The sequence below is a fragment of the Pseudomonas sp. IT-P253 genome, assembly GCF_949768125.1.
Classification (GTDB): Bacteria; Pseudomonadota; Gammaproteobacteria; order Pseudomonadales; family Pseudomonadaceae; genus Aquipseudomonas.
The window spans coordinates 1-57,671 of sequence record NZ_CATKPT010000033.1 but is presented as its reverse complement, the minus strand read 5'-3'; the positions used below and the strand labels follow the sequence as shown (position 1 = coordinate 57,671).

At 59.7% G+C, this 57,671-nt stretch carries 48 protein-coding genes and 4 pseudogenes (1 of these 52 running past the window's edge); 24 read left to right on the top strand and 28 right to left on the bottom strand.

Features of this window, described 5'->3' with window-relative positions; genetic code table 11:
* The 4 genes from ACM6IR_RS17570 to ACM6IR_RS17555 form a co-directional block, all read left to right on the top strand.
* Positions 1-179, top strand: partial view of a precorrin-2 C(20)-methyltransferase gene (locus tag ACM6IR_RS17570; RefSeq protein ID WP_414909119.1) — the final stretch only. It extends 553 nt beyond the left edge of the window; only the last 179 of its 732 coding nucleotides appear in the window; its start codon lies beyond the left edge, outside the window; it ends in the stop codon at positions 177-179.
* The gene (gene cobJ, locus ACM6IR_RS17565) at positions 179-1,876 is read left to right on the top strand and encodes a precorrin-3B C(17)-methyltransferase (protein ID WP_414908872.1); all 1,698 of its coding nucleotides are present in this window, start codon (positions 179-181) and stop codon (positions 1,874-1,876) included. The genes ACM6IR_RS17570 and cobJ overlap by 1 nt, the downstream gene beginning before the upstream one ends.
* A gap of 204 nt (positions 1,877-2,080) precedes the next feature.
* Complete coding sequence (locus ACM6IR_RS17560; protein WP_414908871.1) at positions 2,081-2,866, top strand: hypothetical protein; 786 nt, start codon at positions 2,081-2,083, stop codon at positions 2,864-2,866.
* A 56-nt stretch (positions 2,867-2,922) separates the two neighbouring features.
* Positions 2,923-3,669 (top strand): hypothetical protein, encoded by a 747-nt coding sequence (locus ACM6IR_RS17555; RefSeq protein WP_414908870.1) that lies wholly within the window; start codon positions 2,923-2,925, stop codon positions 3,667-3,669.
* On the opposite strand, the gene ACM6IR_RS17550 is transcribed toward ACM6IR_RS17555, so the two are convergent.
* From ACM6IR_RS17550 to ACM6IR_RS17485, 14 genes are all read right to left on the bottom strand, one after another.
* Complete coding sequence (locus ACM6IR_RS17550; protein ID WP_054044032.1) at positions 3,638-4,234, bottom strand: MarC family protein; 597 nt, start codon at positions 4,232-4,234, stop codon at positions 3,638-3,640. The genes ACM6IR_RS17555 and ACM6IR_RS17550 overlap by 32 nt on opposite strands.
* A 64-nt stretch (positions 4,235-4,298) precedes the next feature.
* Positions 4,299-7,076: a response regulator gene (locus ACM6IR_RS17545; protein WP_414908869.1), complete on the bottom strand. Its 2,778-nt coding sequence runs from the start codon at positions 7,074-7,076 to the stop codon at positions 4,299-4,301.
* 99 nt (positions 7,077-7,175) lie between these two features.
* Positions 7,176-8,471: a phosphoribosylamine--glycine ligase gene (purD, locus tag ACM6IR_RS17540; RefSeq protein ID WP_414908868.1), complete on the bottom strand. Its 1,296-nt coding sequence runs from the start codon at positions 8,469-8,471 to the stop codon at positions 7,176-7,178.
* A 186-nt stretch (positions 8,472-8,657) separates the two neighbouring features.
* On the bottom strand, positions 8,658-10,265 hold the full coding sequence (purH, locus tag ACM6IR_RS17535; protein ID WP_414908867.1) for a bifunctional phosphoribosylaminoimidazolecarboxamide formyltransferase/IMP cyclohydrolase: 1,608 nt from the start codon (positions 10,263-10,265) through the stop codon (positions 8,658-8,660).
* Positions 10,266-10,346: 81 nt separating this feature from the next.
* On the bottom strand, positions 10,347-10,667 hold the full coding sequence (gene fis, locus ACM6IR_RS17530; protein WP_030128251.1) for a DNA-binding transcriptional regulator Fis: 321 nt from the start codon (positions 10,665-10,667) through the stop codon (positions 10,347-10,349).
* Positions 10,664-11,674: a tRNA dihydrouridine synthase DusB gene (gene dusB, locus ACM6IR_RS17525; RefSeq protein ID WP_414908866.1), complete on the bottom strand. Its 1,011-nt coding sequence runs from the start codon at positions 11,672-11,674 to the stop codon at positions 10,664-10,666. The genes fis and dusB overlap by 4 nt, the downstream gene beginning before the upstream one ends.
* Positions 11,675-11,858: 184 nt before the next feature.
* Positions 11,859-13,070 (bottom strand): DUF3426 domain-containing protein, encoded by a 1,212-nt coding sequence (locus tag ACM6IR_RS17520; RefSeq protein ID WP_414908865.1) that lies wholly within the window; start codon positions 13,068-13,070, stop codon positions 11,859-11,861.
* A gap of 30 nt (positions 13,071-13,100) precedes the next feature.
* Positions 13,101-13,979 carry a 50S ribosomal protein L11 methyltransferase gene (gene prmA / locus ACM6IR_RS17515; RefSeq protein ID WP_414908864.1) on the bottom strand — a complete coding sequence of 293 codons (879 nt, stop codon included), beginning with the start codon at positions 13,977-13,979 and terminating at the stop codon, positions 13,101-13,103.
* A gap of 520 nt (positions 13,980-14,499) precedes the next feature.
* Positions 14,500-15,858 carry an acetyl-CoA carboxylase biotin carboxylase subunit gene (gene accC / locus ACM6IR_RS17510; RefSeq protein ID WP_414908863.1) on the bottom strand — a complete coding sequence of 453 codons (1,359 nt, stop codon included), beginning with the start codon at positions 15,856-15,858 and terminating at the stop codon, positions 14,500-14,502.
* Between the two features lie 17 nt (positions 15,859-15,875).
* A complete protein-coding gene (accB, locus tag ACM6IR_RS17505) occupies positions 15,876-16,337 on the bottom strand; it encodes an acetyl-CoA carboxylase biotin carboxyl carrier protein (RefSeq protein WP_008153753.1) in 462 nt (153 codons plus the stop codon).
* 46 nt (positions 16,338-16,383) lie between these two features.
* Positions 16,384-16,836 (bottom strand): type II 3-dehydroquinate dehydratase, encoded by a 453-nt coding sequence (gene aroQ, locus ACM6IR_RS17500; protein WP_259498938.1) that lies wholly within the window; start codon positions 16,834-16,836, stop codon positions 16,384-16,386.
* Positions 16,837-16,967: 131 nt separating this feature from the next.
* A complete protein-coding gene (locus tag ACM6IR_RS17495; RefSeq protein ID WP_414908862.1) occupies positions 16,968-18,713 on the bottom strand; it encodes a protein-disulfide reductase DsbD in 1,746 nt (581 codons plus the stop codon).
* A gap of 169 nt (positions 18,714-18,882) precedes the next feature.
* On the bottom strand, positions 18,883-19,926 hold the full coding sequence (locus ACM6IR_RS17490; RefSeq protein ID WP_414909118.1) for a methyl-accepting chemotaxis protein: 1,044 nt from the start codon (positions 19,924-19,926) through the stop codon (positions 18,883-18,885).
* 955 nt (positions 19,927-20,881) lie between these two features.
* Positions 20,882-22,552 (bottom strand): diguanylate cyclase, encoded by a 1,671-nt coding sequence (locus ACM6IR_RS17485; RefSeq protein ID WP_414908861.1) that lies wholly within the window; start codon positions 22,550-22,552, stop codon positions 20,882-20,884.
* 560 nt (positions 22,553-23,112) lie between these two features.
* Here ACM6IR_RS17485 and ACM6IR_RS17480 point away from each other — a divergent pair.
* The 6 genes from ACM6IR_RS17480 (at position 23,113) to ACM6IR_RS17455 (ending at position 29,858) form a co-directional block, all read left to right on the top strand.
* Complete coding sequence (locus ACM6IR_RS17480) at positions 23,113-24,180, top strand: DUF2333 family protein (RefSeq protein ID WP_414908860.1); 1,068 nt, start codon at positions 23,113-23,115, stop codon at positions 24,178-24,180.
* A gap of 3 nt (positions 24,181-24,183) precedes the next feature.
* Positions 24,184-24,741, top strand: a complete 558-nt coding sequence (locus tag ACM6IR_RS17475) for an NUDIX hydrolase (protein WP_414908859.1) — start codon at positions 24,184-24,186, stop codon at positions 24,739-24,741.
* Between the two features lie 291 nt (positions 24,742-25,032).
* Positions 25,033-25,404, top strand: coding sequence for a translation initiation factor Sui1 (locus ACM6IR_RS17470; protein WP_414908858.1), 372 nt, complete (start codon positions 25,033-25,035; stop codon positions 25,402-25,404).
* Between the two features lie 220 nt (positions 25,405-25,624).
* Positions 25,625-27,538, top strand: a complete 1,914-nt coding sequence (gene speA / locus ACM6IR_RS17465; RefSeq protein ID WP_414908857.1) for an arginine decarboxylase — start codon at positions 25,625-25,627, stop codon at positions 27,536-27,538.
* Between the two features lie 233 nt (positions 27,539-27,771).
* A complete protein-coding gene (locus ACM6IR_RS17460) occupies positions 27,772-29,079 on the top strand; it encodes a contractile injection system protein, VgrG/Pvc8 family (protein ID WP_414908856.1) in 1,308 nt (435 codons plus the stop codon).
* Positions 29,076-29,858 carry a DUF4123 domain-containing protein gene (locus ACM6IR_RS17455; RefSeq protein ID WP_414908855.1) on the top strand — a complete coding sequence of 261 codons (783 nt, stop codon included), beginning with the start codon at positions 29,076-29,078 and terminating at the stop codon, positions 29,856-29,858. The genes ACM6IR_RS17460 and ACM6IR_RS17455 overlap by 4 nt, the downstream gene beginning before the upstream one ends.
* 13 nt (positions 29,859-29,871) lie before the next feature.
* On the opposite strand, the gene ACM6IR_RS17450 is transcribed toward ACM6IR_RS17455, so the two are convergent.
* Both ACM6IR_RS17450 and ACM6IR_RS17445 read right to left on the bottom strand, forming a co-directional pair.
* Positions 29,872-31,221, bottom strand: coding sequence for an MATE family efflux transporter (locus tag ACM6IR_RS17450; RefSeq protein WP_414908854.1), 1,350 nt, complete (start codon positions 31,219-31,221; stop codon positions 29,872-29,874).
* 130 nt (positions 31,222-31,351) lie between these two features.
* A complete protein-coding gene (locus ACM6IR_RS17445; RefSeq protein WP_414908853.1) occupies positions 31,352-31,645 on the bottom strand; it encodes a hypothetical protein in 294 nt (97 codons plus the stop codon).
* A 144-nt stretch (positions 31,646-31,789) separates the two neighbouring features.
* On the opposite strand from ACM6IR_RS17445, the gene ACM6IR_RS17440 reads away from it, so the two are divergent.
* The 5 genes from ACM6IR_RS17440 to ACM6IR_RS17420 all read left to right on the top strand — a co-directional run bounded on the left by ACM6IR_RS17440 (position 31,790) and on the right by ACM6IR_RS17420 (position 36,289).
* A complete protein-coding gene (locus tag ACM6IR_RS17440; protein WP_414908852.1) occupies positions 31,790-32,092 on the top strand; it encodes a MazG-like family protein in 303 nt (100 codons plus the stop codon).
* Positions 32,092-32,841: a methyltransferase domain-containing protein gene (locus tag ACM6IR_RS17435; RefSeq protein ID WP_414908851.1), complete on the top strand. Its 750-nt coding sequence runs from the start codon at positions 32,092-32,094 to the stop codon at positions 32,839-32,841. Before ACM6IR_RS17440 ends, ACM6IR_RS17435 begins: the two co-directional genes overlap by 1 nt.
* A gap of 12 nt (positions 32,842-32,853) precedes the next feature.
* Positions 32,854-33,468, top strand: coding sequence for a DUF4136 domain-containing protein (locus ACM6IR_RS17430; protein ID WP_414908850.1), 615 nt, complete (start codon positions 32,854-32,856; stop codon positions 33,466-33,468).
* 54 nt (positions 33,469-33,522) lie between these two features.
* Complete coding sequence (locus ACM6IR_RS17425; protein ID WP_414908849.1) at positions 33,523-34,080, top strand: DUF4136 domain-containing protein; 558 nt, start codon at positions 33,523-33,525, stop codon at positions 34,078-34,080.
* Between the two features lie 211 nt (positions 34,081-34,291).
* Positions 34,292-36,289, top strand: a complete 1,998-nt coding sequence (locus ACM6IR_RS17420; RefSeq protein WP_414908848.1) for a pilus assembly protein TadG-related protein — start codon at positions 34,292-34,294, stop codon at positions 36,287-36,289.
* On the opposite strand, the gene ACM6IR_RS17415 is transcribed toward ACM6IR_RS17420, so the two are convergent.
* Both ACM6IR_RS17415 and ACM6IR_RS17410 read right to left on the bottom strand, forming a co-directional pair.
* Positions 36,274-39,012 (bottom strand): ATP-binding protein, encoded by a 2,739-nt coding sequence (locus ACM6IR_RS17415; protein WP_414908847.1) that lies wholly within the window; start codon positions 39,010-39,012, stop codon positions 36,274-36,276. The genes ACM6IR_RS17420 and ACM6IR_RS17415 overlap by 16 nt on opposite strands.
* Entirely contained in the window at positions 39,009-39,449 is a 441-nt protein-coding gene (locus ACM6IR_RS17410; RefSeq protein WP_414908846.1) for a TadE/TadG family type IV pilus assembly protein, read from the bottom strand. Before ACM6IR_RS17410 ends, ACM6IR_RS17415 begins: the two co-directional genes overlap by 4 nt.
* 75 nt (positions 39,450-39,524) lie before the next feature.
* Between ACM6IR_RS17410 and ACM6IR_RS17405 the strand changes: the two are divergent.
* The 4 genes and pseudogenes from ACM6IR_RS17405 to ACM6IR_RS17390 form a co-directional block, all read left to right on the top strand.
* A pseudogene (locus ACM6IR_RS17405) lies at positions 39,525-39,992 on the top strand (prepilin peptidase); the annotation flags it as partial.
* Positions 39,993-40,110: 118 nt separating this feature from the next.
* The gene (locus tag ACM6IR_RS17400; protein WP_414908845.1) at positions 40,111-40,893 is read left to right on the top strand and encodes a response regulator transcription factor; all 783 of its coding nucleotides are present in this window, start codon (positions 40,111-40,113) and stop codon (positions 40,891-40,893) included.
* 387 nt (positions 40,894-41,280) lie between these two features.
* Positions 41,281-41,781, top strand: a complete 501-nt coding sequence (locus ACM6IR_RS17395) for a hypothetical protein (protein ID WP_414908844.1) — start codon at positions 41,281-41,283, stop codon at positions 41,779-41,781.
* Positions 41,782-42,521: 740 nt separating this feature from the next.
* Positions 42,522-42,824 (top strand): DUF6124 family protein, encoded by a 303-nt coding sequence (locus ACM6IR_RS17390; RefSeq protein ID WP_414908843.1) that lies wholly within the window; start codon positions 42,522-42,524, stop codon positions 42,822-42,824.
* Positions 42,825-43,023: 199 nt separating this feature from the next.
* Here ACM6IR_RS17390 and ACM6IR_RS17385 read toward each other — a convergent pair whose 3' ends face one another.
* The 6 genes and pseudogenes from ACM6IR_RS17385 to cpaB all read right to left on the bottom strand — a co-directional run bounded on the left by ACM6IR_RS17385 (position 43,024) and on the right by cpaB (position 48,484).
* Complete coding sequence (locus ACM6IR_RS17385; RefSeq protein ID WP_414908842.1) at positions 43,024-43,914, bottom strand: type II secretion system F family protein; 891 nt, start codon at positions 43,912-43,914, stop codon at positions 43,024-43,026.
* On the bottom strand, positions 43,911-44,795 hold the full coding sequence (locus tag ACM6IR_RS17380) for a type II secretion system F family protein (protein WP_414908841.1): 885 nt from the start codon (positions 44,793-44,795) through the stop codon (positions 43,911-43,913). Before ACM6IR_RS17380 ends, ACM6IR_RS17385 begins: the two co-directional genes overlap by 4 nt.
* 10 nt (positions 44,796-44,805) lie before the next feature.
* Positions 44,806-46,086 (bottom strand): CpaF family protein, encoded by a 1,281-nt coding sequence (locus tag ACM6IR_RS17375; protein ID WP_414908840.1) that lies wholly within the window; start codon positions 46,084-46,086, stop codon positions 44,806-44,808.
* Positions 46,083-47,273 (bottom strand): AAA family ATPase, encoded by a 1,191-nt coding sequence (locus ACM6IR_RS17370; RefSeq protein WP_414908839.1) that lies wholly within the window; start codon positions 47,271-47,273, stop codon positions 46,083-46,085. Before ACM6IR_RS17370 ends, ACM6IR_RS17375 begins: the two co-directional genes overlap by 4 nt.
* A 26-nt stretch (positions 47,274-47,299) precedes the next feature.
* A pseudogene (locus ACM6IR_RS17365) lies at positions 47,300-47,506 on the bottom strand (type II and III secretion system protein family protein); the annotation flags it as partial.
* 42 nt (positions 47,507-47,548) lie between these two features.
* Positions 47,549-48,484, bottom strand: a complete 936-nt coding sequence (gene cpaB / locus ACM6IR_RS17360; protein ID WP_414908838.1) for a Flp pilus assembly protein CpaB — start codon at positions 48,482-48,484, stop codon at positions 47,549-47,551.
* Between the two features lie 325 nt (positions 48,485-48,809).
* Between cpaB and ACM6IR_RS17355 the strand changes: the two genes are divergently transcribed.
* Both ACM6IR_RS17355 and ACM6IR_RS17350 read left to right on the top strand, forming a co-directional pair.
* A complete protein-coding gene (locus tag ACM6IR_RS17355; RefSeq protein WP_414908837.1) occupies positions 48,810-49,007 on the top strand; it encodes a Flp family type IVb pilin in 198 nt (65 codons plus the stop codon).
* 83 nt (positions 49,008-49,090) lie between these two features.
* Positions 49,091-49,504 carry a response regulator gene (locus ACM6IR_RS17350; protein ID WP_414908836.1) on the top strand — a complete coding sequence of 138 codons (414 nt, stop codon included), beginning with the start codon at positions 49,091-49,093 and terminating at the stop codon, positions 49,502-49,504.
* Between the two features lie 89 nt (positions 49,505-49,593).
* On the opposite strand, the gene ACM6IR_RS17345 is transcribed toward ACM6IR_RS17350, so the two are convergent.
* Both ACM6IR_RS17345 and ACM6IR_RS17340 read right to left on the bottom strand, forming a co-directional pair.
* Entirely contained in the window at positions 49,594-50,448 is an 855-nt protein-coding gene (locus ACM6IR_RS17345) for a MaoC family dehydratase (protein WP_414908835.1), read from the bottom strand.
* 2 nt (positions 50,449-50,450) lie between these two features.
* Positions 50,451-51,803 (bottom strand): 3-oxoacyl-ACP reductase, encoded by a 1,353-nt coding sequence (locus ACM6IR_RS17340; RefSeq protein WP_414908834.1) that lies wholly within the window; start codon positions 51,801-51,803, stop codon positions 50,451-50,453.
* 159 nt (positions 51,804-51,962) lie between these two features.
* Between ACM6IR_RS17340 and ACM6IR_RS17335 the strand changes: the two genes are divergently transcribed.
* On the top strand, positions 51,963-53,240 hold the full coding sequence (locus ACM6IR_RS17335; RefSeq protein ID WP_414908833.1) for an acetyl-CoA C-acetyltransferase: 1,278 nt from the start codon (positions 51,963-51,965) through the stop codon (positions 53,238-53,240).
* A 195-nt stretch (positions 53,241-53,435) separates the two neighbouring features.
* The gene (locus ACM6IR_RS17330) at positions 53,436-54,227 is read left to right on the top strand and encodes an AraC family transcriptional regulator (RefSeq protein ID WP_414908832.1); all 792 of its coding nucleotides are present in this window, start codon (positions 53,436-53,438) and stop codon (positions 54,225-54,227) included.
* Positions 54,228-54,355: 128 nt separating this feature from the next.
* Here the strand turns inward: ACM6IR_RS17330 and ACM6IR_RS17325 are convergent.
* A pseudogene (locus ACM6IR_RS17325) lies at positions 54,356-54,952 on the bottom strand (methyl-accepting chemotaxis protein); the annotation flags it as partial.
* Between the two features lie 261 nt (positions 54,953-55,213).
* Positions 55,214-56,146, bottom strand: a pseudogene (locus ACM6IR_RS17320) (cache domain-containing protein); the annotation flags it as partial.
* Between the two features lie 599 nt (positions 56,147-56,745).
* Between ACM6IR_RS17320 and ACM6IR_RS17315 the strand changes: the two are divergent.
* Positions 56,746-57,639 (top strand): PA4780 family RIO1-like protein kinase, encoded by an 894-nt coding sequence (locus ACM6IR_RS17315; protein ID WP_201115026.1) that lies wholly within the window; start codon positions 56,746-56,748, stop codon positions 57,637-57,639.
* The last annotated feature ends 32 nt before the right edge of the window (positions 57,640-57,671 follow it).

The window sequence follows — 57,671 nt, the reverse complement described above, 5'->3', positions numbered from 1 at the left end:
GGCGCAACTTTCCCAAGGTCCGCCAGGTGCTGGAAGAACTCGGTCTGGCCGAGCGCGCTCTGTACGTTGAGCGCGCCACCATGGCCAATCAGAAAATCGTTCCGCTGGATCAGGTCGAGCCGATGTCCTCGCCGTACTTCTCGCTGATTATTGTTCCCGGCGAAAGGTGGCAAGGCTGATGACTCGTCCAGTTCCAGCGATTGTCATTCTCGGCAATGGCAGCCTCGCCACCGCACGCGTTATCCAACAGTTGTACCCCGGCGCACTGATCCACGGCCTGGCCGAACGCGTTGAAGGCGCGGACCGAATCTACCGCGAGTTCGGTGCGACCCTGCGTGAGCTGTATCAACAGGACACGCCGATCATTGCGTTGTGCGCAGCCGGGATCGTGATCCGCACGCTGGCGCCGTTGCTGTTGGAAAAAGGTGCCGAGCCGCCGGTGCTGGCGGTAGCCGAAGATGGTAGCGCAGTGGTGCCATTGCTTGGCGGCCTCGGTGGGGTGAATGTGATGGCGCGGGAGATTGCCGCTACGCTGGACGTCACAGCGGCGATCACCACCAGCGGTGAACTGCGTTTCGGCACATGCTTGCTCAACCCCCCCAGCGGTTATGCCCTTGGCGATCTGGAACTGGGCAAGCGTTTCGTGTCCGATCTGCTGGCCGGTGAGACAGTGCGTATTGAAGGTGCGGCGCCATGGTTGGCGCACGCTCGGTTGCCGGAGAATGAACAGTCACGGTTGACCGTTCATGTGGGCCATGTCGAACGAACCCCAGCGGCCCACGAGTTGTTGATCTACCCACGCAACGTGGTGGTTGCTGTGGATGCTGGCGTGGCCAATGTGCCGGGGGCAGTGCGCGAGGCGTTGCATCAGGCAAAAATCGCCCTGCAATCGCTGGTCTGCCTGCTGGCTGCTGACACTGAAATGACCAGCACGACGTTGCGTGAAGCGGCGCTTGAACTGGGTGTGCCATTGCGGTTTGCCAGCGCTGACGGGGATGTCCGTGAACTGGTCCGCAATGCCGTCGGCCAGCCAGTTTCCCTCGTTGGCGACGGCACCATTGCCGTTGCAATCGCCGAGCAGCCGTTGGACCCGTCGCAGATCGGGCGACCGCGCGGGCGTCTGGCGGTGATCGGTCTGGGGCCAGGTGCCGCCGAACTGATGGTGCCCGCAGTAAAGGCGGAACTGGCTCGGGCCAATGATGTGCTGGGGTACGAAACCTACGTGCGGATGGCCGGGCCGTTTCGCGCCGACCAGATGCTGCATTGCACGGACAACCGTGAAGAAATGCAGCGAGCTCGCCACGCCTTCGAGCTGGCGGCCCAGGGGCGTTCGGTCGTGGTGGTTTCCTCGGGCGATCCGGGTGTTTTCGCGATGGCCGCCGCCGTGCTGGAGGCCCTTCACGAATCCACGGATGCGAACTGGCACGCCGTGGATCTCGAGATTCTGCCGGGTGTTTCCGCGTCGCTGGCTACCGCCGCGCAGGCCGGTGCGCCGTTGGGGCATGACTTCTGCGTCATGTCGCTGTCGGACAACCTCAAGCCCTGGTCGATCATCGAGAAACGTCTGGATCTGGCTGCGGAAGCCGATCTGGCACTGGCTTTCTACAACCCGATCTCTCGTTCACGGCCATGGCAACTGGGTCGTGCGCTGGAGATCGTCGCGCAGCATCGCCTTCCTCAGACGCCCGTCGTACTGGGCCGCGACATCGGCCGCCCAGGGCAGACCTTGCGGGTCACGACGCTGGGGCAGCTGACCCCCGATCAGGTGGATATGCGAACCATGGTGCTTGTGGGGTCCTCGACCACCTGTACTTTTCCTCGCTCAGAAGGTGGGGAATGGGTGTACACGCCGCGCTGGTATGGCAGCAAGCCATAAAGTAGAGAATAGCCGGCGCAAGGCCGGCTATATCATCTGATAAGCAATTTTATATGGATTTAAATGTCGATTTTCTAATGGCGGGTTTTGTGTGCGCTATTAAATAATATTATACGTTTGTTGGTTTGACTGAAGGTGGGTTGCTTGTTAGGTTTTACGGGTCTGCAAGATGCAGTCTAAATTAATAACAGGGAACTAAGTTAGATGATTGAAAGTAACGAAATTGATTTGAATTTTGATTATGCGGCGCAGGCGGAATATTTTGGGCTTGGCAAAGTGTCGACTCAGTCTGCTCCTATGGTGCGAATGGCACGTTCAAACAGTATTAGTATTGCCAGGCAAGACGGGAACGACCCTGCTGCTGTTTTGGGTTCGACCATCGCTGCTTATGATGAAGCGCTGTCAGAGGAGGACCGCGAGGCATTCGACGATACTATTCTTTATGCGGAAATTCGTGCCGACAAGCTCTTCGATCGGGAAACCCAACGTCGTGAATGGTATCGAGAGTACAGCAAGGCATTAACGAATTGCGGTTGGCCAACCATGAACGACCCGTACAAGGAGTACATCAGTCGGGAACTGGACTTCACCATGGATGAAGCAGCACTGCAGATTATCGCGCTGGTCGCCGGGGCGGATAAACTCAAAGTTCTACCGCTGATCTCTTCAGCCTTGAACGCCCTTGAGAAAAATGAAGGTGCAATAAAGCTGATTGAAATAAAGAGTAAAAAAAATAAGGCGGCTAACTTTCAAATGGTGCCCTGTATTTCTCTAGGAGGACGGCCAACCATGATGGCGTGCGCCATGCAAATGGAAGTGCGCGAACTTATTACCAAAATACTGTTTTTCAAATATCGAGGCGAAGAAGTAAAAGTGTATAACGCCGCAACGCGCCGTACATTGAATCGGCGCGCTTATAATGCGGTGAAGGATATTGTTCAGGCAGAGGTCGACAGGAGTCGGCTGGAGTACTTCAAGACTCCACTGTGAATTTTTGCGAGAGCTTTGCGGTTAGAAGCTCTCGCTTCTTATAGGGAAAGTGAGACATGGAAAGTCATCGTCAGGAGTCTTTTGTCGATTCCGGTTTGTTAAGTGTTTTGTCAGTTTCATTGGCTAATCAGATGAAGTGCGACATTTTGTATTCTTTACTGGCCTCCCAATTGAAAGCGTCGAGCAAGTTTCCGAATGCCAGCGAGTTCTCGCAACGGCACGGTGTTTTTATCGAGGCTCTTACGCAATCCGCCTGGCTTCTCAGGCGAGAGCAAGTGCTGCAGCCATCGTTCGAAAACCAGGCCAGCGTCACGCTGACGGATGTAATGACCCGCGCGATGATAGGCCGGTCGTTGCAGAGTGAGTGTGAACTGGCGTGCGAAGCCATTGGCGACTTGGCCCGCCTACCGACCGATTCGCCCGTTCAGGTGCAGCAACTCAGTCAGCGTACGGTCAAGGTTCCGGGCGGGGGAGAAGAGCGCCGTTTTACGGTGCACTTGCTGTTTGCCGTGAGCACAAAGAATGCCCGCATAGAGGTGTTCTACCTTGAGTTTGAGACCAAGCAAAACGTGGGAGAACACTGTCTGGAACAGGCCTTTTCGACGGGTAGCTTCACTTCACCGATAGTAGTGAAGCATCACTCATTCGAGATGGCCGCCCGGGCATTCTCCAAAAGCCGAGAACACATCGTCGCCTTTGTACAAGGGCACGCGCTGATGGCTGTCAGGCCAAGGCTCGAGCTGTCGCAGGAGCCAATGTCCTGTGGTGCCGTCAGGGCACCAGATAGCCCTTCACCCCGGTAAAGATGATCTGCGCCGCCAGTGCACACACAAACAACCCCATCAACCGGCTGACAATCTGCAGCCCCTGGTCACCTAGAATCCGCTCGATGCGGTTCGACAGATAAAGCACCACACCCACCGTGAAGCTGGCCAGGGCAATGCTGAGGATGGCCGTGAGTTTGTCATCCCAGTGTGGCTGGCTGACGCCCATCACCAGCAAGGCACCGATGGTGCCAGGGCCGACGGTCAGGGGAATGGTCAGCGGGACGATGGTCACGTCCTGTTGCACGTTGTCGGTCTGTACCGCCGACTTGCCTTGGGCCATGCCCAGTGCCGAGATGAACAGCACGCTGCCGGCACCGATGCGAAACGCATCCACGGTGATGCCGAAGACACTGAAAATCACCCGTCCGAACAGGTACAGCAAGACGCTGGAAACCAGTGTGGCGACCGCCACTTTCCAGGCCAGTCGACGTTGTTCCTTGCGCGAATAACCGCGAGTCAGGCTGATGAAACAGGACAAAACGAAGAAGGGGCTGTAGAGCACCAACATCTTCAGGTAAACGCTGAACAACACGTGGAGCATGGGGCAAGCTCATTGGCGAGGGAAGTCGAGGGGGAGTCTATCAGGCGTTGCGGGGTCTGTCGGCTCAGGACGTTTGAGTTGCAGCACGGTTCAACTGGTCGCGCTGGGCAACCCAGTGTTCGATCAGGTCGCGCAATTGCGACAGCTCGACCGGTTTGGCCATGTGCCCGTCCATGCCGGCCTGGCGCGCGCGCTCTTTATGCTCGGCGAGAATATGCGCGGTCAACGCCACTACAGGGGTGCGAATCCGCTTGTTGCCGACTTCCCATGCGCGCAATTGCTGGGTGGCCGAGAAGCCGTCGAGGATCGGCATTTCGCAGTCCATCAGCACCAGGTCGTAACGCTGGGCTTTCATGGCCTGCAGGGCTTCTTCGCCATTGCTGGCGGTGTCCGGTTGCAGGTTGAGCTTGCCCAGCATGCCGCGAATTACCTTGGTCGAGATGCTGTTGTCTTCGGCCACCAGTATGCGGAAATCGCTGGGGACCTTGACCGGCAGGGTCGGACCGTTGGGGTGGAGCGGCGACACTGAGAGGCCCTTGTTTCGCTGGTTCAGTTCATCCGCCAGCGTCGTCTTCAGGGTGTAGCCGGCCACCGGTTTGGCGAGAATGCGTTTGATCCCGGAATTGCGCGCGATGATCTTGCTTGGCGCGTTGCTGATGCCGGTGAGCATGATCAGCAGGATGTCATGATTCAGGCTCGGGTCTTCCTTGATCTTGGCCGCCAGTTGCATGCCAGTCATGCCAGGCATGTTCTGGTCCAGCAGGACCACGTCGAAGTAGTCGCGCAAATGGGCCTTGGTGCGCAGCAACGCCAGCGCTTCCTTGCCGGACGCGACGGCACTGACGTTCAGGCCCCAGGCGCTGCACTGCTGCACCAGCACTTTGCGGCAGGTGTCGTTGTCGTCCACTACCAACACCCGTGCCCCCTGGAGTGGGCCATCGAGGTCGGACGTCGGGTGTTCGAGGCGGTCTGGGTCGAGCGGCAAGGTCAGCCAAAGGGTGCTGCCCTGGTTGGTGCCACTCTTGATGCCGAACTCTCCGTGCATCAAGCGAATCAGCTGACGGGCAATCACCAACCCCAGATTACCGCCGAGGCGGGTGGCCGAGAGGAAGTTCTTGCTGTGCAGTTCGGCGTGCATCAGCGCATCGCGTTCGTCGGCGTCCATGGGTTCACCGCTGTCCTGCACGGCGATGCGCAGGCGCGGTTTGGGGCTGCGTTCGTCGAGCGCGACAACAATCAGGATTTCGCCTTCGTCGGTTTTCTTCAGGGCGTTTTCCAGCAGGCTCAGCAAGGTCTGGCGCAAACGCGTCGGGTCGCCGCTGATGACCCGCGGTACCTGCGGCTGAATAAAGCTGATCAGCTCGACATTCTGCTGTTCGGCCTTGGCGCGGAAGATGCTCAGGCAGTCTTCGATCAGTGCGTTGAGATCGAACTGCACATCGTCCAGTTCGATCTGTCCGGATTCGAGCTTGGAAATGTCGAGAATTTCGTTGATCAACGTCAGCAATTCATTGCCGGCGCTGTGGATGGTTTGCACATAGTCGCGCTGCTTGACCGACAGCGGCGTACCCAGCAGCAGCTCGGTCATGCCTAATACGCCATTCATCGGGGTGCGGATTTCGTGACTGATTTTTGCCAGGAATTCGGCCTTGGCATTGATCTCGGCGTTGCTGGCCGCCAGGTCGCGGCTGATGCTGAAACGGTCTTCGGTGATGCTGCGCTGGCGCTCGCTCAGGGCAATGCTCATCAACAGGCCGCTGATGCAGATGAACACCAACAGGGTGGTGATCAATCCTTGTGGCTCAATCAGGGTCAGTCCCAGCAAAGCCGGCAGGATAATCAGTGTGCCTAGATTGAATACCACCATGGCGGCCACGAACAGCCGCGCAGGTCGATAGCCTTTTTGCCAGTGCCAGGCGCTGACGAACAACATGGTAAGGCCCGCGAGGGCGACGAGCGCATAAGTGATGATGTTCAGCGGTAGCGTGTTGACGAACAGCAGCAGCAGACCGCTGACAATGATGAGCAGGATGTCACCCAGCAGCACTTTGTTCAGCGGGTGTGGGCCGAGTGGGGCGAAGAAGCAATAGGCAAGCATCAGCCCGCACGGTGCCGTCAGCAGCAGGGCGAGGTAGGCGCCGGGCGTTTGTACTGCACGCCAGTCCGGCAACCATGGCCCGGCCAGGTTCAGCAGCAGCAACAGGCTGAGCATCAACAACGCTTCGCAGGCGGCCAGCCAGAGGCTGCTGCGCGAGCGGGTGTAGGCGTAACGGATGAGGTTGTGCAGGATCAGCATGGCGATACAGCCGAACAGCAGACCGTAAATCAGCGTCTGGTTCTGATTGGCCGCTGTCATGACCGCCGATTGCAGCGTGATGTAAGGCCTCAACTGGTGATCGGAGACCAGCCGCAGGTAAACATCGAGCGGCTTGTCGCTTTGCGGTAGCGGCAACATGAAGTCACTGCTGGGCAACGGTCGTTCACCCTGGGGCTGCTCGGCGCCGGTGTTCAAATGCTCGATCAGCGTATCGCCGTCCAGCACATAAAGATTGAAGCGCGACAGGTCGGGCGCGAACACCCGCAGTAGCTGTTCATGCTTGCCGGGTGCAAGCCTGAAACGCAGCCACAACGCACCTTCGGGCTCGGCTGCGGTGAGGTGGTCCAGTTCGATGGGGCTGAATTGATTGGTGTAGCGAGCGGAACGAATGTCGCTGAGCTGTAGATCGCCCTGTTCGTCGAGCAATACCGCCCAGCCACTGCCTTGCGCGGCCAGGGCCGGGAGCATGCAGAGCAAAGTCAGCAGAGTGACGGTGAAACCTATGGCAATCCTGAGCCAGCGCACGGCGAAATCCCTTCGTAGGTTAATGCCAGATTATAACTATGCGCGGCGCCGGAATAGTCCGGCAAGGGCCCGAGGCCCTTGCCTGGCCGAATGGCTGGCTTATTCCTGAGTTTCGCCGCGCTCGCGGGCAATTGCACGGTAGCCTATGTCTTTGCGATAGAAACAACCTTCCCAATCAATCCTGGCCGCCAGTTTGTAAGCCTGCTGCTGAGCCGCATCGACGCTGGCGCCCATGGCGGTTGCACAGAGCACCCGACCACCGGCCGTCACCACTTGACCGTCCTTGAGCGCAGTGCCGGCGTGGAAGACTTTACCTTCCAGTGCCGCGGCTGCATCCAGGCCATTGATGGCCACACCTTTGGCATAGTCACCCGGATAGCCGCCAGCGGCGAGCACGATACCGACACTCGGACGCGGATCCCATTGCGCTTCGACCTTGTCCAGGGCTTGCGCCAGGGCTGCTTCGACCAGCAACACCAGGCTCGACTGCAAGCGCAGCATCACGGGTTGGGTCTCAGGGTCGCCGAAACGGCAGTTGAATTCGATGACTTTTGGGTTACCAGCCTTGTCGATCATCAGGCCGGCGTACAGGAAACCAGTGTAGACGTTGCCTTCATCGGCCATGCCGCGCACGGTCGGCCAGATCACCAGGTCCATGACACGCTTGTGCACTTCGCTGGTGACCACCGGGGCAGGGGAGTAAGCACCCATGCCGCCGGTGTTTGGGCCGGTGTCGCCGTCGCCGACGCGTTTGTGGTCCTGACTGGTTGCCATTGGCAGCACGTTCTTGCCGTCGACCATGACGATGAAGCTGGCTTCTTCGCCGTCGAGGAACTCTTCGATCACTACCCGCGAGCCGGCGTCGCCGAATGCGTTGCCCGCCAACATGTCGCGAACGGCGTCTTCGGCTTCGGTCAGCGTCATGGCAACGATGACGCCTTTACCGGCGGCCAGGCCATCGGCCTTGATCACGATCGGGGCGCCTTTTTCACGCAGATAAGCCAGGGCAGGCTCGATCTCGGTGAAGTTCTGGTAGTCGGCGGTCGGGATCTTGTGGCGAGCCAGGAAATCCTTGGTGAAGGCTTTCGAGCCTTCAAGCTGAGCAGCACCCGCGGTCGGACCAAAGCAGTCCAGGCCACGCTTGCGAAACAGATCGACAACGCCGGCGACCAGCGGCACTTCCGGGCCGACGATGGTCAGGGAAACGTTCTTCTCGGCAAAGTCGGCCAGCTGCTCAAGGGCCAGCACGTCGATAGCGACGTTCTCGCACTTGGCTTCAATGGCGGTGCCGGCATTTCCCGGGGCCACGAAAACCTTCTGCACCCGTGGATCCTGGGCTACTTTCCAGGCCAGGGCGTGTTCACGGCCACCGCTGCCAATGATCAAAACATTCATTTCAAAAACCTCGGATGACGCTAATTCTGTGGAGCAGCCTGGGCTGCCTGGCTGACGGTGCGTGGCATCCACCACAACACCGAACCTGTAGGAGCGAGGCTTGCCCGCGAAGGGGTCGCCTCGGTTTCATTGATGCACCGCGGCGCCTCCTTTCGCGGGCAAGCCTCGCTCCTACAGGAGCAACAATCAGTGACGGAAGTGGCGCATGCCCGTAAAGACCATGGCGATGCCAGCCTCGTCAGCCGCAGCAATCACTTCGTTATCACGCATCGAGCCACCTGGCTGGATCACCGCGGTGATGCCGACCTTGGCCGCGTTGTCGATGCCGTCGCGGAACGGGAAGAACGCGTCGGAAGCCATGACCGCGCCCTGCACCTGCAGGCCGGCGTGTTCAGCCTTGATCGCGGCAATACGGGCGGAGTTCACGCGGCTCATCTGGCCCGCGCCGACACCGATGGTCTGACGGTTTTTGGCGTAGACGATGGCATTGGACTTAACGTACTTGGCGACTTTCCAGGCGAAGATCAGGTCGTGGATTTCCTGTTCGGTCGGGGCGCGTTTGGTCACGACTTTCAGGTCATCGGCGCTGATCATTCCGATGTCACGGCTCTGCACCAGCAGACCACCGTTGACGCGTTTGTAGTCCCACGCCGCGGCGCGATCTGCCGACCATTCGCCGCAGGCCAGCAAACGCACGTTGGCTTTCGCTGCCACGATGGCACGGGCTTCTGCGCTGACGGATGGCGCGATGATCACTTCGACGAACTGACGCTCGACGATGGCCTTGGCGGTTTCAGCATCCAGTTCGCGGTTGAACGCGATGATGCCGCCGAACGCCGATTCGGTATCGGTCGCGTAAGCCAGTTCGTAGGCCTGACGGATGCCGCCTTCGGCGTCCGGGCTGACGGCAACGCCGCATGGGTTGGCGTGCTTGACGATGACGCACGCTGGCTTGACGAAGCTCTTCACGCATTCCAGTGCGGCGTCGGTGTCGGCCACGTTGTTGTACGACAGCTCTTTGCCTTGCAGTTGGGTCGCGGTGGCGATGCCGACGTCGCTTGGCTTGGCTTCCACATAGAACGCCGCGCTCTGATGCGGGTTCTCGCCGTAGCGCATTTCCTGAGCCTTCACGAACTGGCTGTTGAACGTGCGTGGGAACTCACTGCGACCTTCGGTGCTGAGGGTGTCAGCGGCCTGGTTCACGGTGCCCATGTAGTTGGCGATCATGCCGTCGTAGGCGGCGGTGTGTTCGAAGGCCTTGAGCATCAGGTCGAAACGCTGAGCGTAGGTCAGGCCGCCGGCCTTGAGGCCTTCAAGAACACTGGCGTAATCGCTGGCATTCACCACGATGGCCACGTCTTTGTGGTTCTTGGCTGCCGAACGGACCATGGTCGGGCCGCCGATGTCGATGTTCTCGATTGCAGTCGGCAGGTCGCAGCCTGGCTTGTTGATGGTGGCTTCGAACGGGTACAGGTTGACCGCGACCAGATCGATCGGCTTGATGCCGTGCTCGTTCATGATGGCGTCGTCGATACCGCGACGACCGAGGATCCCGCCGTGGATTTTCGGGTGCAGGGTTTTCACCCGGCCGTCCATCATTTCTGCGAAACCGGTGTAGTCCGCGACTTCCACTGCGGCGACACCGTTGTCGCGTAGCAGCTTGAACGTTCCGCCGGTGGAGAGGATCTCGACGCCCAGGGCTTCAAGCTCTTTGGCGAATTCGAGGATCCCGGTCTTGTCGGAAACGCTGATCAAGGCGCGGCGGATCGGCAGGCGGGTAGTCTGGTCGGTCATCTCAATTTCCATCAAAAGCAAAGGAGTCAGCAAAAAAGGCGACCGTTTTTACGCGGGCGCCTTTCTGGTTTGATTGAATGCTTACAGCAAATCGTACTGCTTGAGTTTCTTGCGCAGCGTGCCCCGGTTCAGCCCGAGCAGCTCGCTGGCCTTGGTCTGGTTGCCCTTGACGTAGTTCATCACGCACTCGAGCAGGGGGGCCTCGACTTCGGAGAGCACCAAGTTGTACACATCCGTGACGGCAGCGCCCTCAAGGTGGGCGAAATAATTGTGCAGCGCCTTCTCGACATTCCCGCGAAGGGTCTGACCTTCTTCGCTCGGCGTATTGAGGTGCTGTTTCAAATTCACGTTGTCGCTCACGGGTGTTGTTCCACTCACTAAAGTCTCGGTCATCATCGTCATGCGGCCACCCCCTCTCCGTCCCCTGTCAGGCTCTTATAACGTTCGGCAAAGAAGCCCTGAACGTTGGCGCATTGTGCTTCCGTATCTTCCAAACGATTGAAGTGGGCGCGAAACTCCCTGGCGCCCGGCAAGGTTGCGAGATACCAGCCCACATGCTTCCGAGCGATACGGACACCCATAACGTCTCCATAGAAAACGTGAAGTGCGGCCAGATGCTCTAGCAGAATGCGTTCCACCTCGATCAGTTCCAGTGCCGGGAGTTTTTCGCCGGTACGCAGAAAATGATCGATCTCGCGAAAAATCCATGGCCGCCCCTGGGCAGCCCGTCCAACCAACAGTCCATCGGCGCCGGTCGCGTCGAGCACGTACCGGGCCTTCTCCGGCGAATCAATATCGCCGTTGGCAAAGACCGGAATCGACACCGCCTGCTTGATCGCGGCAATGGTGTCGTACTCGGCTTCGCCGGTGTACAGATCGGCACGGGTGCGGCCATGGACCGCCAACGCCGTAATGCCTGCCTGCTCGGCGATCTTCGCCACGGTCAGGCCGTTCTTGTTGTCCCGGTCCCAGCCGGTACGGATCTTCAACGTGACCGGCACATCGACTGCTGCTACTACCGCTTGCAGGATCTCGGTCACCAGTGCTTCGTCCTTCAACAAGGCGGAACCGGCGGCCTTGTTGCAGACCTTCTTCGCCGGGCAGCCCATGTTGATATCAATAATCTGTGCGCCCAGTTCAACGTTGGCCCGGGCCGCCTCCGCCAGCATCTGTGCATCCCCACCGGCGATCTGTACCGAGCGTGGCTCGGGATCACCTTCGTGGATCATGCGCAGGCGCGATTTGCGGGTATTCCACAAACTCATGTCGCTGGTGACCATTTCCGAGACGACAAGCCCGGCGCCCAGTCGCTTGCACAGCTGACGAAAGGGCTGGTCGGTGACGCCCGCCATGGGGGCGAGAATCAAGCCGTTGTGCAATGTATATGGACCGATGCGTACCGCCGACATAGGACTTCCCTGTTGTGGGGCCGGATCATGAGAGTTCGAAAAAGGGTTGGCATGATACCCGCTCTCGATGACTGGATAAAGGCTGAATTGAACAAAATCTGAACAGTTATTCTGTTATTGCCAGCGGTTTGGTTCGCGCGGGTAAAGTCAGAATGTCGCCATCAACCCTGATCAGCGGGGCGTTTCACTCGGGCGAATGAAAGCTCAGACTGTAGTTCACCGCTTTTGGGCCTGGGTCGAGAATATCCAGTGCGATGTGGATCGGCGTTTGCGGAGGCATTTCAGACATGCCTTCGAGGTCACCGTTGAGGTATTCGCCGGGCTTGAACCGGCGGCTGGCAATCAGATGGCCGTTGAGGTCGGCAAAGCGCAGTTCCAGCAGCGGGAAGGGCTGAGAGAAGGGCGCACGGTTGTAGATGATCGCATCGACCACCAGGGCTCCACTGAAGTCCGGGTGGCTGCGAACCACCAGGTTGCTGCTTTTTATTTTTGCAATGTCGACTTTGGACGGCACCGTGCAACCGATATGTGGGCACAGTTGCTGGAACCATGGACGGTACTGGTCCTGGCGCGCCAGTTCGTCGAAATGGTAGGCGACATACTGACCGACAAGACCGGCGGCACCGAGCAGGATCAGCAGCAGCCAGAAGAATCGGCGGCCCCACGGCGAGCGGCGCTTTTGCCAATCCAGTTGCAGCGGATCATCGGTCAGGTCCTGCAGCACTTCGGTGTGGATGGCCGGCTCACTGCGTTCGCGGCGCTTGCGCAGGGGGGCGATGGAAGGCAGGTCGTCGTCGATCTCGTCGGTTGCCGACAGCCGTTCGTGATGAATTGGGGGGTCGAGTGGATCGTGCAGGCGCAACTGCGGAGGCAGAGGCCCGTCATCCAGTTCCACCGGCTCAAGCGACAGCGAAGGTTCGGTGCGTTCGTGTGGGCTCGACTCGAGTTCCAGTTCCGGCAAGTCGTCTTCAGCGGCCTGTGCACGATCGGCCGCTGATTCACTGAACAGGCTGTCGGACCAGGGTTCTTCGGTCCCGGGAGTATCTCGGTGTGCACTCAGGCTGTCTTCGCGGTGCCGGCCGAATTCGGTGGTCGGCTGAATTTCCCGCTGTTCGAGGCGCGCGAGTTCTTCGTCCAGGTCCAGGCTGTCCAGATCCAGTTCGGCGGCGGTCCATTGCTTCTGGCTGATGGCCCGTTGCTCCGGCGCGTCGACGATGGGCGGGGCGGTTGGCACAACCGCTTCCTTGCCGGCCTGCTCAAGCAATTGCTTGGCGGCGTTAAACACCTGCAAGCACGAGCCGCAACGAACCACTCCGCGGGCCACGCTCAACTGAGCATGGTTGACACGGAAGCTGGTTTGGCAATGCGGGCACTGGGTGACAAAGCTGTCGGTCATGCGGCGATCCGGTTTATGCAGGCGTCCATTCTAGCGCCGACGGCCGGTAATGCGCACCCAGCCATCGCGATCGGCAATCGGGTCCAGGTCGAAGTCCTGAGCGTAGGCCTTGGCGACGTCTTCGCCTTGTTCGGCGAGGATGCCCGACAGCGCCAAGCGACCGCCGGGCTTGACCAGGCTGGACAGTTGCGGCGCCAGGGAAACCAACGGGCCGGCGAGGATGTTCGCCACCAGCACGTCGGCCTGAACCTGCGGCAAGTCTTCTGGCAGATAGAGCGGGAACAAGGCTTCGGCGATGTTGTTGCGTCCGGCGTTGTCGCGGGAGGCCTCCAGCGCCTGCACGTCGATGTCGGTGCCGACGGCTTCCTTGGCGCCCAGCAGCAAGGCAGCAATCGCCAGGATCCCCGAGCCGCAGCCGAAGTCCAGCACGTTGCAGCCTTTCAGATCCTGGCCGTCGAGCCATTCCAGGCACAGTGCGGTAGTCGGGTGAGTGCCGGTACCGAACGCCAGGCCCGGATCCAGCAGCAGATTCACCGCATCAGGCTCGGGCGCGGCGTGCCAGCTCGGGACAATCCACAGACGCTGACCGAAACGCATCGGCTGGAAGCCGTCCATCCAGCTGCGCTCCCAATCCTGGTCTTCGATGACTTCGCTGTGATGCTCGGGCAACGGACTGCCGGTCAGCAATTCAAGGTGGGCCAATACGCTGGCGGCTTCGGTGCCACCTTCGAACAGGGCCAGCAGGTGAGTGTGTGACCACAGCGGCGTGGTGTTGAGTTCCGGTTCGAAGATCGGCTGATCTTCGGCGTCCATGAAGGTCACCGACACGGCGCCCACTTCAAGGAAAGCGTCTTCGTAGGTTTCGGCTTGTTCTGGGCTGATGGCGAGACGGACTTGCAGCCAAGGCATGGCGGGCACCTTTGAAAAATATTGATTGCAGCCTAGCGGGCTGCGAGAAGCACGCAAGTTTACGCGAGCGCGGAGGTTTTGTGGGAGTGGTCGAGTCTTAATGCCATCCAGTTCGGCCGCGACGCATTTTGTAGCAGCTGGCGAAGCCTGCGTTCGGCTGCGAAGCAGTCGTAAAACCTGACTGCACCGTAATCCTGAAACACCGCATTGCCTGGATTGACGACTGCTGCGCAGCCGGACGCAGGCTTCGCCAGCTGCTACAGAGTGGGGCGGCGTGCTTTTGTAGCAGCCTGCGTTCGGGCGCGTAGCGGTCGCGAAACCATTCAACCCGATTTCAAAGTGATGCTCGCGGTGGACTGGCGGGATTCGACTGCTGCGCAGCCGGACGCAGCCTTCGGCAGCTGCTACAGAGAGAGTGGGCGGCGTGCTTTTGTAATTGAATGACTGTCGCGACTCATGAGAAACCTTCAGAAACAACAAAGCCGCTCGAAAGCGGCTTTGTTGTTTCTGGAGTCGAAGCTTAGTGCTTCTCGCCAGCCAGCTTGTGTTCCAGGTAGTGGATGTTGACTCCGCCTTTGCAGAAGCCTTCATCGCGGACCAGGTCGCGGTGCAGCGGGATGTTGGTTTTGATCCCGTCGACAACGATTTCGTCCAGTGCATTGCGCATGCGCGCCATGGCTTCGTCACGGGTTGTGCCGTAGGTGATCAGCTTGCCGATCAACGAATCGTAGTTCGGCGGAACGGCATAGCCACTGTACAGGTGCGAGTCGACGCGAACGCCGTTGCCGCCTGGAGCGTGGAAGTGCTTGACCGTGCCCGGGCTTGGCATGAAGGTTTTCGGGTCTTCGGCGTTGATCCGGCATTCCAGCGCGTGGCCGCGGATAACTACGTCTTCCTGGGTGTACGACAACTTGTTGCCAGCGGCGATGCTCAGCATCTCCTTGACGATGTCGATGCCAGTGACCATTTCCGAAACCGGGTGCTCAACCTGAACGCGGGTGTTCATTTCGATGAAATAGAACGCGCCATTCTCGTACAGGAACTCGAAAGTCCCCGCGCCACGGTAATTGATGTCGATGCAAGCCTTGACGCAACGTGCGAGGACTTCGGCGCGTGCTTTCTCGTCGATGCCCGGTGCCGGTGCTTCTTCGAGAACCTTCTGGTGACGACGTTGCAGCGAGCAGTCGCGGTCGCCCAGATGGATCGCGTGACCCTGGCCATCGGAAAGCACCTGGACTTCCACGTGACGTGGGTTGGTCAGGAATTTTTCCAGGTAGACCATCGGGTTGCCAAACGCCGCGCCGGCTTCGGAGCGGGTCAGTTTCGCCGAGGAAATCAGGTCTTCTTCGTTATGCACAACGCGCATGCCGCGACCACCGCCGCCGCCGGCGGCTTTGATGATCACCGGGTAACCGACTTCGCGACCAATGCGCAGAGCGGTTTCTTCGTCTTCAGGCAGCGGGCCGTCGGAACCCGGAACGGTTGGAACGCCAGCAGCGATCATGGCGTGCTTGGCCGATACCTTGTCGCCCATCAGGCGAATGGTGTCGGCTTTCGGGCCAATAAACGCGAAACCGGACTTTTCCACCTGTTCGGCGAAGTCGGCGTTTTCCGCAAGGAAGCCATAGCCTGGGTGAATGGCGGTAGCGCCGGTCACTTCAGCCGCGGCGATGATTGCCGGAATGTGCAGGTAAGAATGAGCGGCCGATGCCGGACCGATGCAGACGGATTCGTCTGCCAGGCCCAAGTGCATCAGTTCTTTGTCGGCCTTGGAGTAAACGGCGACAGTCTTGATGCCCATCTCTTTGCAGGCGCGCAGGATCCGCAGGGCAATCTCACCGCGGTTGGCGATCAGAACTTTTTCCAACTTCGCAGTCATCAAAGGCTCTCCGCGGTTCAAACGATGGTGAACAGCGGTTGGTCGTACTCAACCGGCTGGCCGTCTTCGACGAGGATGGATTCGATCACACCGCTGGATTCAGCTTCGATGTGGTTCATCATCTTCATCGCTTCAACGATGCACAGGGTGTCGCCTTTCTTCACGGTCTGGCCAACTTCAACGAAGGAAGGCGAAGACGGCGAGGATTTGCGATAGAACGTGCCGACCATCGGCGAACGGGCAACGTTGCCGTTCAGAACAGGGGCAGCGGGTGCCGCAGGAGCAGCAGCGGCAACCGGAGCAGCGGCAACTGGCGCAGGCGCCGGAGCATGCATTGGCGCTGGTGCATAGTACTGCTGAGCCGGGGTCTTGCTGTGGCGGCTGATGCGTACGGACTCTTCGCCTTCCTTGATCTCGAGCTCGTCGATGCCGGACTCTTCCAGCAATTCGATCAGTTTCTTAACTTTACGGATATCCATGAATCATCAACTCCCAAGGGTCGGTCAGGGGCGTTACGCTTGTTGTTCAAGCTGTTGCCTGTATTTCAAGCTGCTCTAGGGCGGCCTCCAGGGCCAGTCGATAACCGCTGGCGCCAAGGCCGCAGATCACTCCCACCGCTACGTCGGAGAAGTAAGAGTGATGGCGGAAAGGTTCGCGTTTGTGCACGTTAGACAAATGCACTTCGATGAATGGGATGCTCACCGCCAGCAGCGCGTCACGTAATGCGACACTTGTATGCGTAAAAGCTGCTGGGTTGATCAGAATGAAGTCGACACCTTCGCCGCGAGCGGCGTGGATGCGGTCGATCAATTCGTACTCGGCATTGCTTTGCAGGTAGAGCAAATGGTGGCCGGCTTCACGGGCACGGCGCTCCAGATCCTGATTGATCTGCGCCAGGGTGGTTGCCCCGTAGACGCCCGGTTCGCGGGTGCCGAGCAAGTTCAGGTTGGGTCCGTGCAGAACCAATAAGGTCGCCATCGGCTGTTCCTTGTTATCTGTGTGCAATTGTCAGAACCCGGCGACTATGCCGCAAAGCCTTTGTGACTGTCCAGTTCTCTGCAATAGCCAGCACGATGACCGATGTTTGCGAAAAATTTATGACTGGGTGATTAAATTCGGTCATTTGCTTTCGCGACACGTTCGGCGAAGTCCGTTGCGTTGATCTCGCCGATCACCCGCACATCGGCACGTTCGACGCCATCCTTGCCAAAAAACATCAGTGCCGGAGGGCCGAACAGCTTGTAGCGGTCGAGCAGGGCGCGTTGTTCGGCGTTGCTGGCGGTGATGTCGAAACGGATCAGCCGATAGCCCTTGAGGCGTTCGACGACCTTCGCATCGTTGAGCACTTCATGTTCGATGACTTTGCAGCTGATGCACCAGTCGGCGTACCAATCGAGCAACAGCGGGGTACCGGACGATTGGGCGTCAGCGAGGACACTGTCCAGGTCTGACGGGGTATTGACGGTTTGCCAGTCGCTGATGTCTTGCGCGTTATCGGCCACAACGCGGGACGGGCTAATGGGATTGATCGGATCGGTGTGGCCGCTGAACGCTCCGTACCAACAGGCCAACGCGTAAAAAAGCAGGAACATCCCGAGCAATTGGCCGAGACGTTTTCGAGGCGGTTTGTAGACGAATTCCAGCGCGCCCATGAATAACCCGACACCACCGGCCAGCAAACCGATCAGCAGCAAAGTGATTTGCCCCGGCAATACGCGACTGAGCAACCCGATCGCCAACCCCAGCAACAAAACCCCGATCGCGTTTTTCACATAGACCAGCCACGGTCCGCTTTTCGGCAGCCAGGCGGCGCCACCGGTGGCCACCAGTAACAGCGGCGCGCCCATGCCGAGACCGAGCATGAACAGTTTTAATCCACCACCCAGCGCATCGCCGCTGGCACTGATGTACAGCAACGCACCGGCCAGCGGTGCCGAAACGCAAGGCGAGACCAGCAGGCTGGACACTACGCCCAACACGGCTGCGCCCCACAGCGAGCCGCCTTCGGTGCGGCCGGCGATCCGGTCCAGGCGACTGCTGATGGCGTGCGGCAGCTTGAGTTCGAAGACGCCGAACATCGCCAACGCAAATAGCGCAAAAAACAATGCGAACGGCACCAGCACCCAGGCCGATTGCAGCCGCGCCTGAAGATTGAGCTGGGCGCCGAACATCCCCATCAGTGCCCCAAGCAGGGCGAAGCACGCGGCCATTGGCAGCACGTAAGCGAGCGATAGATTGAAACCGCGCAAACCACCGACCTGCCCACGCAATACCACGCCGGACAGAATTGGCAGCATGGGCAGCACGCACGGCGTGAAGGTCAGGCCCAGGCCTGCGAGGAAGAACAATGCCAGTTCGCGCCAGCTCCAGTTTTTGCCTGAGGCGCCGCTGCTGGCGCCGCTGCCATCGATGCTCAAGCGCTCGGTCTCTGGCGGGTAGCACAGGCCTTTGTCGGCGCAGCCCTGATACGTGACAGCGAGGGTGAAGGCGCGTTGATCGGTGCGCGGCAGTTCTACATCGAGAATGCCGTGGTAGACCTCGACGTCGCCGAAATACTCATCGTGCTTTTTTTCGCCCGGGGGCAGCTGTGCGGCCCCGAGGCCGACATCGGCCGGGTCGGCTCGAAACTGAAAGCGATGCCGGTAGAGGTAGTAACCTTCGGTCGCGACGAAGCGCAATTTGATCGTTTGTGGCGTGCTGTCTACCAGGCTCAACTGAAAGGCTTCGCGCACCGGCAGAAAGTCGGCACTGTTATTGATCGATCCCAACGTTGTACTGGCTCGACTGTCCAGCAAGCCGGCGGCGGAAGCCGGCAGGGCGAGCACTAAAAGCAGCAGGCAGAGCAAACGGCGCATGACAATCTCGCGTATCGGAATTGGGGGCATGATAGCGGACAGTCGCGCGGATTGCCCCGAACCTGTAGGAGCAAGGCTTGCCCGCGAACCAGGCGACGCCGTCTTTCAGGCAAACCGCGTTATCGTTCTTCGCGGGCAAGCCTTGCTCCTACAGGTTTGTGGCGGTCTGTCAGACGCGGAAAGCCTGGACGGCGGTGTGAAGACGTCCACCCAACACCAGCAAATTCTCCCCTTGCTCACGCCCCTCGCCAATCCTCAGTAAGTTATCCCCACCCAGCTTGTGGATACGTTCGCTGTGATCGCGGATCTCGCTGACCGCGCCACTCTGCTGTGCAGTGACATCGGCAATGCGCACGGCGGTGTCGGAAATGGTCTGGATGGCGCCAACGATTTTATCCAGCGCACCATCGGCGGCCTGGGCCTGATTGGCCGTGGCTTCTGCGTGTTCAACCTGGGCGCGCATGCCTTCCACCGATTGCCGCGCAGCGGTTTGCAGGCCGGCGATCAGGACCTGGATTTCTGCCGTGGCGCCAGCGGTGCGTTGTGCCAAAGACCGAACCTCTTCAGCCACCACCGCAAACCCGCGGCCCATTTCTCCGGCGCGGGCCGCTTCGATGGCGGCGTTCAGGGCCAGCAGGTTGGTCTGGTCCGCAATCGAGCGGATCACCGTCAACACGCCGCCAATGGTCGCGGACTCCTCGGCCAGGTGTTCGATCATCTGCGCATTGCCTTGCACTTCATCCACCAGCGCATGCAGCCCGGTGAGGCTCAGGCCGATGACTTTCTGGCCGTGTTCCACCGCCACTCCGGCATGGCGGCTGGCGTCGGCAGCCTGGCTGGCATCGCCGGCAACTTGTTGGATGGTCGCTTCCAGCTCGCCGAGGGAGTCGCGGATCAGCGCGGTGTCGCCAGCCTGGTGTTCGGCGCCACTGTGCAGGTCATTACTCAGTTCGGCCAGGGTCCGGCTACTGCCCGCGACCTGTTCGGCATTGAGGCGAATGGTCCCGACCAGATCGACCAGATAGGCGCGCAGACGATTGAGCGAGGCTTGAATGTCATGCAGTTCGCGGTTGGTCTTGCCCAGTTCAATGTTCCGGCTGAAGTCTCCCTCAGCCCAGGTCGAAAGGGCGGGCGCCAGATTGGTCAGCGTCCGCGCCAAGCGTCGTTGCAGGGTATCGATCAACAATGCAATGAGCAGAATCAGGCCGATCATGACCCCCTGCATCAGTCGAACTTCGCTCTGGATCTGCCCGTGTTGGGCGCGAACCACGGGTTCCAGCCCGGCGATGGCCTGTTGCACGGCGGCGATTTTCTGGTGAGTGGCGGTGCTGAGGTCGGCACGTTTCTGAATCTGATCGCGAGTGCGCGCCAGTTCTGCCGGGTAGCGTGTCAGCAGGCTGTTGAGCTCACGCTTGAGGCCGACGCCGGCATCTTCGGCGACGGTTTTTTCAGCGTTCTCCAGGCCCATCAACGCGGCAAAATCATCCTTGCCCGATTCGCTGCTGGTGGTCACGCCGAGTAACGGCAGGGCGCCCAGCTGTTCAGCCTGAGTGCGGATATTGGCGACTTCGCGCTCGACATCGGCCGCCAGTTCGCTGCGACCACTGCTGACCAGTTTGTCCCGGGCCAGGGACAGTTTGCCCAAGTGCTGGGAGGCCGAGAGCAGCGGTGTCAGATAGGTCGCGTTGGTGCTGGCGTATTGGCTGAGCTGATCGAGACTGGCACCGAGTTCGCGTTCGGCTTGCAGCAGCAGCGCTTGCGGGTCGCCCGCCAGTTTGCCGGCCGCGAGCAAGTCGGTTTTGCTGAATTCTTCGAGGGTCGACAGGCTGGGCCGCAAGGTGTCGGCCAAGGCCGGCGGCAACTCGGCAAGTTCCTGTTGCAGGCCGTCGATGGCCTGGCTGGCACTGCTCAGGCGCAGGGCATCACCGCTGGCGAGGTAATCCTCGATGTTTCGCGCGACTTCATTTTGAAATTGCTGGGACAGCCCGAGGTAACGCTCCATTAATAGATAGGGGCGTTCGAGGGCTTTTTGTGACCACCAAAGAGTGGCGCCGAGGGCCACGCACACGGCGACTAAAAGGAGTGTGTTGAGATTGGTCAGCAGCTTCAGGCGCATCGCGGGTCTACCAACGGCAGAATGGTAAGCACCTGAAGTTATTGCGTTTGTGTTACAGGGTTATGACCGAATCGATCGTTTTCGATGAAAAAGTGGCACTTTGCTTTGACGTCCGCGCGGCCTGGACGCGATTACGTCCGGCGTCCTTGGCGCGATAGAGCGCTTCGTCCGCCTGGCTGGCCATCAACAGGCTGTCGGAGTGTTCGCACTGCTCCACCACGCCAGCGCTGAAGGTGCACCAAAGGTCATGGGGCTGGGCAGGGTAGTGAATTTCGGCAAAGCGCTGACGGATTTCATTGAGTACGTTGTAGGCCGATTCCAGATCGGTGTCCGGCATCACAATGGCGAACTCTTCACCGCCGTAACGACCAATAAAATCGGTCTTGCGCAGCCGTTGCTTGAGGAACAGCGCCAGGCTCTTGATCACGCGGTCACCCATGGGGTGGCCATGGCTGTCGTTGACGCGTTTGAAGTGGTCGATGTCGAGCATCGCAAAGCTCAGCGGCTTGCTTTCGCGTCTGGCGCGGAACGAGCAGTCCTCGAGCAATTGCAGAATGTGGGTGTGGTTGTATAAACCGGTGAGGCTGTCGCGGACCATCCGCGCTTTCAGATTGCGTGCCCGTGCCGCGCGGTTGCGCACGGTGGTGATCAAGTGCCGGGGTTTGATCGGTTTGGTCAGGAAATCGTCGCCGCCCTCGCTCATGGCGTCGAGTTGCTTGTCCAGATCGTCTTCGGCCGACAGGTAGATAATTGGCACACTGACATAGCGGTCGTTATGGCGAATCACCTTGGCCAGTTCAGTGCCGGTGCAAGCGGGCATGTACATGTCGAGGATGATCAGGTCCGGCTGGAAGTCCGCCAGTTCGGCCATGGCCTGAATCGGTTCTATCAGGGTTCGCGTGACGATCCCGGCACTGTTGAGCAGGCGTTCGGTATGCAGGGCCTGGGCGCGGGAGTCGTCGATGATCAGCACTTTGTAAGGCTCGTACTGGGCGACGCAGGTCAGGACCTCGATTTTCTCCAGCAGGCTCGATGCTTCGAGGGTGCCGGTCAGGAACTCCTGACCGCCGGCGCGCACCGCGGCAAGGCGGGTCGGGGTATCGGTTTCGTGCAGGCTGAAGAACAACAGCGGCAACTGATGATCGAGACCTTCCTGGGCTTCGGCGGCCAGTTTCAGGCCGATGCCGGCACCGCCGAAATCCACGTCCATGACGATCGCTGCGGGCAATCGCTCGACCATCGAGGAGCGGAACGCCGCGACACTGTTCAGTGCCTGGGCGCTGAGCCCGAAAAATTCCAGTTGTTTGGCCAGGCGTTCGGCACGGTCATGATCCTGCAGCATCACGTAGATCGGCTTGCGTAGCGGCGGCAGGAAAGTTTGTTCGAACTGATCGCCATGGCGCAGGCCGGTACGCGACAGGCGCTGCATCAAACGATTGAGGTCGGTGATCAGCCCGCTGCTCAGGCGTCCGCGATTGGCGTCGACCGCCTCCAGCGACTGGCTGATGTGGCGCGCCAGTTGAGTGTGTTCCGGTTGTTCGAAACGTTCGGCGAAACGCAGCAGACGCAGATTGGCCTCGCTCAGTTCCAGTAGGTCAGTGCTGGACCACTCGCTACGTTGCAGACGCTGCCATATCTCAAGAATTTGACGTGCCTGATGAATTACCCGCTGGGCAAAGTGGTGCTTGAGGCGCTCACGGCTGGGGTCTTCTGGCTCGGTCATATCCTGACTACTGGTTAGGGTAAATGCTGAGATCGACTGGTGGCTCTATGCTAGCACCTCTTTCCAGTGGGATGAGTGTCGTAAGTCAATAAACTGTAGTGCGATGTCATTCAGATTCTGACTGGTCGGTCTGATTTGGTTTGTCGCTGGCTGGTAATAGCCAATAGATAGGGCGCTTTCTAAACATATCCGCGCAACTTCCTCCTGTCCGTTGACCTGCGTCTGTCAGGGCTTTCTGGTTTTTCATCAGCGTGATTCGGGCGCGGCAAGCGGCTGATAGGGCTCAGGGATTCCCCTAGAGGCCATCTGCAAATCATGACCCAGTGTTTCGAAGAGCACCCCAGCGATGACCATCACCTGACATAACCCCCGCGGCAGATTTCAATGAGGGTGATCGGCATTTAGCGCGGGGGGCTGGACGCTTGAGTTCATTGGCAACGGTTGTCGTCGGTTTAGCCGATAATTTTCCGGATAAGCCCAGCGGCGGGTGCCGGTCAAAGGCACGTTGTTGTATGGTTGTGGTCGAACCGACGAACTCAAGTGATTGAAAGGATATCGCCATGCTGGACTGGAAGAATCGCGCGGGCCGCGCGCCTGAACGTGCCGCTGAACCGAAATCGGCTGCCCGTACTTATATCGGTGGCGTTTTGTTCAGCCGCGCACTGGGCACGTTGATCGTTCTGTATCTGCTGGTGACCATCGGTCTGGGCTGGTACTGGAGCGAGGAGCCTGCGCTGTTTCCGGTTCAGCAGAATGCCCAGTTGGCGGCCGAGAAAGAAGGCAAGCAGATGGTCATCGGCTACACCACGGTGGAAACCCTCAAGACCGTCGCCGGTACGCTACTGAACAAACCGGGTGGCTATATCTCCAACGACCGTTTCCCGCCGGGGTTGTGGATGGATAACATGCCGAGCTGGGAGTATGGCGTGCTGGTCCAGGTCCGTGACCTGACGCGAGCCATGCGCAAAGACTTTGCCCGCTCGCAATCGCAATCCGCCGAAGATGCCGATCTGGCCAAGGCCGAGCCGCGTTTCAACTTCGACAACAAGAGCTGGGTGCTGCCTTCCAGTGAGTCCGAGTATCAGGAAGGCATCAATTCCCTGAGTCGCTATCAGGCGCGCCTGTCTGATCCTACGCAGAAGAACGCGCTGTTCTATGCCCGCGCCGACAATCTGAATAACTGGCTGGGCGATGTGGGCACCCGTTTGGGCTCGTTGTCGCAACGGCTGTCGGCCAGCGTTGGCCGGGTCAAACTGAACACCTCGCTAAAAACCGAAGTGGTGATGCCGGGCCAGGTGCCGCAAGTTGACGAAGAAATCGTCGAAACCCCGTGGATGCAAATCGACAACGTGTTCTACGAAGCTCGCGGTCAGGCCTGGGCCTTGTCCCACTTGCTGCGCGCCATCGAAGTCGACTTCGCCGACGTACTGGCGAAGAAGAACGCCACCGTCAGCGTGCGCCAGATCATTCGTGAACTGGAAGCCTCGCAAGAGCCGGTCTGGAGTCCGATGATCCTCAATGGCAGCGGCTTCGGGGTGCTGGCCAACCACTCGCTGGTCATGGCCAACTACATCTCCCGGGCCAACGCGGCAGTGATCGATTTGCGTCAACTGCTCAATCAGGGCTGAGTCATGGTCGATAATGCCAAAGAGGCCGCCCATCGCGCGGCCTCGGATGCCGAACAGATCGCCTGGGTCGACGAGCAGGACAACCTGCTCGGTGCCCTGGTCCGATCCGACCTGCGCGAACGCGGGCTGATCGGGCGCGGCACCTATATCATGCTGTTCAACTCGGCCGGTGAGCTGTGTGTGCATCGACGGACCCTGAGCAAAGCCATTTATCCCGGTTTCTGGGACGTGGCGGCGGGAGGCATGGTGCTCGCCAGCGAAACCTATGCCGAATCGGCCGCCCGGGAGCTGGAGGAAGAGTTAGGCGTCAGCGGTGTGGAATTGACCGCCCATGACCATTTCTTTTTCGAAGACACCGGCAATCGCCTGTGGTGTTCGGCATTTTCGGCGGTGTGGGACGGCCCGTTGATCCTTCAGCCCGAAGAAGTGCTGGAAGCGCGCTTTATCCCCATCGATCAGGTCATGCTGGAAATCACGCAGAAGTCTTATTGCCCGGACTCTCTGGCCGCGTTGAAGCGCTATCTCCGGGCTCGTGGCGAGGACGTCGCAAAAGAGGCATAAATTGGCGTCGATTGGCTCTTAGCAAGTCGGCTTTTTGCCGTTACACTGCGCGACCTTTTCAAACTGAACCGGCATTGCTTGTTGTAGGAGCGAGCTTGCTCGCGAAGAACGTTAACGATAACGCGTGCATCCAGATTGTACGCATCGTCCTTGCGTTCTTCGCGAGCAAGCTTCGCTCCTACAGGGGTGTACCGTTTCAGTAGCGCTGCCCCTGCCTGAGTGGGGCTTCGCGGTCGATGGCACTTGCCCAAGTTGCCGCGACCAGTCTTTGTCCTCCCAAGAGGATTGCCGGTGGCCAAAAAAGCCGCATCCTTCGCCGCCCTTGGTGGCTTGGTATTCTCCACCGACGCAGGTCGTCATTGCCCGGAATGCAGTAAACCGGTGGATGCCTGCATCTGCAAACAGACCGTGATCCCGACTGGCGACGGCATTGCTCGCGTGCGTCGCGAAAGCAAGGGCCGTGGCGGCAAGACGGTGACGACCATCACCGGCGTGCCGTTGGCTGAAGACGCGCTCAAGGAACTGGCCACGACGTTGAAGAAACGTTGCGGGACCGGAGGAGCGTTGAAAGACGCAATCATCGAAATCCAGGGCGATCATGTCGAGCTACTCTTGGGTGAGCTGATCAAACTCGGTTTCAAAGCGAAGAAGTCCGGCGGCTAGCAGCCTCTGTGAAAACCACCCTCGGCTTGATCCGGCCCTGAGCATTCAGGACTGGCGTCGTCTACATGGTTTTCACAGAGCCTGTTCTGACCGGTTCTAAACTCAGCGCTGAATGTGAGGTCTATGCCCCTTGCATGCAGGCTAATCGTCATTTTCATTCTTTAGACTGCGCCGGCCTGAACCCAGGCGACGCACCATGACTTCTTTATAGGGGACTTCAATGTCCGTACGACGCACACGCAAAGACGATGGCAGCCAATGGACAGTTGCGGACAGCCGCAGTGTTTACGGGATTCGCCATTGGGGGGCCGGGTATTTCGCGATCAATGACGCCGGTCGCGTCGAAGTTCGTCCGAACGGTCCGACCAGTGCACCTATCGACCTGTTCGAACAAGTCGACCAGTTGCGCAAAAGTGGCTTGTCCTTGCCATTGCTGGTGCGTTTCCCGGATATCCTGCAAGACCGCGTGCGTCAGCTGACCGGTGCCTTCGATGCCAATATCGAGCGCCTGGAATACCAGAGCAAGTACACCGCGCTGTACCCGATCAAGGTGAACCAGCAGGAAGCGGTGATCGAGAACATCATCGCCACCCAGGACGTTTCCATCGGCCTGGAAGCTGGCTCCAAGCCTGAACTGCTGGCGGTGCTGGCGCTGGCGCCGAAGGGCGGCACCATCGTTTGCAATGGTTACAAGGACCGTGAGTTCATCCGTCTGGCGCTGATGGGGCAGAAGCTCGGCCATAACGTGTTCATCGTTATCGAGAAAGAGTCCGAAGTTGGGCTGGTGATCGAAGAAGCCGCCTCGCTGAAGGTCAAGCCTCAGGTGGGCCTGCGCGTGCGCCTGTCGTCCCTGGCGTCGAGCAAGTGGGCGGACACCGGCGGCGAGAAATCCAAATTCGGCTTGTCGGCGGCGCAACTGCTGTCGGTGGTCGAGCGTTTCCGCTCGGCGGGCCTGGATCAGGGCATTCGCCTGTTGCACTTTCATATGGGTTCGCAGATTGCCAACCTGGCCGACTACCAACACGGCTTCAAGGAAGCGATTCGTTACTACGGTGAATTGCGCAACCTTGGCTTGCCGGTTGACCACATCGACGTCGGTGGTGGTCTGGGCGTCGACTACGACGGTACGCACTCGCGCAACGCCAGCTCGATCAACTACGACATGGACGATTACGCCGGCGTCGTGGTCGGGATGCTCAAGGAGTTCTGCGACGCGCAGAACCTGCCGCACCCGAACATCTTCTCCGAGAGCGGCCGTTCCCTCACGGCTCACCACGCGATGCTGGTGGTGCAGGTGACTGACGTCGAGAAGCACAACGACGACGTGCCGCAGATCGAGAACAAAGATGAATTGCCGGAAACCGTGCAGTGGCTGGTTGACCTGCTGGGGCCGACCGACATCGAAATGGTCACCGAAACCTACTGGCGTGCCACGCACTACATGAGCGACATCGCCACTCAGTACGCTGATGGCAAACTGACCCTGGCCGAGAAAGCCCTGGCCGAGCAATGCTACTTCGCCGTGTGCCGTCGCCTGCACAACTCGTTGAAAGCCCGTCAGCGTTCCCACCGTCAGGTACTCGACGAACTCAACGACAAGCTCGCTGACAAGTACATCTGCAACTTCTCGGTATTCCAGAGCCTGCCGGACACCTGGGCGATTGGCCAGGTCCTGCCGATTCTGCCGCTGCACCGTCTCGATGAAGAGCCGCTACGCCGCGCCGTGCTGCAGGATCTGACCTGCGACTCCGACGGCAAGATCAAGCAATACGTCGACGAGCAGAGCATCGAAACCAGCCTGCCGGTGCACGCACTGAACGACGGCGAGGACTACCTGCTGGGGATCTTCCTGGTCGGCGCTTACCAGGAAATTCTCGGTGACATGCACAACCTGTTCGGTGATACCGATTCGGTGAACATCTACCAGAATGCCGATGGCAGTGTGTACCACGCGGGAATCGAAACCCACGACACCATCGAAGACATGCTGCGTTACGTGCACTTGTCGCCGGAAGAGCTGATGACCCACTACCGCGACAAGTGCGCCAGTGCTCGCATCACCGCGGCTGAGCGCACCCTGTTCCTCGACGCATTGCGCCTGGGGCTGACCCGCTCCTCTTACCTGTCTTCTTGAGGTAAGTCACCGCTCTCATCAGGTTGTCTGAAAATGTTCCGCGCGCGGCGGAAATTTCAGATGACCTGGTGCGACGGATCTCTTTTTACAAGCGAAATACCCTACGTTCCCGGCTATTAAAGCCAGATGGTCCTCTTTTTGCGTAGGCCATTTCCTAAGTTGTACTTCGGCACTCTACTCGGCCATGTCTCTCAGCGAGAATCCCCAGCCGCCCCTCCTGTAGAGAATCGCCGATGTTCGATCCAGTCAACGAACCGTCATTTCGTCTGGATGTAGCAGGTCTGTCCGACTCCTTTGAAGTCTTGGGTTTTAACGGTAGAGAAGCCATCAGCGAACCGTTTGTGTTCGATGTGGATCTGCTGATCGATGACCCGACGCTCGACCTTGCCCGCCTGCTGTACCGCCCGGTTTTTTTACGCTTCGGGCCGCAGGGCAACGGTTTTCACGGACTCTTGCATGAACTCGTCCAGCGTGAGCACAGCTCGGCTACCAGGCTCTGCCGTGCGCGTCTTGGGCCGAAGCTGGCTTGCCTGGCGCAGCGTTTCAGTCAGCGAATTTTCAGCGGGCGCTCGGTGCCCGACATCCTGGATCAAGTGCTCATCGAGCACGGCATTGTCGGCAAGCATCGGCGCTTCGAGCTGAGCGGCGACTACCCACCTCGCGATTTCTGCACGCAGTACCGGGAATCGGATTTGCAATTTCTGCAGCGGCTGTGCACCCATCATCGGCTTCACTACCACTTCGAGCACGGCGCGCGAGGGCACTGCGTGGTTTTTGCTGATGGTCAGGGGCATTTTCCCCTCGGTGACCGCGCCGACTTCCACGCCGAGCGCGAGCAGCCGGCGGTGCGGCAGTTCGAGCTTCTGGCGGAGCAACTCACCTCGCAGCGTGCCGAAGGCCGTTCGGATCTGCCGACGTTGCGCAGTGGTCAGTTGATGCCGCTGTCTGACCACCCCATTGTCAGCTGCAATCATCGCTGGCTGCTGACGCATGTCGAGCATCAGGGAACTGAGGATCACTACAGCAACCAGATCCGCGCCATTCATTGGACGCAGCCTTTCGTCTCGTCCCATTCTGCAGAGAAGCCGCGGATGCACAGTCTGCAAAGGGCCTGGGTGGTCGACGTCAATGAGCAACAGCCCGATTCATCCAGACCGGTTGCCGTGCAGTTTGACTGGCTCTACCAGGGCGAGGGTGCCACGGCCAGTCACTGTTGGCTTCCGTTGGACGCAGGTCTCGGCGCTGCAACCGTTGCGCAATTGAGTGAGGGCGTCGAGGTGGTGGTGAGCTTCATCGAGGGTGATCCGGATCAGCCGTTGATTACCGGTTTTCTTCATGTTCCGTCACCGCTCGAAGAAGCGCAGGCGCCGAGGCCGACGGAGGATTGCCCGCCCGTCGAAGGCCTGCTGGGCTTACTGCGATCGGGCGAGCCATTGTCGTTGCTGTGCCTGTTGCCCGGTGGCGGCAGTTTCAGTCATTGCGCACTGGCCGTTTGCACGTGCCGGGTGGCGACGCGGCTTGGTCAGAGCGGTGCGGCATGATCGCCGTGAGCCCGCAATGGTTGTTGCTGGATGTACCGGGGGCGCCACTCGCGGCGGCAACCCTGCAACAGTCATTTGCGCAGGCCCCCCGGTTCTGGTTGTTCGATGGCACGGAGTTGCAGGCGCTACGTGAACAGGGACCGGTGCTGGTTGACCTTCGGGCATGCCCGGCGCTGGCCGAGTTGTGCCACCGCGAGTCACACATCTGGCGCGGGCTGCTGCTGGTCAGTGAGGCATCCCCGGCGCAGTTGCTGGCACATTTGCGCTGCATGCTCACGGTCACTGTCGGCCTGCATCATCGGGCGTTATTGAGTTACTTCAACCCGCAGACTGCCAGTTACTTTTTCGATGCTTGCGATGCGCTGGAACTGAGCCGTTGGCTGGGGCCGATCAGTCAGTTGCGCTGGTTCGGCGGGACCTGGGCGGACCGCGCGATCGGCAGTCAGGGCTGGCAGCAGCTGATCAATCCGGGGCTTGCCGTCAGCCCATTGGTGGTCGAAGAAATACTCAACCCACGTCAGCAGGAAAAACTGCAAACCTGTCTGCTGGAACACCATGCCTGGCAATGGAGCCAATCGACCGGGGCCGATTACAGCAATTTGTGGTCCCGGGTTCAGGAGGGCCTGGCGTTGGGATTCAGCGAACGGCCGGTGCTCGATGGGTGGTTATGGCTGCGCTTGCAGCACCCTCGAGCCCCGCTGATGCAACCTTTATCAGGGCTGACTCAGCAGGAACGTCTGGATAATCTGCGCAGACGTTGGCAAAGCGATCAACCTTGAACGCCCTGCTGGTTCAGTGAGTCTGACTGGCGAACCAGCCGTCATTTTTGCGTAGCAGCCAGGCAAATGCGCCGAGGGTCAGGCTGCGCAGCAACATGAACAACAGAAATGTTATCCACAGCCCATGGTTGCCCAGGCCTTGCAGCGCCCAGGCGAACGGCAGCAACAGCGCCACCGTCAGCAGCATGCCGTTGCGCATTTCCCGGGCGCGGGTGGCACCGATGAACAGCCCGTCGAGCAGGTAGCTCCAGACGGCAATCAGCGGCAGCGCGGCGAGGTAAGGCAGGTAGATGAACGCCGTGTCGCGCACGCTCTGAATATTGGTCTGCATCTCGATGAACAGGTGCCCGGCGAACAGGAACAGTGCCGCAAATCCAAGACTCGCCAGCAACGACCAGCCGCAGGCCACCACCAGCGAACGACGCAGGGCATCCCGGTCGCGAGCGCCGATGGCATGTCCGCAAAGAGCCTCCACGGCATGGGCCAATCCATCAAGTGCGTGGGCGGTCAGCAGCAAGCCGTTGAGCAGCAGCGCATTGGCGGCGACGGTGGCATCACCCAGCCGGGCGCCCTGTACGGTAATCAGGAAAAACACCGATTGCAGCGCCAGGCTGCGAATGAAAATGTCGCGGTTGACCGCCAGCAATGGGCGCCAGCTCTGCCACAACGCCAAGGCGGACCAGGCAATATGGCCGGGGTAGGCGCGCAGAGCCTTGCCAGTCATCAGCAAACCGATCAATGCGCCCGTCCATTCGGCGATCACCGAGGCCCGCGCGGCACCGACTACGCCCCAGTCCAGCCCGAGGACGAACCACAGGTTCAAAGCAATATTGACCAGGTTGGTGCTCAATAGAATCGCCAGGGGTGCCCTGGCGTTCTGCGTGCCGAGGAACCAGCCAACCAACGCATAGCTGGCCAGCGCAGCGGGCAGACCGAATAACCGGGTGTGGAAAAATTCGCGGGTCAGCTGATCCAGTGCTGCCGAGGGTTGCATGAAGTGCAGGGCAACACCGCTCAACGGGACACCCAATGCGCCCAACACCACCGCCAGACCCATGGCCAGCAACAGACCCTGAAGCAAAATCTGCCGCAGTGCCGCGCCATCGTTACGTCCGGCGGCCTGGGCGGCGAAACCGGTCGTGCCCATGCGCAGGAAGCCCATGCCCCAGGCAAGAAAGGTGTAAAGACTGGCCCCGACCGCGACCGCGCCCAACTGGTGGGCATGGGGCAAATGGCCGATGACCGTGCTATCGACCAGCGCCACCAGCGGCACGGAAATATTGGAAAGAATCATCGGCGCAGCCAGTGCCCAGACCCGACGATGGGTAGGGCGGTCGCGCCAGTCGGCGATTAGATTGGACATGCAGGCTCCTTGGGGGAGCGGGCATTGTAGCGACACATTTGGAACATGTAGGAGCGAGCTTGCTCGCGATGGTGTGTCAGCCGACACCCACGTAGCTGACACACCATCGCGAGCAAGCTCGCTCCTACAGTCAGTGAATGATCCAGCTCAACAACCACAAACCCAGCAGCAACCAGATGATCCCCATGATGATCGACGCATTCATGAACGCCCGAATCGCCGACCACAGCAGCATCAACCCAATAACCAGCGCGATGATGCTGATGATTGAAGTGTCCATCCCCAACGTCCGCGACAATCCGTCGACAAAGTTGCTGCCGGCGTGGCTCAGGGCATTGAACAAGCCACTGAGACCGTCAACGATAAAGCGGATGACTGTGCCGAGTACCTGGCCGAGCCACTCGAAAAAACTTTCTACCTGCATGTCGTTAACGTCCTGATGTAAGTAATTGAGCCTTGGGCCATAGATCGTTGTGACGAGTTCCCCTCAAGCATAGTGGTTTTGCAGCGCTTGCCGCTTGCCTTCACTCGTTATCCCCCCGAAGCTATACGCCTTCAGGAGAGCCCGATGAACTTAGTTGAACTGACCGAACGCCTGCACGCCATCCGTGACCGCAATGACTGGCGGCCATTCCACAGCCCGAAAAACCTGGCCATGGCCGCCAGTGTGGAAATGTCCGAGCTGGTGGAGATTTTCCAGTGGCTGACCGAAGACCAGTCGCGTCAGTTACCGGCGGACAAACTGACCCATGCCGGGCAGGAAGTCGGCGACATCGTGCTCTATCTACTGCTGCTGTGCAGCGAGTTGGGGTTGGACATGAATGAAGTCGTGCACAACAAACTCGCGGACAGTGAACGGAGGTTCAGCTGATGAGTGATCGTCATTTCGATCAGCTGGCGACCCGTTTTGCCGAAAAAATCTACGGTGGGGCCAAAGGTGCGATCCGTCTGGCCGTGCTTCAAGCGGACCTGACCGAAGCCTTGCCGGACCGACCGCTACGCGTGCTGGACATCGGCGCCGGCCTTGGACACATGTCGTTGTGGCTAGCCCAGCGCGGCCATGACGTAACGCTGGCCGAACCCGCCGAGCCGATGCTTGAAGGCGCGCGCCAGCGCTTCGCCGAGGCCGGGCAGACAGCGAGGTTCATTCAGGCCCCGTGGCAGGACCTGCTCGGTCAACTCACCGAACCTTACGACCTGGTGCTGTGCCACGCCGTGCTGGAGTGGCTGGCCGAACCGCACGCGATCCTGCCGGTCTTGCATCAGCTCACGACAAAAGATGGCTGGTTGTCGCTGGCCTTCTACAACCGCGATGCGCTGATCTATCGCAATTTGCTCAAGGGCCATTTCCGCAAAATGCGCAAGAACGACATGGCCGGCGAAAAGCAGAGCCTGACCCCGCAGCAGCCGCTCGATCCACGTGAGCTGGCGGCGCAACTCGAGGGTATGTGGCAGGTCGAAACCCAGAGTGGGGTGCGGGTTTTTCACGACTACATGCCGGTGGAGTTCCAGGCCCGCGCCGAACTGGCGGACTTGCTGGAAATGGAACTGGCTCACCGTCGTCACCCAAGCTTTGCCGGGCTAGGGCGTTACTTGCACTGGATCTGTCGACCGGTCTGATTGGAGCGCTAAATGAAAAGTCGTTCAGGGTTGTTGGTGATCTGTCTGGGGTTGGCCGCGTGCCAGGGCAGCAACCCTTATGTGGCAACCTCCAACCCCTTGCCCCCCGCGCCGCCTCAAGCGGGCAACACCTTCGACCGCAGCGCCTACCCGGCACCGACGCGTGACTATGGGCGCTATCGCAGTTGGGCCTGGCTCAACGGGCACCTGCCGCAGGGCACTGCGTGGGCGGACTCGGCACAGATCGCCGAAGCGGTCAGTAACGCCCTCGATCAACGCGGATTGCGCCCCCTGCATGACAATCGGCCAGCGGACTTGTTTGTCAGCGCCGATCTGCGACTGGAAACCCGCTTGCGTCAGGTCCAGGACGACTACGGTTACTACGGCGCAGGTTATGGCGGCTACAACCGGTACGGAAGCGGTTATGGCATGTACAACACGGTGCCGATCGTACGCACCTATCAAGAGCAGGTCGTGGTCGTGCGGGTGGATATGTTCGACGCGGGTACTGGTCAGCCGGTATGGAGTTCCAGCGCCGAAACCAGCAACAAGGGCAGTCAAGGCGAGCAAGCGAATGCCATACGGGAGGCTGTGGAAAAAGCCATGTCGGCGTATCCTCCTAGTTAGCTTCCGTAGTTGGAAAGCTTTGCGCAGGATCATGTCTTCAATCGGAGAAAAATCATGTTCCGCCGTTTCGTTTTACTGGCCATGGCCGTGCTGCTCAGTGCGTGCGCCGCCAACCGGGTCAACCATGACTACGACGCCAGCCGTGATTTCGCGGCCTATCGAAGCTGGACCTGGAAAGAACCTGCCCTGCAATATCGCCCCGATGACCCTCGAATCAAAAGCGACCTGACTGAGCAACGCATGCGTCAGGCGGTTGCCGATCAGCTGGACCAGCGTGGCTTGCGTCCGGCCGCTGCGGGCAGCAAGGGTGATTTGCACGTGCAGACTTACCTGATCGTCGAAGAGCGTCAGCAACAGGTCACCACCAACTATGGCGGCAGTTGGGGAAACCCATGGAACGGTTACTGGGGCGCGCCGATGTACAACGAAACCCGCAACGTCACCTATAAGGTCGCGACCGTTCAGATCGACCTGCTCGATGGCAAGGACGGCAAACTGGTGTGGCGCGGCAGCGACGAACAAATGCTCAGCCGTACCCCCAACCCGACTGATCGCACTAATGCGATATACGAAACCGTCAGGCGAATATTGGCCAACTACCCACCCAAATAAACCATCAACCCTTGTAGGAGCGAGCTCGCTCGCGAAGGTGTGTCAGTCAACACCTATGCAGCTGGCCCACCATCGCGAGCGAGCTCGCTCCTACAAGGGGAATTTTTATTGTGGGTGGTAGCGAGTTGCCAGCAGTCTCGTCCACCCTTGTCTACACTGCTGTTCACTTACGGAGGTAACCCTCGGCCGTGCGCTGGCAAAGGAGTGCGCGATGTCTTTTGGCATGCAGTTTCATGGCCCGGTCCGGCAACGGGGGGCGATCGGCTTGATCGCGGCGCTGACCCTGAGTCTGGTGTTGGGGTTTATGTTGCTGGTGGTCGATACCGGCAGGCTCTACCTGGAAAAGCGCAAATTGCAGCGGGTGGCGGATACCGCGGCGCTCGAAGCTGTGAGCCGCGACGGTAATTGCCTGCCAGGATTGAGCGCTGCCAATTACGCCACTCAAAGTGCAGCCCGCAACGGCTTTACGATAAACACCGACAGTACGCTGACCGTCAGTTGCGGCACCTTGCAGACCGGCGCCGATAACCTCCGTGCCTTCACCGCCGATTCCACCAAGTCCGCTGCCCTCCAGGTCATTGCCACCCATACCGTGCCCACCAGCATCGCCGCCGGTATCGGCGCGCTGTTGTCCGGCGGACCGGTCAGTCTCAGTACCCGGCTCAGTGCCACCGCCGTAGCGGCCGAGCCTATGCCGACTATCGCCCAGCTGAATATTCGCAGCTCCCTGCTCAACATCAGCACCGCCCAATCGAACATCCTCAACCCGCTGTTCACCGGATTGCTGGGCGGTAACGTGAGCCTTTCGGTGGCGGGCTGGAACGGTTTGCTGAACACTGACATCAACCTGCTCAGCTTCATGAACCAGTTGGCGGTCAATCTGAATGTCGCGGCCGGCAACTACACCCAGGTGCTCAACACCCAAACGACAGTGACTCAACTTATCCAGGCTGCGGCGACGGTAGTTCAGGTCAACGGTGCAACCGCCGATGTCATGGCTGCGCTGGGTAACCTGAAAGTGGCGGCGGGGGCGAACGCCAGCCCGGTCAAACTGGGCGATATTTTGCAGCTACAAACCGGCGCTACCGCTGCCGGACTGGATGCCAACGTGCAATTGCTGCAATTGATTCAAGGCGTGATCCAGTTGGCCAACCGCCAGAGTGCGCTGGCCGCGACCTTGCCGATCAGCGTGCTTGGGTTGGCCAATGTGACGGTGCGGGTCAAGGTGATCGAGCCGCCGCAATTCTCCGCTATTGGCGACCCGGCACTGGCCAAGGCCAGCCCGCTGGGCGCCAATCGGATTTATGTACGCACCGCCCAGATTCGCACGTTGTTGTCGGTGAACCTGCCGGTGTTGTCCGGCGTGACCGGGCTGGCCAATGCGGTGCTGGGGCTGGTGGGCACATTGACCCCGACCATCAACAGCCTGCTGAGCCTGAACCTTGTGTCCACGATCAATTCGGTGTTCTGCCTATTGGGCGCCGGTTGCGATCAACTCGACCCCGAGTTGCTGCCATCCCCCGAGATCGACATCAGCCTGGATGCCGGCGGCGCCATCAGTTACGTCACCGATTACAGCTGCCCGGTCGGCACCACGGGCAGCAAAAGCCTGACGGCCCACACCATCACCTCGATAGCCGACCTCAAGGTCGGCAAAATCGACCCGACGAATGCTTTTTCCTCGTCCGCCGAACCCACGGTCACACCCTTGCCGCTGATCGATCTCGGCATCTGGACCTGTCACAAAGTCCTCGGTCTCGGCACCTGTGGTCCGGCGCGTACCGCGTACGCTGCCGGCGGCATCGCCATCATGGCCCAGACCAGCGTCGGGCAGAACAGCCAGGACCTGGTGTTCTCCAGTACCACGCCTTTCGCGACACCGGCCAACCTCAAACTGCCGCCGAGTGTTCTGCCTGCCGCCCCCACTACTAACATCGTCGCCAGCCTGGCGAACACCCTGGCGGGTATCAATCTGATCGTCTACAAACCGGTGGCCGGTAATCCGCTGGGGGCCATCGTTGCGGGCGTCGGCAGTTTGATCAGCGACGTCAGCAGCATTCTCCAGCCGCTGATCACCAATCTGCTGAGCCCGCTGCTCGATCCGTTACTGAACAATCTGCTCAGCAATCTGGGCATCAACCTGATGGAAGTAGACGTCGGCGCCAACATGACCTGCGGCCAGCCCGGCAAGGCTTATCTGGTGATCTGATCCTCCTGATAAATCGGCAGCTCAATACAAAACCGTGCGCCCTCAGCCGAGTTGCTCACGCTGAGCCGCCCACCCATGTTATCGACGATGCCATAACTCACCGACAACCCGAGCCCGGTGCCGACGCCCACTGGTTTGGTGGTGAAGAACGGCTCGAAAATCCGCTCCAGTAGCCGTGGATCGATACCGCCGCCGTTGTCCTCGACCCACAGTCTGACCGATTGCTGGTCGCGGTCGGCGTACACCGAGATCCACGGTTTGAGCTCGCGGTCGGTCTCGCGTTTGCTCAGCAACGCATCCCGAGCGTTGACCATCAGGTTGATCAGCACTTGCTCCAGCTGATCGACGTACCCGCGCACCTGCACCTCAAAACCGGTCTCGCTGACGCGCAAGTCGACCCCTTTGCCGCGCATGCCTTCGGCCAGCAATGACAACGTGCCTTCGATGGCATGAGCCGGGTTGAACGGATGCTGCTCGATCTCAGAGCGGCGGCCAAACACGCGCATGTGATCGACCACTCGGACTGCGCGCTGGACCTGGGCATCGATGCGGTTAAGTTTGTCAGTGAGGTAATCGACCTGCACATCGCCGTTGCTCAAACGCTTGAGCACATTGACGATCGCCATGCGCATTACGTTCAGCGGCTGGTTGATTTCATGCGCGAGCCCGGTGGCCATTTCGCCGAGGGTGGCCATTTTGGCGCTTTGGGTGAGTTGCTGCTGAGAACGCCTGACTTCAGTGTTGTCGCGGCCCACGGCCTGAATTTCCAGCAAGTGGCCTTGATCATCGAACACTCCTCGATCCGACCAGACCCACCAGGCGTGCTCGCGTCCCGGCAGTTGCAGATTGATTTCCGCGGTACTGACCGGATACTCGGGGCTCAGTTGGCCGAGCCGCTGTAGGAACGTTTCGCGCTGTTGCTGCGACATCCAACTGCCCAGATTCATCCCCGGCAGCTGCTCGGGTGAGCATTCCATATAGGTCGCCAACGGTCGGTTGCCGAAGGTCAGGGTCAGGTCCGGGCGGTAGCGGCAGATCATCGCCGGGGAATCTTCCACCAGGATTCGATAGCGCTCTTCACTCTGTTTCACCTGCTCGGCGGCCAGGGTCGCTTCGGTCACGTCCAGCCACAGACCGACCGCTTCCACCGGCAGACCCAGGTCGTCGCGCAGCAGCTTGGCTTCGTCCAATAGCCAGTGGTAGTCACCGTGACTGTCGCGCAATCGATAGCGGGCGCGCACCGAACCCTCACGCAGCAACTGGCGTGTGCGCTCGAAATAGCGATCTCGGTCCTCGGGGTGAACCCGTTCCGCCAGCGCCCCGGCGGCGCAATCGGCAAGGGTCCAGCCGAGCAACGGCAGCAAGCTGTCACTGAAAAACGTCGGTTGCAGTGCACCTTCGACATAACGCTGCACATAGATCACCGCCGGTGAACTGGCGATCAGGTTGTCCAGTCGTGCATGGGCTGCCGCGGCGTGCTGTTGCTGATTCTTGATGTCGCTGATGTCGAGCATGAAACCCACTAGCCGCCGATGTGTACCGACACCCAGGGCCTGGCCTTGCAAGCGATACCAGATCGGCGCGTGTGCCAACCGAACGCACAGAAGCAAGGGTTTGCCTTCATTTTGCAAATCCTGCAAGCGACTGTTCAGCTCTTCGCGGTCGGCGGGATGTATTTCATCGAGCCAGTCGTGGAGCGGCATACGGGCACTTTCAAGGTTCAGGAGGATGGCCAGTGACGGGGCCAGTTGCACTTCGTCACGTTCGCTGAAGAGCTCCCACCATCCGGCGCCGAGCAAGTCTTGCAGTGACTCCAGCTGCTCCAGTTGCAAATGGTGCCGGTGCTCGCGCAAGCGCTCCAGTAACGGGCCAGCGAGCGCGGCGGCGAACTGCAACCAGTCACGCTCGCTGACGTCGGGTGCACGTTGCTGCACCGGGTAAGAACCACAGAGTAACCAGGCGGCCACGCCCTGAGCGTCGTGATAAGGCACCGCAAACCCTTCGGCATTGCCAAAAGTGCTTTGCAGGCGCGGATGCTCGCCGGGGGGCAGGTGTTGGGGCGCGGAGCCATTCAAGCTGTCGAGTCCCGTGCCCAGGCGCTGGCCGTTATGCCACAACCCAGGCGCGTCGAAGGCGGCGTAGTGCTGGTGAATCTGCCAACCCTGTTCCTGCTCGTCGAGTAACGCTATGGCGACGCACGGGGTCTGCAAGCGCTGGGAAAGGCCTTGCAGCTGCTCCATCAGCACGTCGGGCAGGCGCGTCAGGCTACACCGGCGTAATTGCTCGCCGATCTGCGCCGCGAGGAATTGGTACTGTTCGCGGCTGCGGGCTTGCTGGCGTTCGAGCAGCAAGTCGCCGATGTCCAGCAACTGCAGCAACCAGGCATCGGCGAGCGGCTGGACCCAGCCGCGCAGTTGCAGGGGGTGTCCACTGAGGCTGTAAAAATCCAGGTCCAGTATCTGTCCCTGCCAATCAGCAGGCGTGCCTTCGATGGCCAGTTGGCTGTGAGGCATGAGTAATTCAAGCAGGTGCGGCATCTGCGCGGCGGGAAGCTGCTGAGCCAGTGCATGCCGCAATGGGCCGGTCAGGTGCGTTACTTGACCTTCGGCATTCAGGTGCACCTGCAAACCGACGCTTCGCACGCTCAGGGGGGCCGGCGCGACCTGTTGCGGTGGCGGATGGCGGTTAAGCAGACGCCCGAAAAGTTTGTCCGCGGAACTCAAAATTGCAGGCTCGAACTGGCAGTGAGCGTCGCCGGCAAATTGGGCACAGCGCCGATACCCGGTAATACCAGGAACGGGATGACCTGTTTCAATTTACTGGTGGGGTAGTTGATGGTGACCTTCAGCACCCCACCAATGTAAGTGGCGGTGGCGTCGGTGGCGACATTGAAATTCAGCGCGGCGGGGATCCAGGCCAGTTGCCGGGTCAGTTCCGTGGTGGCAACGGTAATGACCTGCGTGTTGTAACCAGGCGTGGTCGTATCGAGCGCCACGCTTCGGCGCACCGCTTCGGCGGTCGACTGGTTAAACGATTGCACCAGCAACAGTGGCAGGCTGTAAGTCACAACCCCATAGAACACGGCGAAAAAAATAACGAACACCAAGGCGAACTCAATCGCGGCGGCACCTTTTTGTTTGCGGGGGAAGCTTGTTTTCATGAGTGCGTCTACCCTGACCATCATGGCGTAATGTCAGCATAGAATCATTCAGCCAAGACGGATGTTTTTTACCGCATGCAAAGCTTTGCCCTACTGATCTGGCTGACGCTATGCGCAGCGCAGGATGCTCGAGAGCGCCACATCGCCAATGGCCTGACTTTTGGCGCAGGCGCGTTGGCGCTGACGTATCTGCTGTGGACGAACTCGACCTGGCTGGGTGCCGAAGCGGCGCAGGGCGGCTGGGCCTTTTTATTGGCGCTGGCTTTCACCCTTCCTGGTTATTCGTTGCAACGCTTGGGCGCAGGCGATGTGAAACTAATGACAGCCTTGGGTCTTGCGACGGACGGCATGCATCTGCTCGGCACGTTTATCGGCGCCGGATTGGCCAGCGTCCTCTGGCTGCTGCTGGCGCCAAGAGCCTGGCTTCATATGAGTCAACGCCTTAGGGATCGACTTCGGTATTTAGGGCCTGGAACGTCAAACAAACAGCCATTTGCGCCCTTCGTGCTGGTGGGTTTTTTGCTGACGCTTGCCTGGTTCCATTCCTTGTCCGTTCTATGTACACAGTCAGAAAGTACGTCTACTTTCAAAGCACTAGTTGTACAACCCGCGGCTGTCGGTACAGGAACATTCAGCCCTTTGGTCTTGCAGGGAGTCGCCCGTGAACAAGCCTACCTCACCACTGAAAGTCCTTGTGGTCGATGATCAGCCATTGATCGTTGAAGAGCTCTGCGAATTCCTGGGGAGCAATGGTTATTGCTGTGTGCCATGTCATTCGGGCAAACAAGCGATTGCGCGTTTCAATCAAGACCTGGGAATCGGCCTGGTGCTCTGCGATTTGCACATGCCCGGTATCGACGGCATTGAGCTTATTAAGGAGCTGCAACGTTTGTCCGGCAAGCATCGGGCTTTCGAGGCGATCATGCTGACTGGGCGTGCAGACAAGCAGGATGTGATCAAGGCGTTGCGGGCCGGATTTGCCGATTACTATCAGAAGCCGGTAGATCTGGATGAGTTGCTCATTGGGCTGCAGCGTCAGGAAGTGGCGTTGCAAGAACAGCAGAAGAGTCTGCAATTGGGGCATTTGAATCAGAAGCTGCAGTACCTTTGCGAGTCGCTCGATGAGTTGTATCAGGATCTGGATAAGGTTAGACGCGGTCCGCAGTGGTCGGATTCTGCTGAGGGTGATGTCAGTGATTCGGATCGGATGAAGATTCCAGCGATTTTCAATCAGCTGTCACCACGGCAATTGAGCGTGGCGCAGTTGGTGGGGAAGGGGCAGACGAACTATCAGATTGCCTGTGAGTTGGGGATTACCGAGAACACGGTGAAGTTGTATGTGTCGCAGGTGTTGCGGTTGACGCATATGCATAACCGCACGCAGTTGGCGTTGGCGTTGTCGCCGAGTAATTCCGGTCTGCGGCAACGGGTTACTGCTCACTAAAACGCAACTGTGAGCGAGCCTGCTCGCGAAGGCGGCCTGACAGCCGACCATTTTTTCGGGTGTACATATCCATTCCTGCGGTAACGGCGGCTTAGGGTTTCGCCCTTACGGCGACTCACTTTTTTTACAAGCGCCTAAAAAAAGTAAGCAAAAAAACGCTCGCCCCGAGCGTCCGGCCCCTCGCTAGGGCTCGGTGTTCCCTCGCTCCGGTCCTGCTCCGTGGGCCCGCCGCCATCGGCCATCCATGGCCGGGGGCAGCTAGCCCGGCATCCATGCCGGGCTGCCCACTGCGCAGAACCTCCACTCGGCCTCCCGAAGGGGCGGGTAGATCAAAAGCTGCAGGCGAGCTAACGCTCGGCCTGTTGAGTGGTTAGGAGCAAAGCGTGTATGCCGATCTGTCTTTGCTCTTCTGTGCGAGCTTGCTCCGGGCGGCGTTCCGACGAAGGCGGCCTGACAGCCGACCTGATTTTGCAGGTGTACTCAATCCTCTGTGGGAGCGAGCTTGCTCGCGATGGCGGCCTGACAGCCGACCTGATTTTGCAGGTGTACTCAATCCTCTGTGGGAGCGAGCTTGCTCGCGATGGCGGCCTGACAGCCGACCTGATTTTGCAAATGTACTCAAGCCTCTGTGGGAGCGAGCTTGCTCGCGAAGGTGGCCTGACAGCCGACCTGATTTTGCAGGTGTACTCAATCCTCTGTGGGAGCGAGCTTGCTCGCGAAGGCGGCCTGACAGCCGACCTGATTTTGCAAATGTACTCAAGCCTCTGTGGGAGCGAGCTTGCTCGCGATGGCGGCCTGACAGCCGACCTGACTTTGCGAATGTACCCAATCTCCTGTGGGAGCTGGCCTGCCAGCGATGGCGGCCTGATCGGCGCTGATGTTTATTGATCGGTAAAAAACACCAGAACCTTCCCACATGTTTTTCAGATTGCCTGTGGGAAGCGATGTCTCTAGCCTTTGTCCGTCGCTGCAAATTCAGCGTCCGGGCATCGCGGCCCGGTGATCTAAGGCATAATCGCCCCGTCGAACGACACCACATTCTGGTGTCTGTGGTTTCGTGTCATGGCGACTGTGCGCGGGATACCTTCGGGTATGCCGATCCTTGGGTCTCGGTCCGCGAACCCGCGTACAGCTGCCACCCCAAATTGCGTCGCGGCAATTGGGTAGTGGTTCCCTTTCTGACCTAAGGTGAAACCATGATCAAACCAACCCCGAATCCCCCGGAAACCGAAGACGATTCTCTCTACGCCCAACAGTGTTCCTTCCCGCCCCACACACTGCTCCGGGCGGCGTTCCGACGATGGCGGCCTGATAGGCACTGATGTTTATTGATCAGTAAAAACGCCAGAACCTTCCCACATGTTTTTCAGGTTGCCTGTCGGAAGAGTGGTCTTTAGCCTTTGCGTATCACTGCAAATTCAGTGATCGGGTTTGGTCGCCCGGGTTTAGAATGGCGCACAGTGCCGCGTGAGCGGTTTTTTTTGTGCTTGCTTAATGGCGAGCTGTGCGTGGGAGGGCCTAGGCCCTGCCGGGTTTCCATTCCCTGGTCGACCAACCTGCGTACAGTTCGCCACCCTCCTGCTTGGTCGCAGTCATGGCGAACTCCAAACCTCGAATGGAGTTTTACAATGATCAAACCAACCCCGAATCCCCCGGAAACCGAAGACGATTCCCTCTACGCCCAACAGTGCTCCCTCCCGCCCCACACACCCAGCAAGATGTTTTTCATTGCCCCCGACATCGACACCGAATCCCTGTTGGCCCACGCCTGCGAATCCCTGGCGTCTGCCAGTGTCATGGCCAGTGATTTCGCAGCGTATCTACAAGGGCCGCATCGCAGCACGATGTTGGGTATCCAGCAGGTCATCATGCTGGCCGACCTGGCAGTGAACAGGGCGCTGGATAACATCGATCCGCAGTCTGCGGAGTAGCTGTTAAACCGCGTTATCGTTCTTCGCGAGCAGGCTCGCTCCCACGGGTTACGCGTTAACCCAGTGAGAGTGAGCTTGCGCTGAGCGGCGATCCGACGATGGCGTGCTGGCCGCCACAAAAAATCCTGCGCTAACCCCCGGCCCCATTACTCACCTGCCCACCCGCATTCCGGCGATCATGGCTTTCATCACGATCGCTCTAAGAAGCAAAGGCTCGGGCCAAGGCAGTAAATCCCGGGCCGGCGAGCACGATCAATAAGGCCGGGAAGAGAAACAGCATCATCACGACGGACATTTTGGCGGACATTTTGGAGGTGTATTCTTGCAAGCGTGTCAGGCGGCGGTCATCGAGCAGCTGCTTGAGGGCCAGCAGGGATTTCATCCCGCCGCCGCCCTGATGGATCAACTGCTGCAGGATGACGCAGGTGTCGGTGAACTCGTCCACCGCGAGCAATCGGCTGGCCTTGCTCAGTTCTTCGCCCAGTTCCAGGCCGGAGTCGACACGGGCCAGCACCAGGCGCAGTTCTTGGGTCAGCGCCGGCAATAACTGTTTGCCTTCGTGGCTGAGAACTCGCAGCGACTGCTCCACCGCCATGCCCGATTCGAACAGGATGCGAAGCAGTGGGATGAAGGTGGAAATCTCGGTCGCCAATTGTTTTTGACGATGGTGCGCGGCCGCCGCGAGCAGGCGCTTGGGCAACAAGTAACCGGCACAGGCGGCAAAGGCCGGGGCGAGCCAGTGGTTGTCCACATTGGGGAAAAACACGCCCTGGATCAGCAGACTCAGGGCCAGGGCCAGCACCGGACCCCCCACCTGGAATGCCGCGAACAGCGAGCGTCGCCGAGCACTACGCCAGCCGAGACGGTTCAGCAGCGTCTGGGTTTCGTTGTCCAGATTGATCGCGCGTTGACCGATCCGGCTGTTGCCCAGCATTTGCACCCAGTGACCCACGTGATGCTCGCCAAGCAGTTTGCCGTCCAGCCGCCGGGTCACCTGACGAATCCGTCGATGCTGTTCCAGCAGCCCGTTGAGCAACAGCAGGGCGGCCCCCAGAAACAGCACCGCGCTAATCAGCAGTGGTAATTTCATACACTGCGCAACATGCGCCAGAGCGCCAGGCTTCCCACCACCTGCAGGCCGAACGCACTCGCGAGCATGATTTGCCCCGAGCTGTCGTGCCACATGGCGAGTAAATAATGAGGATTGGTCACGAGGAAATAGCCAGCCAGGGCAATCGGTAAACCGCCCAGTACCCACGCCGTCACCCGGGTTTCTCCGGTCATGGCGCTCAATTGGCGTGCAGCCTGTTCACGTTCGCGAATCATCTTGATCAGGTTCTCCAGCAGCTCGCTGGCATTGCCGCCGTAGCGGTGATTGACCTTCAACCCGAGTGCGAACAAACGCAGTTCGTCTTTCTCATACAGCTCTGCGAGGTCTGAGGCGGCGTCCGGCAGGCTGACGCCCAATTGCACATTGCGCTGAATCCGGCTCATGGCGTTTTTCAGCGGATCTTCGGCGACCTCGATAGCGCCTAATACTGCATCGGCCAAGGTGCGTCCGGACTTTAGGCTGCGCACTGTATGGTCGAGCAGCGGCGGTAGTTGTTCGATCATGCGCTTGAGTCGGCGCTGATAACGCCAGCTGATATACAGCCGTGCAGCCAAGGGAGGCACCACCAGAAAAAGCAGTAAACCGGTCCAGTCACCCACGGCAAAACCGAGCAAAATCCCCACCGCCCAGAGCAGCAGCCACCCTCCCAATCGGTCGGAAGGCCGCCCCAGACCTGCTCGCAAAAAGGCCCGCTCCAGTCCCGCCCACGTATGTTTTTGAACCCTGCGTTGAACTTGTCCCTGGCTCAGGCGCCCCAGCACGCGCTTGGTGCCGCTCTGGCGCAAGCCTTTGTAGAACATGCGGATCGACAAGCCCAGAAATGTCAGGCAAATGAGGATGAGCAGTAGCGGTTTCAGCATGCTGAGGCCCTCAGTACGCGGAGGGGGTAAGCGCCGACTCGCGGCGCAGTTTGTCGCCGGCGGGGTTGACCGCCTCGCGCATAAAACCGACACCCTTGCATCGGTCGAGCCGGAACAGCGTGTTGGTGACATACACGTCTTCACGTACGCCGATCACCTCCACCACCTCGCTGACGCAGCGGCGGCCATCGGGCATCCGCGTCAACTGGATCACCACATCCAATGCGGCGCAGATCATTTGCCGCAAGGTGCGTTCGGCAATGGTCCGGCCCGTCAGCCCTACCAGCGTCTCCAGACGCAACAGCGCATCCTGGGCATTGTTGGCGTGCACAGTACTCATGGAACCATCGTGGCCGGTGTTCATTGCAGTCAACACGTCGAGCACTTCCACGCCCCGTATTTCGCCGAGGATGATCCGGTCCGGACGCATCCGCAGGGCGTTGCGGATCAGGTCGCTGGCCTTCACTTCGCCGTGCCCTTCGACATTTGGCGGACGCGTTTCCAGGCGCACCACGTGAGGATGGCCGAGCTGCAATTCGGCGATGTCTTCGATGGTGACCAGCCGTTCGTGAGGATTGATCAACTGGCTGAGAATGTTTAGCAACGTGGTCTTGCCGGTGCCGGTGCCGCCGCTGATCAGAATGTTGCAGCGCTTGCCCACGGCGTCCTGAATGAAATCGAAGATCGCCTGGTCGATGGTTTGCATGGCCATCAGGTCAGTGCTGTTGAGCATGTCCTTGCGAAACTTTCGAATCGACAGGCACGGGCCGTCGAGGGCAATCGGCGGAATGATCGCGTTGACCCGGCTGCCGTCGGGCAGGCGCGCATCGACCATCGGCGACGATTCATCAAGTCGTCGGCCAAGGGGCGCGAGGATCCGTTGCATCACCCGTTCGACGTGGTGGGCGTCGATAAAACGAAGATCACTTAGATGCAGCACGCCCTCGCGTTCGACGAACACCCGGTGTGGGCCGTTGACCAGGATCTCGGTCACCGTCGGGTCGCGCAGCAGTACTTCCAGCGGGCCGAAACCGGTGAGTTCGTCGACGATTTCTTCGGCCAGACGCTCCATTTCGTAGCGGGAAATCGCCAGGTGCAACCGGGCGATGTACTCGGCAATCTTGTCGATGACGAACTGCGACAGCACCTGTCGCGAGCCTTCCAGCAGGTTTTTTCCAGACTCTTCGATGGCATCGATGATGTAGCGGTGCAGTACCAGTTTCAGGCCATCGTGATCTGTATTGCCCACCGGCCCACGTTGGGGGGCGCCGAAGAGTTTTTCGCCGCTCATTGCGCGCCCCTCAACCGGTTGAGCCAGCCCATCCTGGGTTTATCCACGCCTTCGGCACGCTTGGCCAGACGTTCGCCGAGAGCACGCAGGCTTTGAGTCAGGCCTTCCCGTGGGGCCAGCTCGAACAGGGTAACGCCCTGGTTCTTGGCGTTAAGGCGCACTTCCGGGCTGTAGGCGAGCGTCGCGATGACCTCCATGCCAAAACTCTTGCCCAGGGTGTCGGAGTCCGGCGCGACGTTGCGCAGGTAGCGGTCCACCAGCAGCCGGGCGTGATCGAGCTTCAGGCCTTTTTCGCGCCAGAGGTTGAGCACGGCCAGGTTGCGGCGGCAGTCGAGCACATTCTGGTCGGTGTACCACAACAGCTTGTCGCAATGGCTGACGAAAGTGCGCAAGGCTTCACTGTCGGGCTGGCCGGTAAGGTTCACCACAATGTGCTGGAAGTGTTGGCGCAGGGCGCTGAGCAACATGTACAACTCAGCGGCACTGGTGTGCTCCAGCAGTTCGTCGTTGCTGGCGTAGGCAAGGATCCGCATCCCGGCCTCACAGCAGGTGAACGCGCTGTCGATCAGCGTTGCGTCGAGGCGCCGCAAATGCCGCAATGCATCGCCGAAGTGAAACGAACTTTCCAGGCCAAGCAAGGCCAGGCTGTCGCCGCGTGGCAGACCCAGGTCGAGCAACAGCGTTTGTTGTCCGCTCTTATGCACCACTTGTGCGATGTGGGTGCCAAGCAGCGCACCGTCGGCATTGTTCTGCACGCCGTAGAGCACGGTCAAACCACCCAGTTGCGTGTTTGGCGCCACCGGCGGCAGACGCTTGCCAAGCCGCCGCACAAGGCCCGCGACCTCACTGGCGCGTGAACCATAGGCGACGAAATCCCGAGCCCCGGCGCGCATGGCATTCAGCACCAGCTGATTGTCCATACCGTCGCCCAACGCGACGATCGCCAACATCGGCTTGGCCTCCAGAGCGCCTTCGATCAGCGTGCTCTGAGCCACCACATGTTCACGATCCAGCCCGACGAACACCAGGCTGGCGAAGGTCACGTCCACCAGCGCCAACAATTCGTCGAGGCTGTCGCCTTCGGCGCTGACCACCTGGCCCAGCGGGGCGAGAGCACCTTGCAGCCACTCAAGGTCAGTGCTGTTGCGCGTGATCGCGAGGAAGGTCTGACTCAGATTCTGGCTCATAGCGGTAACCCGCTGCGCTTATCGAAATTGCCGTTGACTTGCACGTCGGCGATTTTCAGATCGCCCACCGCCCCGCGGGTGATCGCTACGGGCGAATGTATCGCCTGTTGCAGCCCTTCACCGACTTCCAGTACTGCCGGCATCGAGCCCCGCGAGGCCCAATTTCCCACGGCTGCATCGGTCGTGAACGGCAGCCTGCTCAAGAGGGAGTCCCAGAGCAGGCCGTGGAACATGGGCATGTGAACTCTGCGCATTTAGATGCGTCCTTGTTCGACTCAGGGGGTTTGGGTGATTTCATTGCCGCGAATGACTTCCACGCTCCACTTGCGCGAGGCAACTGTGGCGACAGGTTTGGGGGGAGTGGTCATGGCCAATTGACTGAACTGGATCAGCTCGCGGTTGGCGCTAGCGAGGTTGGCCGATGAGTCACGTTCCCCGGCCCAGTAGTGCGCCAGGCGTTTTTCATCGACACTGCGCACGGCCAGGCGCAGCACGCCGGCCTGGGTTGCCAGCATCAGTCGACTCATGAGCTGTTCGGGGACGGCGAGTAACACCGTGCGTGCGCTGGCGCGCAGTTGGTTCTGATTGCGTTTTTCGTCGTTGCTGAGTGCCGGGCTCGAGGGCTGGCCGTCATTGGTCAACCCCAGTTGTTCGCCCACCCCGAGCACTCGCAATGCGGGTACCACAAGCTGAGCCGACGACTGCAGGTTGTTGCTGTCCATGCGCAGAAACAGCAGCACATCGACGTAATCCCCTGGCGTCAGTTGCCCGCCGGCGTTGATCACTTCGTCCACCGCGACGGCGAGGGCGCGTTCATTGGAGTGAATCATCCGCGCCAGTCTGCCGCCAGCCTCGAAGCTTTCATCGTTGAGCCAGCTGCCGGCGGTCAGCGCGCGCCAAGGCATGCGGCCAATGGCTTGATCGAGACGGGTCAGACTGCCGGCGGGGGCGATACGGAGTTTTTCCAGGACAACATCGGCGGCGGTGATTGCCACGAACGGCGGCACGTCATGCAGCAGCACGACCACCGGCTGGCGAGTCAGGTCATCCACCGGTGCAAGTGCCTGGGCGGTTGGCGTGGTCGGGACAAAGGCAGGTTGAGCGACAGGCTCAGGGGAGGGTTGACGGCTCAACACAAGGCCCCAGTAACCGGCAATGATGGCTCCCACCAGAAACAACCCGGCCAGGCCCATGGTAACGCGACTGTTCATGACGGCTCTCCCTTCCCTGCTGCTCAAACGCTCCCGCCTTATCCGACGGAAACTTAGCAATCAGGCAGCTATGAACATAAAACTGTTTCGCTGTTAGAACGTAGCCCAGCTAGGGCAAAAAGCCATTAGTGAATGCAAAAATATTTAGCGTAGGCAGGTGTTTACGATGAAATAACGGCTTTTCTGACGTCAACCAAACCGATACTACTTAAGTATTAATGCGTTCTTACAGTTGTTGGGATGGGGAATGCCGACAATGCTGGTGCTGGCATAGGGGTGTCATGTTGCAGTTGCGCAACACCCGTAGTCATCCAGGAGAAGTGCCATGTTCACTACCAAGCTTGTCCAGAAGATCAAGGCCGAAATCGCTTTTTACAAAGGGTTGGCCAAAGACACCGAGGGTGCGTCAGGTATTGAGTACGCGATTATCGCGGCGATGATTGCCGTGGTAATTGGCACCTTCAGCACCCCGATTTCCGCTAAGATCACGACCTTGTTTACCAGTATCCAGAACGCGCTATAAGGGCGAGGCAAGTGTTGCTGGCTACTTGTTAATGCGTCAAAGGGGTTCTAACGTCAGCGCTTAGTCCATTGCAGGTGTCGCTTATGAACTCTCCCATACTCCAACGTCAGCAGCTTCTTCTGGTTGATGATGAAGAGGACGCTTTGCTGGAGCTGGCGGAGTTGCTCGAGGGCGAGGGTTTCAGTTGTTTTACGGCTACGTCGGTCAAGCTCGCGTTGCATCATCTGACGCGCCATCCTGATATTGCGTTGGTGATCACGGATTTGCGGATGCCCGAGGAGAGTGGCATGTCGCTGATCAAACGATTGCGCGAGCATACGTCCCGGCAGCATTTGCCGGTGATCGTGACGTCGGGGCATGCGGATATGGATGATGTCAGTGACATGTTGCGATTACAGGTGCTGGACCTGTTCCGCAAACCGATTTATCACGTGCGGTTGTTGGAGACGTTGAATAATCTGTTTCCGCAACCCCGAATCGGGTTGGTTGTTTCCTGACACCGTTGATCGCGGTCCGCCCAGAAATGTGGGAGCGAGCTTGCTCGCGAAGGCGATCTGACAAGCGCCAGTGGTTCTCTGCCGAAAAATCAGGCAACCGGACGCCAATGCCCGACCATATGCTCAAGATCCCCCGCGCCGACCAACTGAAAGTCCCCACTGGAACCTGCCGCGCTGGCCAGCAAGGTCACTTCACTGGGTAACCGCACCGGTTTCCTGAATTGCACCACCATCTCGACATTCGCCGTGGGCAGGTGATCGGCGAGCGCCGCAAGCGTCCGCGCCTTGAGCCACAACCCATGGGCGATGGCCCTCGGGAAGCCGAAGAGTCTGGCGCTGGCGGCACTCAGGTGAATCGGGTTGTAGTCGCCGGAAACCTTGGCATATTGCCGGCCAATGTTCGCTGGCGCTGTCCATCGCACCACTTCGATCAGCGACAAGGTCGATGCCAGAACATCCTCGACCGCATCCCCGTCGAGTTTGACGCCACGACACAGCATCTGACTCTCGGCTTCCCACAGCGCTCCCAACTGATCATCAAGCGTGGTCACCAGGTCGAACGTTGCCCCCTTCGCATGAGGTTGCAGGTTCTGCACTTGCACGCTGACCCGCACACGCCCCACGCCGCCCATTGGCCGTAAAACGCGGATGCGATTGCTCAGGTGAATCAGGCCCAGCAGCGGAAACGGAAATTCATGCGCCGTGAGTACTTGCATCTGCAGGGCAAACGCGAGGACGTGCGGGTACGTCGGTGGCAGTAATCCATTGTCGTCAAAACCACAGACGTTGCGATACGCCGCCAGCCGCTTCGGATCGACTTCGACCCAGCAGCGCAAACCTGATTCGGGCAGGGTGGTACCGGTGATTTTTCGTCGCATCGCGGCCCGGACATACAGGCCCGCCAGGCTCGGTTCATGGTTGAGAGTGTGCCAGTCGATGATCATGTCTACGCCCCTAAAACACTTTGTCCACACACTCGCAGTGCCTGCCCGGTAAACGCGCCGGTTCCCGGTTGGGCCAGCCATGCGACGGCTTCGGCGACGTCGTGCGGCAGGCCACCCTGGCCCAACGAACTCATGCGTCGTCCGGCTTCGCGTAGCGCGAATGGAATGTGCGCGGTCATCTGGGTTTCGATAAAGCCCGGCGCCACAGCGTTAATGCTGATGCCGCGTTCATTCAGCCGCGGCGCCCAGGCCTGGGCCAGGCCGATCAATCCGGCCTTGCTCGCCGCGTAATTGGTTTGCCCGCGATTGCCGGCGATGCCGCTGATCGAGGCCAACAGAATCACTCGACCGTTGTCGTGCAAGGTGCCGCTGTCGAGCAACGCCTTGGTCAGCACTTGTGGCGCATTGAGGTTGACCGCGAGTACGGCGTCCCAGAATTCCGGGGTCATGTTGGCCAGGGTTTTGTCGCGGGTGATGCCTGCGTTATGGACCACGATGTCGACGCCGTCGGGCAGCTGTTCGACTAACTGTGCGGCGGCGTCCTCGGCGCAAATGTCCAGGGTGATGCTGCGTCCACCGAGGCGTGCGGCGAGGACTTCGAGATCGGTCTTGGCCGGGGGGACGTCGAGCAGGATGACTTGCGCGCCGTCACGGGCCAGGGTTTCCGCGATGGAGGCGCCGATGCCGCGTGCCGCGCCGGTGACCAGTGCCTGGCGGCCGGACAGCGGGCGAGTCCAGTCCGTCACCTGGGTGTGGCAGGCGTTCAGGTGAATCACTTGCCCGGACACGAATGCGCTTTTGGGCGAAAGGAAAAACCGCAGCGGGCCTTCCAGTTGGTCTTCGGCCCCTTCATCGACATGGATCAACTGCAAGGTGCCGCCACTGCGCAACTCCTTGGCCAGTGACCGGCTGAAACCTTCGATGGCGCGTTGAGCGCTGGCGGCAAACGGATCACTCAAGGTCTGCGGCGCGCGCCCGAGAATCACCAGGTGCGCGCTGCGATCAAGGTTTTTCATCAGCGGCTGGAAGAACTCGCGCAGCTGTTTAAGCTGATCGGTCTGGACCAAATGACTGGCATCGAACACCACGGCTTTGAGTTTGGGGCCATGGCCTGGAATCCACGCGGTGGCCAGTGACGGTTCGGTGCCGTAGCTGTAAATCGCGTCGGTCAGGCGGTTGGCGAAGGCGCCGACTTTTTCCGCCAGCGGGCCACCGCCAATCAACAGTGCCCCTTCTACCGGACGTAGCCGGCCTGCTTGCCAGCGCTCCAGCCTTTCCGGCAACGGCAGCCCCAGGGCCCCGACCAAACGATGGCCGATGGACGAATTGGCGAAGTCGATATAGCGATCAGACATGGAACGCGCTCCAGCAGCTGGGGTTCAAAGTGTGGACCATGAATGGCGATCAGTCGTTCGATCCACAAGATAAGGCCTACGCTGGACATTGTAGGAGCGAGCTTGCTCGCTCCTACAAGGGTTCGGTTTTCACGTTCGATATTTCATCAGGAGCTATTCATGACTCAGCTGCGCCGCGTCGCGATTATCGGCGGTAACCGGATCCCCTTCGCCCGTTCCAACGGGCCATACGCCACCGCCAGTAACCAGGCGATGCTCACGGCAGCGCTCGAAGGCCTGATCGAACGTTTCAACCTGCACGGTTTACGCATGGGCGAAGTGGCGGCGGGGGCGGTGCTCAAGCATTCCCGGGATTTCAACCTGACGCGCGATTGCGTGCTTGGCTCGCGGCTGTCGCCGACCACCCCGGCCTATGACATTCAGCAAGCGTGCGGCACCGGTCTGGAAGCGGCGTTACTGGTGGCGAATAAAATCGCCCTCGGTCAAATCGACTGCGGCATCGCTGGCGGCGTCGACACCACGTCCGACGCGCCCATCGGCATCAACGAAGGCCTGCGGCAGATCCTCCTGCAAGCCAACCGCGCCAAGACCACGCCCGATAAGCTGAAGACCTTTTTGCAGCTACGCCCACGTCATCTCATTCCCGAATTCCCACGCAACGGCGAACCGCGCACCGGTTTGTCGATGGGCCAGCACTGCGAGTTGATGGCGCAGACCTGGAGCATCCCGCGAGACGCGCAAGATCAGTTGGCGCTGGAGAGTCACCAGAAACTGGCGGCGTCTTATACCGAAGGCTGGCACAACGATCTGATGACACCGTTCCTCGGCCTGACCCGCGATAACAATCTGCGTCCGGACCTGACCCTGGAAAAACTCGCCTCGCTGAAACCGGCCTTCGAAAAAAGTGCCAAGGGCACGCTGACGGCGGGCAACTCCACACCGCTCACTGACGGCGCGTCGCTGGTGCTGCTGGGCAGTGAAGAGTGGGCGAAAGAACGCGACTTGCCGATCCTCGCCTACTGGCGCGACGGCGAAGCGGCGGCGGTGGATTTCGTCCACGGCGCCGAAGGGCTTTTGATGGCGCCGGTGTATGCCGTGCCGCGATTGCTGGCACGTAATGGCCTGACCTTGCAGGATTTCGATTACTACGAAATCCACGAAGCCTTCGCCGCGCAGGTGCTCTGCACGTTGAAGGCCTGGGAGGATCCTCACTACTGCAAAACCCGCCTGGGCCTCGACGCACCGCTGGGTTCTATCGACCGCAGCCGCCTCAACGTCAAAGGCAGTTCGTTGGCGGCCGGGCATCCGTTTGCCGCCACGGGCGGGCGCATTGTCGCCAACCTGGCGAAGTTGCTCGACGCGGCGGGTAAGGGAAGAGGTTTGATCTCGATCTGCGCTGCTGGTGGTCAGGGTGTCACCGCAATCATCGAGCGCTGACGATGTCATTGAATGGAACCGAAAACCTGTAGGAGCGAGGCTTGCCCGCGAAGAGGCCCTCGAAACCGCCAAAAGCTTCGCGGGCAAGTCGGGTCGCCGCACCGCTCGCTCCTACAGGGATCACCGATATTGAATACATGGATGACATCGCCTAACGTCGGCCTCATCAGTCACCTTGCGACATAAGGCAAGTCAATGTCGACTAACGGACAACTTTCCCTCGAGCGGACCATTCCGACCCTGACGGCATTGCCGCGTCCGCTGTTCGCTCGGGCGGAAAGCCTGAATGCCGGTTCGTGGACGCCGCCTCATCGCCACGATTGGGTGCAGTTTTCCTATGCCATCAGCGGTGTTCTCGGTGTACACACCGCCGAGGGCAGTTTCTTTGCGCCGCCACAGTGGGGAATCTGGATTCCGGCGGACCTTGAACACCAGGTCGTGACCTCGATGCGGGCCGAGATGCGCAGCCTCTATGTGCGCCGGGAAGACTGTGAATGGGCTGCCGGCCGTTGCCGAGTGCTGGAAGTGACGCCCCTGGCCCGGGAGTTGATCAAGAGTTTTTGCCTGCTGCCGGTGGAATATCCACTGGGTGACAGTCAGGAAGCCCGGCTGGTGAGTGTGCTGCTGGACCAATTGGCGAATCTGCCGGAGGTCGGTTTTTCGCTGCCGTTGCCTCGGCATCAGCGATTGCTGGGGTTGTGCAATGAGCTGATCGAAAGTCCTGAACACCATGTGACCTTGCAGGAATGGGCCGCGCAATTGAGGATGTCAGAGAAGACGCTGATGCGATTGTTTCAGCGCGAAACCGGATTGAGCTTTCGAGGGTGGCGCCAGCGCGCACGACTGCTGTCGTCGTTGACGTTCCTGGAGGACGGCGACAGCGTGACGAATGCCGCACTGTCTTGTGGGTATGACTCGACGTCAGCGTTTATTGCGGCGTTCAAGAACTTGTTCGGGTTTACCCCGGGTGAACTCTTCAAGCCGTAACACCACCTGACCCCTGTGGGAGCGAGCTTGCTCGCGATGAGGCCATGTCAGTCAACATTGATGTTGAATGTCAGTCAGCTATCGCGAGCAAGCTCGCTCCCACAGTGGGTGTGTGGTGTTTCTGAGGATCAGGTTCTAAAGCGGCGAACCAACCCGTCCAGCTCATTCGACAGCCCCGCCAGGCTCTGCGAATCCAGCTGCGCCGAGTTCGCCAGTTCGGCCACCAACTGCGCATCGCCATGAATCTGGCTGATGTGCCGATTAATGTCTTCGGCCACCTGATGCTGCTGTTCCGCCGCCGTGGCGATCTGGGTGTTCATATCACGGATCACGTCTACCGATTCACGAATCAGCCCGAAACTGCTGCGCGCTTCACCGATGCGCGTCACCGACTGCTGCGACACTTCCAGGCTCGCGTGCATCTGATGCGTGACCTGGCTGGTGCGCTTGGCAAGGTTGCCCAGCAACCCGTCGATTTCTGCCGTGGAGTCGGCCGTGCGTTTGGCCAGCGCCCGGACTTCATCGGCCACCACCGCAAACCCGCGACCTTGCTCACCGGCCCGCGCTGCTTCAATGGCGGCGTTCAGCGCCAGCAGGTTGGTTTGCTCTGCGATCGAGCGAATGGTCCCGAGGATTGACTGAATGTCGTTGCTGTCGCGTTCCAGTTGCTGCATCGACTGGGCGGACTGTTCGATTTCCTGACTCAAGCGATCAACGCTGGTCACTGCCGCATCAATCTGCTGCTGACCTTCGCGGGCCTGACGCTGGCCACTGTCGGCCGATTCAGCCGCCTGGCTGCAAGACCGTGCGACTTCGTTGGCGGTAGCGACCATTTCGTGGAACGCCGTGGACACCATGTCCACCGCTTCACGCTGGCGCCCGGCCGCTTCGGCCATGTCGCTGGAGACCTGAGTCGAGCTCTTGGAGGTCGCGAGGATCTTGGTCGCTGCGCCGCCGATGTTCTGGATCAGGTTGCGAATCGCCGCCAGGAACTGATTGAACCAGTTGGCCAATTGTGCGGTTTCGTCGCTGCCACGGATTTGCAGGTTCTTGGTCAGGTCGCCTTCGCCCTGGGCAATGCCTTCCAGGCCGCTGGCGACGCTGCGGATCGGGCTCACGATGAAGTTGGCGAAGCTGGCGCCGACGATGGCAAACAACACGGCCAGCACGGCGGCGATGATTGCGATCAGCCAGGTCAGTTGAGTGGCCGAGCTCATCACGTCGGTCTGTTTGATCAGGCCAATGAAGGTCCAGCCCAGTTGCTCCGACGGCCAGACGTTGGCCATGTAACGCTCGCCGTTCAGCTCGACTTCCACCAACCCTTTGCCTGCCTTGGCCAGTTGCGCGTAGCCCTCACCGAGGCTGCTCATTGCTTTGAAGTTGTGTTCCGGTTGCTTCGGGTCCACCAGCACGGTGCCGGTGTTTTCCAGCAGCATCAGGTAGCCGGATTCACCGAGCTTGATCTGTTTGACAATTTCGGTGAGCTGCTTGAGCGTCACGTCGATACTGACCACGCCGCCATTGGTGCCCAGTTTGTTGTCGATGGTGCGCACGGTACTGACGTAAGTCGAGTCATCCTGGGCCCAATAGTAAGCCTCGGTGCGAAACGGCTTGCCCGGTTTGGCTTGGGCTGCTTTGTACCAGGGGCGCTGGCGCGGGTCATAGTTGCTGAGCTTGGCATCGTCCGGCCAGGACACATAACCGCCTGCCGCCGTGCCGAGAATGGCATAGGCGTAGGACGGGTGGCTCTTACCCAGGTCCTGCAGGAGGGTGAAAACCTTTTTGTCCATCTCGCCCTGAGGAATGCTCTCGGCGTTGGCGGCCATATAGGTTTTGAGGCTGTCGTCGGAGTTCTTGATCACCGGTTGGCTCGCCAGGTAATCAACGTTCTGGCTAATGCCATCAAAAAACAGCTGCATGGCATTGCTGACCTGGCGGATCTCGCGGCCACTGCCGTCGACGAAACCGTCCTTGGCATCACTGCGCAAGTTCAGCACAACGAGGGTGGCAACCAGCACCACCGGTAAGCAGGCGATGATTGCAAACGCCCATGTCAACTTCTGTTTGATGTTCATCCGCGCTCCAGATTTTTCTTGTAGGCCCACGCAGTGCAAATGACTCGCGGATTATTCGCAGCCGAAAACGTTAGTGATCACCGGAGTCCTTGGTGCGCCATCGTTATTGCTGTCGGGACGATTGTCGGACAAATCAATTTGTCACTAATGACTTCGGCTGGCGGAGGCGGAAATTGAGCGCAATTGAGAAATATCCTGCAGAGGTATGATTTGAGCTGTCAGTTGCTGTCGCAATTGCCTGCATAACCCTCGTCAACAAGTGGCGCAGGCTCAGCTATGATCTTGGGCGGTCGATGACGACCGGCGGCGGTTGACCGATTAATTTGGCATATTGTGTGCTTCCCGACGTTCATAGGTCGGCAACCCCTCCCCCGAATGAGAGGATTGCCGTATAACGAATGACTTTCGCGTGTTTGGTAATAAAGGACCCACAATAAAAGCTGATGAAGACTCCAAAACGCATTGAACCCCTGATCGAGGACGGTCTGGTCGACGAGGTGCTGCGCCCACTCATGAGTGGTAAAGAAGCAGCTGTTTATGTGGTGCGCTGCGGCAACGAGTTACGTTGCGCGAAGGTCTACAAGGAGGCGAATAAACGCAGTTTCCGGCAGGCGGCCGAGTATCAGGAAGGCCGCAAGGTGCGCAACAGCCGTCAGGCTCGGGCGATGGCCAAGGGCTCCAAGTTCGGCAAGAAAGAAACCGAAGACGCCTGGCAGAACGCCGAAGTGGCGGCGTTGTTTCGTCTGGCCGGTGCCGGTGTGCGAGTGCCCAAGCCGTATGACTTCCTCGAAGGCGTACTGCTGATGGAGCTGGTGGCCGATGAATACGGCGATGCCGCGCCGCGTCTGAACGACGTGGTGCTGGAGCCGGACCAGGCGCGCGAATACCACGCGTTCCTGATTTCGCAGATCGTGCTGATGTTGTGTACCGGTCTGGTGCACGGTGACCTGTCGGAGTTCAACGTGCTGTTGACCCCGGACGGCCCGGTCATCATCGACTTGCCTCAGGCGGTGGATGCGGCGGGTAACAACCACGCGTTCAACATGCTGGAGCGGGATGTGGGCAACATGGCCTCCTACTTCGGGCGCTTTGCCCCGGAGTTGAAAAAGACCAAGTACGCCAAGGAAATGTGGGCCTTGTACGAAGCCGGCACCTTGCACCCGGCCAGCGTCCTGACCGGCGAGTTCGACGAGCCGGAAGAATTGGCCGACGTTGGCGGGATCATGCGCGAGATCGAGGCCGCGCGCCTTGATGAAGAGCGCAAGCAAGCCGTTCGGGCGGCGGATGATGCGCCACCGAACAAAACCGAAGAACCGCCTCCACCGTGGATGCAGTAATCGGTTAAAGAAAAACCCGGCTTCGGCCGGGT

Coding starts and splice junctions, on each gene's coding strand:
- cobJ (WP_414908872.1), top strand. CDS start 179: ATGACTCGTCCAGTTCCAGCGATTGTCATTCTCGGCAATGGCAGCCTC.
- ACM6IR_RS17560 (WP_414908871.1), top strand. CDS start 2,081: ATGATTGAAAGTAACGAAATTGATTTGAATTTTGATTATGCGGCGCAG.
- ACM6IR_RS17555 (WP_414908870.1), top strand. CDS start 2,923: ATGGAAAGTCATCGTCAGGAGTCTTTTGTCGATTCCGGTTTGTTAAGT.
- ACM6IR_RS17550 (WP_054044032.1), bottom strand. CDS start 4,234: ATGCTCCACGTGTTGTTCAGCGTTTACCTGAAGATGTTGGTGCTCTAC.
- purD (WP_414908868.1), bottom strand. CDS start 8,471: ATGAATGTTTTGATCATTGGCAGCGGTGGCCGTGAACACGCCCTGGCC.
- purH (WP_414908867.1), bottom strand. CDS start 10,265: ATGACCGACCAGACTACCCGCCTGCCGATCCGCCGCGCCTTGATCAGC.
- fis (WP_030128251.1), bottom strand. CDS start 10,667: ATGACGATGATGACCGAGACTTTAGTGAGTGGAACAACACCCGTGAGC.
- dusB (WP_414908866.1), bottom strand. CDS start 11,674: ATGTCGGCGGTACGCATCGGTCCATATACATTGCACAACGGCTTGATT.
- ACM6IR_RS17520 (WP_414908865.1), bottom strand. CDS start 13,070: ATGACCGACAGCTTTGTCACCCAGTGCCCGCATTGCCAAACCAGCTTC.
- prmA (WP_414908864.1), bottom strand. CDS start 13,979: ATGCCTTGGCTGCAAGTCCGTCTCGCCATCAGCCCAGAACAAGCCGAA.
- accC (WP_414908863.1), bottom strand. CDS start 15,858: ATGACTGCGAAGTTGGAAAAAGTTCTGATCGCCAACCGCGGTGAGATT.
- accB (WP_008153753.1), bottom strand. CDS start 16,337: ATGGATATCCGTAAAGTTAAGAAACTGATCGAATTGCTGGAAGAGTCC.
- aroQ (WP_259498938.1), bottom strand. CDS start 16,836: ATGGCGACCTTATTGGTTCTGCACGGACCCAACCTGAACTTGCTCGGC.
- ACM6IR_RS17495 (WP_414908862.1), bottom strand. CDS start 18,713: ATGCGCCGTTTGCTCTGCCTGCTGCTTTTAGTGCTCGCCCTGCCGGCT.
- ACM6IR_RS17490 (WP_414909118.1), bottom strand. CDS start 19,926: ATGATCGGCCTGATTCTGCTCATTGCATTGTTGATCGATACCCTGCAA.
- ACM6IR_RS17485 (WP_414908861.1), bottom strand. CDS start 22,552: ATGACCGAGCCAGAAGACCCCAGCCGTGAGCGCCTCAAGCACCACTTT.
- ACM6IR_RS17480 (WP_414908860.1), top strand. CDS start 23,113: ATGCTGGACTGGAAGAATCGCGCGGGCCGCGCGCCTGAACGTGCCGCT.
- ACM6IR_RS17475 (WP_414908859.1), top strand. CDS start 24,184: ATGGTCGATAATGCCAAAGAGGCCGCCCATCGCGCGGCCTCGGATGCC.
- speA (WP_414908857.1), top strand. CDS start 25,625: ATGTCCGTACGACGCACACGCAAAGACGATGGCAGCCAATGGACAGTT.
- ACM6IR_RS17460 (WP_414908856.1), top strand. CDS start 27,772: ATGTTCGATCCAGTCAACGAACCGTCATTTCGTCTGGATGTAGCAGGT.
- ACM6IR_RS17455 (WP_414908855.1), top strand. CDS start 29,076: ATGATCGCCGTGAGCCCGCAATGGTTGTTGCTGGATGTACCGGGGGCG.
- ACM6IR_RS17450 (WP_414908854.1), bottom strand. CDS start 31,221: ATGTCCAATCTAATCGCCGACTGGCGCGACCGCCCTACCCATCGTCGG.
- ACM6IR_RS17445 (WP_414908853.1), bottom strand. CDS start 31,645: ATGCAGGTAGAAAGTTTTTTCGAGTGGCTCGGCCAGGTACTCGGCACA.
- ACM6IR_RS17440 (WP_414908852.1), top strand. CDS start 31,790: ATGAACTTAGTTGAACTGACCGAACGCCTGCACGCCATCCGTGACCGC.
- ACM6IR_RS17435 (WP_414908851.1), top strand. CDS start 32,092: ATGAGTGATCGTCATTTCGATCAGCTGGCGACCCGTTTTGCCGAAAAA.
- ACM6IR_RS17430 (WP_414908850.1), top strand. CDS start 32,854: ATGAAAAGTCGTTCAGGGTTGTTGGTGATCTGTCTGGGGTTGGCCGCG.
- ACM6IR_RS17425 (WP_414908849.1), top strand. CDS start 33,523: ATGTTCCGCCGTTTCGTTTTACTGGCCATGGCCGTGCTGCTCAGTGCG.
- ACM6IR_RS17420 (WP_414908848.1), top strand. CDS start 34,292: ATGTCTTTTGGCATGCAGTTTCATGGCCCGGTCCGGCAACGGGGGGCG.
- ACM6IR_RS17410 (WP_414908846.1), bottom strand. CDS start 39,449: ATGAAAACAAGCTTCCCCCGCAAACAAAAAGGTGCCGCCGCGATTGAG.
- ACM6IR_RS17395 (WP_414908844.1), top strand. CDS start 41,281: ATGCCGATCTGTCTTTGCTCTTCTGTGCGAGCTTGCTCCGGGCGGCGT.
- ACM6IR_RS17390 (WP_414908843.1), top strand. CDS start 42,522: ATGATCAAACCAACCCCGAATCCCCCGGAAACCGAAGACGATTCCCTC.
- ACM6IR_RS17385 (WP_414908842.1), bottom strand. CDS start 43,914: ATGAAATTACCACTGCTGATTAGCGCGGTGCTGTTTCTGGGGGCCGCC.
- ACM6IR_RS17380 (WP_414908841.1), bottom strand. CDS start 44,795: ATGCTGAAACCGCTACTGCTCATCCTCATTTGCCTGACATTTCTGGGC.
- ACM6IR_RS17375 (WP_414908840.1), bottom strand. CDS start 46,086: ATGAGCGGCGAAAAACTCTTCGGCGCCCCCCAACGTGGGCCGGTGGGC.
- ACM6IR_RS17370 (WP_414908839.1), bottom strand. CDS start 47,273: ATGAGCCAGAATCTGAGTCAGACCTTCCTCGCGATCACGCGCAACAGC.
- cpaB (WP_414908838.1), bottom strand. CDS start 48,484: ATGAACAGTCGCGTTACCATGGGCCTGGCCGGGTTGTTTCTGGTGGGA.
- ACM6IR_RS17355 (WP_414908837.1), top strand. CDS start 48,810: ATGTTCACTACCAAGCTTGTCCAGAAGATCAAGGCCGAAATCGCTTTT.
- ACM6IR_RS17350 (WP_414908836.1), top strand. CDS start 49,091: ATGAACTCTCCCATACTCCAACGTCAGCAGCTTCTTCTGGTTGATGAT.
- ACM6IR_RS17345 (WP_414908835.1), bottom strand. CDS start 50,448: ATGATCATCGACTGGCACACTCTCAACCATGAACCGAGCCTGGCGGGC.
- ACM6IR_RS17340 (WP_414908834.1), bottom strand. CDS start 51,803: ATGTCTGATCGCTATATCGACTTCGCCAATTCGTCCATCGGCCATCGT.
- ACM6IR_RS17335 (WP_414908833.1), top strand. CDS start 51,963: ATGACTCAGCTGCGCCGCGTCGCGATTATCGGCGGTAACCGGATCCCC.
- ACM6IR_RS17330 (WP_414908832.1), top strand. CDS start 53,436: ATGTCGACTAACGGACAACTTTCCCTCGAGCGGACCATTCCGACCCTG.
- ACM6IR_RS17315 (WP_201115026.1), top strand. CDS start 56,746: ATGAAGACTCCAAAACGCATTGAACCCCTGATCGAGGACGGTCTGGTC.